Below are 57,671 nucleotides of genomic sequence, written 5' to 3'. Positions count from 1 at the left end.
TATAAGAATGTTTCTGTTGGATTAAATTAAATCTACATCATTTATGGTTATATAAGAACCAGTTAACTTATTTACCTGCCAGAATGGGAGCAGGATCATAAAATCAAGGCAAAATAGAGTAAGTAAAAAAGCGTTATATCTCTTGTAACAAGGTTAAGGCTTTTTCTCGTTGCTGTGGCGAGAGATTTTTTATCATTGCTAATAAAAGGGCATCTTGTTTTTTGGCGCTGGGACTTAGAGTATGACTAAAGGTAAGATTTAGCACAAAGGTATGCCCACAAAGCGGATCACGGCAGGCACAGTAAAGATCTGTTAACTCTTTATGCTTGCGATTACTTTTCTTTATCATCGCTTTTTCACCACATTCAGGACAGTAAATTGTTAAAACACGCATGGTATTTTCTCTTTATTATCAATCTATCACCACCTTCTATATTAGCCTAAGTTTGTACAATCACCAGTAATATTATTGTTTTTTTGTATTTTAATTTGTTGTTAACTGATTTTTATCATGAAAAACAAGTTTATTTGTTTATTTAACTAAAAATAATTCGGTTAACCTCGGTTAAACACCATTAACCGACAATAGCCGAACAAAGTTACTAGTATAAAATACAAAATTTATAGATAATGATTTCACGTTAAACCTACATGTGGAGATGCAACGTATTGAATTTAAATATTATTTAATTTGTTGTAATGACTAATATGTGGAGAAAAATAGGTAATGGATAACCTATTACAAATTAACAAGGAAGTGGGCAAGGATAGTACAAAAGGACGTTGTATTTATCCTTGAGCAAAAGGATCTTGCATATTCCATACAGATTATCTGATTGATACTAGGAGGTGAGGGTTCTTTTTACGGCTAAATACTGTAAGCGAATGCGAGGTATATTCATGGATGAATATGATCACACACTAGTATCATTGGTAGTTGTTGGCGCTTTTATTGCATTAGGGAAGATGCTAGTTGCCAATGAAGTTATCACATTACGACTATTTATTGGCAGGATCATCCTAGGATCAGCGGTTTCTGTTGTGGCAGGTGCTCTGTTGATTTTATGGCCGGGTATTCATCCTATTGCGGTTATGGGGATCGGCTCTGCCCTGGGGATCGCCGGTTATCAACTTGTCGAAATTTGGCTAAGGAAAAAAGGAAATGAGCTATTTTCACGGAAGAAAAACTAAGTGACCAATGATTAATTATCAATAATCAATAAGTTGAGCGTTATATTTGTATTTTATGATATTTGTGTGGTTTCGCATCATAGGGAATTAAGTGATATCCAATAGCGCTATTGATTGGTATGGATTGCAAGTAGCGTAAATTGGGTTGCTCAAGATGAGTATCGAGACTGCGCGACGTGGAGACAAGGAACGTTTATCACGATAAATGAAGATCAAGTCTGCAAGGAAGCCAGTCTTGATCTTCAACCTGTTTAATGACAAGTATGTTATGAGGGAAATTTTTTTAATATTGGTGATTTCTGTTTAAAATAACTGGCTACAAGTAACCCACTGTAAAGCATTGCACCAATAAACCACAATAAGCCATCCCAATATTCAACGCTGTAACTATAAATAAAAGAGAAGAGTAACGGGCCGACAATCCCAGTTATATTCGTTAGACTGACTAACGTTCCTTGTAATTGTCCTTGAACATGATGATCAACAGATTTTGATAAATATCCTTGTAAAGCAGGTTGTCCCATTCCTCCCGCAGCTAAGCAGATTAAAGCGGGGAGCATAACCCAAACATGGCTTATCCAGGCTAATAATAAGCAACCAAATGCATCAATTGACATGCTAATGATAACCGTGTTGCGTTCTCCCCATTTTTGCGCCAGTTTTCCTGCGAGAACCGCTTGAAAAAAAATATGTAATACGCCAAGAAATGCAAGAGATAAACCTACTTCAGTAGTGTGCCAAGCGAAACGCACTTGTGTGAATAGCACCCAAATGGTGGCCGGAATTTGCCCTATTAGTTGAATAATAAAATAGGCAATAAGCCAAAAACAGAGACTCTTTTTAATAAAACCAGTGGCAGAGTGAGGCGCTGTATCCTGATTTAATACGGATATTTCAGTCGATATTTTTGTGGTTTGAGTTTCTTGGAAACAAAGTAATGAAAATATAAATAATAACGAATGAGAAATAGCCGCAAAGATAAATGGCGTATGGGCGCTGATCTCACCCAGTAATCCCCCTAACATGGGGCCAATAATTAAACCCACACCAAATGCACCACCCAAAAAACCGAAATAACGTGTTCTTTCATGAGGATGAGTAACATCAGTCATTGCTGATGCGCATACTGCACCAGTGGCTCCTGTTATACCCGCAATAATGCGTCCAATGTAGAGCATCCATAATGAGGTAGAGCAAGCCATTAATAGGTAATCTAATGCCGCACCCAATAGCGAAAATAATAAAATAGGTTTTCTGCCATATTTATCTGATAATTTTCCTAAAATAGGTGCGAAGATCACCTGCATCGTCGCATAGAGTGCTAATAATATACCGTAATGATTGGCGAGTCTGTTTTCGCTCACAAACTCGTTTAATAGTGTTGGTAGTACTGGCATGATAAGGCCAATACCAATGGCATCTAATACTGTGACAAGCAGTATGATAATAATTGATTTATTCATAAATATCCTAAAAATCTATCACTGATAGAGAGGTGAAAAATATCTCTATCAGTGATAGATTGTCAAGAATATTTTATTATGAGGACGCAAATGGCAAAATTAGATAAAGAACAGGTTATTGATAACGCATTGATTTTATTAAATGAAGTCGGTATGGAAGGGTTAACAACACGTAAGTTGGCGCAAAAACTAGGGGTAGAGCAACCGACACTTTATTGGCATGTAAAGAATAAACGTGCGTTATTAGATGCTTTAGCTGAGACTATTTTACAAAAGCATCATCATCATGTTTTGCCATTAGCGAATGAAAGTTGGCAGGATTTTTTGCGTAATAACGCAAAAAGTTTTCGTCAGGCGCTATTAATGTATCGTGATGGTGGAAAGATCCATGCAGGCACACGACCATCAGCCAATCAATTTGAGACATCAGAGCAACAATTGCAATTTTTGTGCGATGCTGGCTTTACGTTAACGCAAGCTGTTTATGCATTAAGTTCCATCGCGCATTTTACACTTGGTTCAGTGCTTGAAACCCAAGAACATCAAGAGAGCCAAAAAGAGCGAGAAAAAGTACCAAAAACAGAGATAAACTACCCACCATTATTAACACAAGCTATTGATATTATGGATAGTGATAATGGTGAAGCTGCATTCCTTTTTGTGCTCGATGTGATGATTTCAGGGCTAGAAACAGTGCTAAATAATCATCATTAAATAGGCTGACGCCCCTTAGGGGCGATGAGTTGCCCTTGTCTATCTGCGATATTGATTTGCACAATACAGCCAGCATTAAAATGTAAATAATCCTCTTCAATGCCGTCTGAGAAAATAACACCATTTTCGGGCATTAAAGATCCTAATTGCAATGGAGAGTCCGGCTCAATCGTGCCAAAAGTTAAAGCGGTGCCTGTTGTTCTACTAGGAAATGGCTCTCTTACACTAAATTGTAATTTTTTATCACTCCAGCTAAACCCTTGTAAAAGAGGGTGTGATGCTTTTCCGGTGATGGCCATGGCTCCAGCAAGAATAGATTGAAACCACCCTGTAGAGCCAAGTCCCGTTGATACAATAATGCCTGATGAGGATTGCACTTCTTGAGAGTCTCCCCATTGTAAGATATAACGTGCGGAAGTGTGGCTTTTAGGGCCAATAAATAAGTCATTAACCGCTAACAGTGATTGACCATCATTGGTTTTTGCTTGTGCAAAAGTGACCGAATTAAAAGGCATTTTGTGATTTATTGTATTAATTATAATCTCTTTCAATTGCCCTATTTCAAAGGGCAAGAGCTTACCATCCCATCTTGAAGGATCTGGATTGATAGCAATAACGGGTTGTTGATTAAGATATTTCAGAGTATTAGCGACGAGGCCATCTTGACCTATTACCACTACAATATCATGAGAGGAAAATTGATAACTAGGCAATAATCCTCTTTCCAAGAGCTGAAAACGCCCAAATGATTTTAAAATAAGCTCAGCTTCTGTGAGTTGTTTTTGATAGAGATTATGTTCATTAAGATAATCTGTTACCTCAACATGGTTATGTTCTAAATAGAATTTGGCTTGTGACCAAGTGTTAAAACGCTCAATTAATTCTTGTAGGCGACTTTTTCGCATCACTAATATGAAACGAAAATCGGTATTATTTTTCATAGGTTATCCTCTTTTTTTCATAAATTGGCTAAATAAATCAGGAGTGATATTTAATTCACCAATTTTTCCTGAATTAAGCGCTAAAGTTTCAAATGCCATTGCCATTAACTGTTGTGAGTCCATTTTTGCTAGAGCCATTGCTTTGAGATTTTCAACGGGCAACTCACGGTAAGCTCGCATAGTTGCTTCAATAGCATAAGCATCAGCATCAGATTGTATGCGTTGATTTTCCGCACTTAACGCGACTAATTCTTTACGTTTTGCTTCGGCATTGACTTTGGCTTCAAGACGCTCTTTTTCTATTTCGGCTTGTTCACGTAATAGGGTACGTTCATTTTCTAAACGAGCTTCTTCAATTTCTTGTCGTTTACGCTGTATAGATAAGTCTGTTTCTAATTCAGCTTCTTTAATGGTGCGCTCTTGCTCTACTGAGAATTTACGACGTGCATAAATTGCATCATCAGCCTCTTTGAGTAAGGATTCCCGCGCCTCAGCTTCTAATGCTTTAAGCGTTTCGGGAGAGGGTGAGATGGCCGCAATAGAAACATCTAAAATAGTAATACCTAAGGCCTCTAATGAAGGGTGTTCAGTAAGTTGTTTCATCACTAAAGTAACCAAGGATTGGCTAAGTTGTAGTGCTTCTCGTAAAGGGGTGCTTTGGATCTTGGCTTGGATCAGGGTTTGAGCAATACGCACCACGCGATCGTTGAGCTTTAGGGGATCTTCACTGGCGTAAGATTTGCCATTCTTACTTAAATTAAAGTTGAGGACTTCAGCAGCTTTTTCAGGTGATGTGACTTGGAATGAAATTTGTCCTTGAATACGTAGTGCCTGAAAATCAGCAGTTTGAAAGTTAAAGATAAAAGGGGCTTCTTGTGCATTTAACGGCAGTGCTGCAATAGATGTTGTTGCCGAATTATACCAAAAACTTAAGCCTTTACCTTGTTGGCGCACTTTCCCGTTGACCGATTTAATAATAAATGTTGATGAGTCTGCTTTGAAATAATTTAAGTTAAACATAGTCTTCTCCAGTTAGTGTCCTTATGACATTAACTATATTGTCTTATGGACACTATTGGTGTCAAGTCATTTAGTGTCTTTATGACAAAATTTGATTTTCATGTGTTTAACATTAAAATAAACTCATTATCTTTTTATAAAGTGCAGACCATGAACGAACAAAATTTTTTAGCAAATTACAATCGCCGTGATTTTCTATCGCCGCTTATTACTGTTGATTCAGTACTATTCACTTACCATGAAGGGCAGTTAAAAGTGCTCTTGGTGGAAAGAGCTAATCATCCTGAAAAAGGAAAATGGGGATTACCTGGTGGCTTTGTTGATGAAACACAAGACAACTGCCTAGAAGATACTGTGCTCAGAAAATTAAAAGAGAAAACAGGGGTGATCCCGCCGTATATTGAACAACTCTGCTCAGTGGGAAATAATCAGCGCGATGTAAGAGGTTGGTCTGTTACTGTATGTTACACGGCGTTAATTGCTCACCAAGCATGTAAAGCGCATATTGATAGTGTGGATCATGTGATGTGGTTACCTATTGATGAAGTAGCACAGAAAAATCTGGCATTTGATCATAATGAACTGATTGCGCAAGCGAGAGAGCGATTAAAGCAAAAATCGCTTTATTCTATTGTGCCGGGATTTGCGTTACCTGAAGTGTTTACTTTGCCTGAATTACAGCATGTGCATGAGATATTGATAGGTAAAGAGATCCAGAAAAAATCTTTTAGACGACGGATTGAACAAGCCGACTTATTAATTGATACCGGAGAAAAACGTGCTGAGAAGGGACGCCCTGCTAGTCTCTATCGACTTAAGAAGTCGTCTGCGGATTATCGTTTTATTCGTAATCTTGAATTTTAATATATAGAGTATTTTTTTAAAATCGCTATACTCTTTTTAAGTTAGCAAATTATCATTAGAATTATTAATGTCTTAAAAATTACTCTGATAACAATTATGAAAATAAAATTTATTCTTTTGGGGGTATTTGGCGGTATTCTTTTATTAAGTGGGTTTGTTGCTCATGCAATAAAAACGATACCTTTGGATATGCAAAAAGAAGCTACTGTAGTTTCTGTCGAAAAACCGAAAATAGTATCACGACAATTTCCTTATTATCCTACAGGCGCTAAAACCGCTAATATTGAAGGCGATGTAGAGGTTAGGTTTGATGTGGATAAAAATGGTAATGTACAAAATATTAGGATATCAGATGATCCTATTGCAGCGATATTTGCTCCCTCTGTTTCACTGGCGATGAAGCATTGGCGATACGAATCAGGTAAACCGGCTAAAGATTTAAAAGTGGTTATACAATTCAGATTAGAAAATGTGAAACATAACGGATTTAATCAATCACATTAAATGAATAAAATAAATAACGTATAAAAATTATTTTACCATTAGGGGGAATGACAATTATCCGTACAGGGTTATTGAAAAATATCAATGAAATAACTCGATATTAAATACCAAGTTATTTCATATAATTACCCTATTTATTTTTTATCTTGGAGAGCAACTTGAATTAAATGTTCTACATAATTATCAACAAGAAACTCAACCGTCTGACTTCGGGTTGTACTTCTTAAAAACGAAAGTTTATCTATTTTCCGTAGTGCTGACATTTTTAAAGATAGTGATACTGATTTTTTCTTATCTTTATCTAAATAAACACGACTCGTTGTGCCACTATGTTGTAGTTCTTCATTCGAAGATAATGCCTCTCGCATACGACGTAATGTTTTATTATCAAGCTGACCTCGTTCAGTCATTTGATACGATCTGGATGATTTACTGTACTTAATTTCAGCACTATAAGACTCTCTTATTTCTTTTAAAACACGGGTGAGCGTTGGCTCCGAGCATTCAAGAGCAGAAATAATCTTAATCGTGGGGACTTTTTTCCCTGTACTTAAAAGTATAGCCAGCTTAAAAACTCTGATTTGGCGAGAGCTCAATTGCATGTTTGGTTACCACGTATCTGTCAATTGTGTGTTAAGAAATTAGACCCAGCTTTTATTGTGTCTGTATTATTTTTCTACAAGTATATCTGAAATAATGTCAAATATTAAAGATTTTATAAAATAACAACCGAAATAAAAATATTGTTAAATAATATGTTAAAGTTTTATAAATAGAAGTTCTAGTTAAAGATATTATTCTTTAACTAGAGACTAAGTTTAAAATATTAATAAATAAAAAAATGCTTATAGTAAATATAAAAACGAATATTTAAACTTATGGTGTATTAAATCGTTGAACACTATTTTTTGAATTGGGAATAATGCCATACAGTTTTGCTCTAGTTAAAATACTTAATGCCCAACGGCGATGTGTTGCCGGTTCACACATGGCACCATGAGATTTAAATACGGCTTGTGTTGAATTTAAGATGCGCAACGCATCGGAATGATCAGACTGAGATACCATTAATGCCTGTTCTATTTTGTCTATCTGCTTGGGATGAATAGCGGTTTTACCCACTAAACCATTGGCAATATCGAGGGCTAATTCTCTATCCATAATTTGTTGATCATCAATATGCTCACAAACAGGAGCGGTAAGCGCAAACTGACGAGCACCAAATACAGCAACCAACATTTTTATCACGTATCCCATAGGTCCATCATAGAGTGTTAAATGGCGATTACGTCTAAGAGAAATAACATTCATTAAATCATTTCCACCGATACGTAAGGCAATAATTCTCTTATGGCAAGGGTGGGCTAGTAGCAAGTCTGCCAGTGAGGTCATTTGAAGAACGTCGAACACTTCTTCTGTTTCCAATGTTGGCATCATACATAAATGGGTGGGTTTGATGATACGCCACCAAAGGGGTAATGAAGCTTGGGTAAATTTAGGTAATACTAAGCCGTCAATCACGGTTAAATCTACATGCTCAACCAGCCATTGCGCCATTTCTGTATGGCGGGGGCGTATAAATAGCAACGGCCATTCAGTACAATCATGATGCTTTTTATAGTCTGATAATGTGGTTAATAATGTTGCTAGATTTTGTAATGCTTGTGGAATATCAGTATCACTGACGGCATCTTCTAAACAAATAATTAATGAACGTAATCCATCAATTTTTTGATCAATAATTGTTGCGGCAATATCGGTTCGTGTTGCGGGCATATACAGCGTTGCCCCTAAATTCCAAGGGGATAATCGTTCAATCATTATTGCACCTTTTTAATGATAGTAACGGCACGATATTGTCCTAATGCTTTACCTGCCTCGGTTACAGTAATATTTTTTTGTTTAGCAAGATAAATCAGTAATGCAACATCAGGATCTGCAATTTCTTTTACCAGAATATGCTCAGGTACACGGCGTAAAACGGCGCGTGTTGCTTCAGCAATACCGGGTTTTATACGATTGATATTTGAAATGTCATATTTGTTGGCAAGTAAACTAACGACATTTTCGCTCAGTTTTTTTAAGTCTGACGGTTGATGTTTAAATGTGGCGAGTGGAATATCGTTATCTATTAAGGCGTCAACTATTTTTCCCACAGTATCAACAAGATAGCGACTACATTCATATTGTTTTAAATGTTGGCAATCGACAAAACCATGGAAGCCTTGCTCTGTCCAAATTGAACGTGAAATTAATCCTGAAACGGGCGCTCCCATAATCCCAAAAGGGATTAGCCAATCTTCATCACTGGCACTTAACCAAGCGCAACCACAAGGATCAGCAAGGACGACAAGATGGGGTTGTGCAGGAAAACCTTCACGTCCCGCCAATGAACGAATTAACTCATTTGTGATAGCGCCTTTTCCTGTCCACCCATCAACAAATACAATACCTTCTGTCCCATGGCGTTGCTCAATCCATGAAAGCGCTTCGTTATCAATACCCCTATCACGAATAATGCTAATACCATAGTGATAAGACGTTTTTCCCATTTTGCGCAAGGTCTGTTGTAACATCACGCCAAGTGGAACACCCGCACGCACAAGACTTGTCAGAATAATAGGGGTGTCACCAAAATGCGCAATAAGTGATTTTGCTAGCATAATTACTTGTGTTGCTAAACGTGTTGCGCCAGCAGCCAGTGCTTTTTCAAACAGTTCAAGATGCCAGGTTGTGGGTTCTGGCTCTTGGCTTAACATATCAGAATAGTGACGTTTACCAGACTGTATAAGTTCTTCTTTTAACTCAACAGGTGTCATTTCAATCTTGACGGGTTGCAGTAAAAAATCAACATCACCCAGTAGATAAGAGCCTGAAAAAGGCTGATGATCCATCATGTTTATTCTCCAAAAATTTTTGTGTTGATCGCATTCGCGAATTGGCTTTGGCGGGGGATAGCATACCAATTGCATAATTTCATAAAGCGATGATCACTTAGGCTATCGCCGAAACCAATTACAGGAAAAACGCCACGTTCTGCTTTTAATTTATTAAGCAAATAAGTGACGGCTTTACCTTTTTCAATTGGCTCAGGTAACCAAGCAATATTGTTACTGTTACGATGAATATAAAAACCTTTGGTTGAGAATATTTTTTCTATCTCATCACCGATAGCATATAGCTCATCTAATCGAGCGCTGTCGTTATGCTTCATCACCAAATAAATGGGTAAATCATCATATTCATAGTTAATTCTCGCCCAACCATCAATATTACGTTCAGCCATTAATTGGGTAATAGATTGCTGTAACCTAAGTAAAGGTTGCTTATAAGGTGTTAAGCTTTGTGTGATATGGTGTTGCCATTGTTCATCTGCGACTTTTTCTGGGGTTAAGACAACAGCACCGTGTGTGGTAATAGCCCATGAATGAAAAGGAATAGTGACACGGCTCATTTCTTCCGTTCCACGTGCTGTGACTGGAATTAAATCAGCATGTTCTAGCATCCAATCAACCAGCATAGCTTGCTCTTGAGTCATAAAGCTACGTGGCGCTAAACTTCTATCCAACGCACCAGTTTTATAGGGTGCAAGCGCTAACTCATCCACCATTTTGCGACGAGTTTGAAATAAGGTATCGTCAAGATCGGCTAAAATAACGGGGTTAGTCATAGCTAATTACTTCAACAATAGGGGCAACTTTATAGAGAGCCTCAATAAGTTGACTATCAATACTTTCGGCAGGGGTTTCACAACAAAGCAGAATGCGATCAAATTGCTGATGAGCCACGTTATAGACAAAGTTAGGAATGCCTAATCCGTAATTATCAGTAAAAGTTATCGCTGATTGGATAGCAAAATTAGTGGCAATAGGTGAGCGAGTCGTCGAGCTATATTTTACAATAGCCCCTTGTTTTTCTAAGCGTTCTGCTAATAAAAAGGGTTCCCAGACAAATTCACCAGAGCCTAAAACCAATATTTTTTCACCCTCAGAAACATGAATAAATAGGCCAAGATCATTAGCAGGGGTTGTCATACCTAAGCGTCCCCAGCTTTGTTTTCCTGTGATAGCAACCTGTCCTGAGGCAGTAATATTGACATTTGGCATAACAGGTAATGGTGCATCGGGATTGGCTTGCCATTGCCATTTTCCCTGCACTAAAGAGAAGGTTGTTATGGGTAATGGTGAACGCTTTTGCAGAGCATCACCACTCCAATCGGTTAATGTGACAGCAATAATCTGCTTAATTTGTGTTAACTTACCTTCTTCACGTAATGCAGACAGCAAGTTAAGAAAGGTATTACCTGTGGTTGCTTCATCATCAATTAACACAATGGTTTTCGCTTGCTGGATCCATTGGCGTTGTTCTAGGTTATGAGGCAAATAAAGTAGGTGATCAGTTGCATGGCTGTGATTTTCTTTAAATTTACAGAATAATTCACTATCAGCAATAGGATGGCGTGTTGAAGTAAGATAGAGCGCTTGAGGATAGCGATCTCTTACTTCATCAAAAATCCCCGCACCTAAACCGACCGCAGTTTCTGCCATACCAATAAAAAGAATAGGGCCTTCGAGTGATTGAGGAAATTGTTTGGCCATTTGTTGATAAGTTTCACGCATTTTCTTAGGTGAAACAGGAATATGGCGCCCTAATACTTTACTGACAAACAAAAAAGCGCGCTTAGGGTTGCGTCTTTCCGCAATATCAAAAAGTTCATCAAGATGTTCTAATGAGCAATTTGGCGTTACGCTTAATGTGCCACAAGTGAGTTGGCGACGATAAACAGAAGAGCCAATCAAACTATTCATTATTCTTTATTATCCGTACTAATTAGTTTTTTAAGTGCATTTATCTGGGTATAAGCTAAGCCGTGTTGAACATAACGTCACATACTGTGAATGTTTAAGCTAAAACCTGTTTCCTCATCATGAAGTTTCTATTTAATCATGTCAATCATAATGTGATCTATTTTACTTTAATTTAAAATAATTAGGTTAATGCGGTATTTTTTGTTTTTAACTTAAGTTTTAATTGTGTTTTTTTATAAAAATTTCTTTTATTTCAATATGTTTACAATCTCTTGAAGTAAGTTGATAAAAATAGACTTGCCGAACTACTTCATCATGATATGATGATTTATAATTTGTATTTATATGCAAGTGATATTGTTGTTTCATTCTACCTTTGAAGGGAGTTAATTATGGTTTCATTACGCAAGGATCAGACAGTCTCTCTCAGTAAACAAGCCCCTGCACTGAGTCACCTAATGTTTGGTTTAGGCTGGGATCCTATTAAGAAAAAGGGATTTCTCGGTGGACTCTTTGGTGGTAATAATTCGATAGATTTAGATGCAAGTTGTGTATTACTCGATGTAAATGGTAAACAAATCGATACTATTTGGTTTCGTAAACTAAAATCAACTTGTCAGTCCGTTATTCACTCAGGAGATAACTTAACAGGAGAGGGTGATGGTGATGATGAAACTATTTTTGTTGATTTAAATCGTCTTCCTTCATTGGTTGAATATTTGGTTTTCACTGTCAATAGTTTCCGTGGGCAGACTTTTAATGAAGTTGAAAATGCGTTTTGTCGAGTTGTCGATAAAACAACCAATAAAGAGCTTGCTCATTACAAATTAACGGAACAAGGCGCTCATACAGGGATCGTGATTGCCGCTTTACAACGTAATCACGGACAATGGGATTTCACGGCTTTTGGCTCACCTTGTAAAGGGCTTGTCATTGACGAGATGATGCCAGATATTTTGGCGACGGTGGTGCGATAAATGACCCTAACACCTGGCGGAAATATATCCGTACCTGATCAAACGTTAATGGTGCGTATTCACTCAGGCTCACTTGTTGATGTATCTGCATTTAGGCTTTATGCCTCAGGAAAAGTGAACGGTGATGCTGATATGGTGTTTTATGGTCAAACCACTAATGATGATCGTACTATTATTTATGCAACAGCAGGTAATAGCACGTCGTTTACGGTTGACTTAACTCGCTTACGTCCTGATGTCGATAGAATTGCTTTTACAGCTACTTGTGAGGGGCAACAAACCATTGCTCATCTACAACATTTGTCTATTCAAGTTGATGCTAACAATAATGTCGTTGCGAACGGCCATGTTGATATCGATGGACGCACTGAAGCGGCATTAATTTTAGGTGAGCTATACCGTCGCAATGGAAGCTGGAAATTTCGGTTTATTGCACAAGGATTTAACGGTGGATTAAAACCATTGGCGGAATATTTTGGTGTTGATATTGCTGATCCTGAACCAGCACCAGCACCAGCACCGAGCTCAGTGAACTTAAGCAAGGTTTCGCTAACTAAAGAGAAACCGGCAATTAGCTTAACTAAAAAGGATGATTTCGGCAAAATCCGCATTAACCTCGATTGGCATCGAGAAAGTAAAAGCGGTGGTTCCGGGTTATTAGGTGGATTATTTGGTGGTAACAAAGGTATTGATTTAGATATTGGCGCCTTTGTTGAACTACAAGATGGTTATAAGTCAGTGATCCAAGCCTTAGGAAATGGATTCGGTGATTTTAATCGCATGCCTTATGTTGAGTTACAAGGTGATGATCGCACTGGTGATGTAGCGGGTGGCGAGTGGATTTTTATCAATGGACGTGAATGGAAAAATATCAAGCAAGTGCTTATTTTTACTTTTATTTATGAAGGGGTTCCTAACTGGAGTAAAACAGATGGTGTGGTCACTATTCATGTTCCCAAGCAACCACCTATCGAAACACGTTTAACGGATGGTAATAATGGTCGAGCTATGTGTGCCATCGCACGACTTGTTAATGAAAACGGATCAATCAAAGTTGAACGTCTCAATGAATTTTTTAAAGGCCATCGCGATATGGATAATGCCTACGGATGGGGATTTCGCTGGACTGCTGGATCTAAGTGAATACACGAAATAAGGAGAATAAAAATGAGTTTTTTCAATAAATTAAAAGAAGGTTTTAATTCCGGGCGAGCGGAGTTAACTAAGCAAGTCAGTCGTTTTAAAAACAAAAAATTTATGCAAGGTACGGTCGCAGTTTGTGCTCGTATCGCTATTGCCAGCGATGGTGTGAGTTCTGAAGAAAAGCAGAAGATGCTCGGTTTTTTAAAAGCATCAGAAGAGCTTAAAGTCTTTGATACCTCCGAGGTGATCGAATTCTTTAATAAGCTAATTAGCAGTTTTGAATTTGATACTGAAGTCGGTAAAGGTGAAACGATGAAGTATATTCTGGCAATGAAAGATCAGCCAGAAGCTGCACAATTAGCGATCCGTGTCGGTATTGCTGTTGCGAAAAGTGATGGTGATTTTGACAATGACGAAAAAGAGGCGGTGCGTGCTATTGCCGTTGCATTAGGCTTTGAGCCCGCAGAGTTTGATTTGTAATTAATTTTATATAGGGAACCGTTTAGGAATAATTATGGTATCCACACATATTGGTTTTCCGACAGAAACTGTCATTGTTTTTGTTGTACTTGCGATAGGCGCTATTTTTATCGATTTATTTATGCATCGTGCAGATAAGCCGATAACGTTAAAGAATGCTGTTTTTTGGTCAATATTCTGGGTAGTCGTTGCCATGGCATTCGCGGGTTTTTTATACGTCCACCATGGTGCAGAAGTTGCAAGCTTATTCGTGACGGGTTATGCATTAGAGAAAGTGCTGTCTGTCGATAACCTATTTGTCATGATGGCGATTTTCTCTTGGTTTGCGGTTCCTGATCGTTTCCGTCACCGCATTCTGTATTGGGGGATCATTGGTGCCATTGTATTCCGTGCGATCTTTGTTGCTATTGGTACCGGCTTATTAAGTTTAGGGCCTTACGTTGAGATAGTCTTTGCTCTGATTGTTGCTTGGACAGCCGTAATGATGCTGAGAAGTGGGAATGATAGTGAAGAAATTGAAGACTATTCACAGCATCTTGCTTATCGCTTAGTAAAACGATTTTTCCCTATATGGCCAAAAATTACTGGACATGCCTTCTTATTAACACAAAAAGAGGTTGATGTAGAGTTAGCAAAACCGGAAAACAAAGACATAACTATCGGGCGAGGTACAAAAGCTGCGTTATATGCGACACCGCTTATGTTGTGTGTGGCGGTGGTAGAGCTTTCTGATGTGATGTTTGCTTTCGATTCGGTGCCTGCAATCATTGCCGTTAGTCGTGAGCCACTGATTGTTTATAGTGCAATGATGTTCGCTATTTTGGGCTTACGTACTCTCTACTTTGTGTTAGAGGCATTAAAACAGTATCTGATTCACCTTGAAAAAGCGGTTATTGCATTGCTGTTCTTTATTGCTGTAAAGCTGGGGCTTAATGCAACAGATCATATTTGGCAGCATGGATATAGCATTTCCGCGACAACCAGCCTATTCGTAGTGCTTGGTGTTCTTGCTCTGGGTATTCTGGCAAGTTTTGTATTCCCAGAAAAAAAGAATAAATAAGGTAAATAATGATAACCGATATTCTTGGGAAATTAGAATATCGCAACATAAATTGAAGAGGTTGAAGATGAGCGTTTCTCTTTCTAAAGGTGGTAATGTTTCTTTAAGCAAAGCAGCCCCAACGATGAAAAACGTCCTAGTCGGACTTGGTTGGGATGCCCGTTCTACAGATGGTCAAGATTTTGACTTAGATGCATCTGCATTTCTGTTAGCCGCTAATGGAAAAGTACGTAGCGATGCCGATTTCATTTTTTATAACAACTTAAGATCTGCCGACGGCTCTGTTGTTCACACTGGTGATAACCGAACAGGTGAAGGTGATGGTGATGATGAAGCACTAAAAATCAAACTAGATACCATCCCCAGTGATGTCGAAAAAATTATCTTTGTAGTGACTATCCATGAAGCGCAAGCGCGTCGTCAAAGCTTTGGTCAGGTATCTGGTGCGTTTATTCGTTTAGTTAATGATGACAACCAAATTGAAGTTGCTCGTTATGATTTAACGGAAGATGCATCAACGGAAACGGCGATGTTATTTGGTGAGTTATATCGTCATAACGGTGAGTGGAAATTCCGTGCTGTAGGCCAAGGATATGCAGGGGGCTTAGGCTCAGTATGTGCGCAATATGGTATTAACGCCTCTTAATCGTATGTTATGAAATCACAAATTACTGGCAGTTATTCCTAATTGTCAGTTTATTCAACACAGTAGGAGCTTTGATATGGCTGTTTCCCTTGTTAAAGGTGGTAATGTTTCGCTAACTAAAGAAGCACCAACCATGACGGTGGCTATGGTTGGTTTAGGATGGGATGCCCGCGTGACAGATGGCGCTGAATTTGATTTAGATGCGTCAGTATTCATGGTCGGTGAAGATGGAAAAGTGCTTTCAGATGCAAGTTTTATCTTCTTTAATAATAAAGTGAGCCAATGTGGTAGTGTTGAACACCAAGGCGATAATCGTACTGGAGAAGGCGAAGGTGATGATGAACAAGTCAAAATCACTTTATCCAAAGTTCCTGCTGAAGTGAAAAAACTGGTTTTTGCTGTCACTATTTACGATGCTGAAAACCGCAAACAAAACTTTGGTATGGTGAGCAACAGTTTTATGCGCGTTTATAATAACGACAATAACACTGAAATTGCACGTTTTGATCTTTCTGAAGATGCCTCTACGGAGACGGCGATGATCTTTGGTGAACTCTATCGTCATGGTTCAGATTGGAAATTTAAAGCAGTAGGCCAAGGTTTTGCGGGTGGTTTAGGCGCACTAGCCGCACAACATGGCGTCAATATTTAATCTTTCGCTAATAAAAGCGCCAAGATGGCTAGATAAATAGTTAGTTTATGGATAAAGCGGGAAAATACGTTTCCCGCTTTATTTTTATATAATCACTTATGAGTCTTTTTTAAGCGTTATTTTAATAGGTGATTTTTTTGACTTATTACTTCCTGTGTGGAAATAGCGCCAATGTGGATCTTGTGCAGCATAGAGTAATTCATGATCACCACGTGAATCGCCCCACGCTCTTAAGTGGTATTGAGTAAGATCGCCATAGACACGCTCTAATCGTTTGATTTTTTCGCCACAACGGCAGTTATTGCCAATGATTTTTCCTGTCAGCACACCATCAACCACTTCAAGTGTTGTTCCTATTAACTTTATACCAAGTCGATCCGCAAAAGGTTGCAACACCATAGCTGGAGAAGCTGAACAAATGGTCACTTCAGCATGACGGTTAATCTCTTCAGCAACGGCTAATAAACCTGCAGGACGCATTAACTTAGTCCAGTAAGCTTTACAAAAGGCTTCGGCTTTTTCTTTGAGCCATTCTTCTTTGATATCGGTTAAAAAAGTTTTAATCAGCACTTCTTTTAATTCATCACGAGTCAGTTTACGTCTAAAACAACGTAATGTGGGGAATACCATTTTGATAATACGACGAGCAAATTTACGACGCCCAAAGGCAAACTTTAGAAAAGGGATAAAGCTATCGTGATAGGTTAAAGTACCATCAAAATCAAACACTGATAATGTTTTTACGGTGTTTTTTGCGTTTTCAAATTGTGGTTGCATAAATATTGAGCTCCGTAAATCATCAGAGTTTATGAGGTAAAGCGCCTATTATATCATTGTTCTCAAAATGAGATAGTATCATCAGTATCTTATTGAAAAAATAAGGTTTTTATTTTTAATCGTTGATGATATTAGTCATATAAAATGAAAATTGATATTGAGCATAAAGAAGAATGCACTAATTGATAGCGGATTATGTTTTAAAAGAATTGGTTTGTTTTATTTTATAATATACCAATAATTATAGCAGTTATTAAAAATAACTTATTTTGTTTATGATATAAAAATTTATTTAAAATAAAAATCAATGACCTAGTGTTATCTCTAATAATTAAATAAAAATATCATTGTGTCGATAAAAAATAAATCTTATCGATATGCGCATATAGGTATTTTTATCATGAGTATTAAACGAACCGTAAAATTAGGCTCTTCTTTACTGTTATTGATTTTTATTCTATCGTCTGCCTTATCTTCATTTTTTATTTATAAAATGCAAAACAATTTTACTCAAGTTGATGTCTTATCTGCACGTTATGACGATGTGTTGATGGCTCGTTATCAACTGGCTATTATGCGTTCTAATGTCAATTATCTATTACAAGACAAAGATAGTCGTGTCGCAGATCGTAACAAAATTATTCAGCAAAATAAAAAGCTAGCTATCATGGCTAAAAACACCATGGAAACATGGGTGAAAGAGAAGAAAATGACTGTTGCAGCACAAAAAAATGCTGATGATATTTCGACGTTATTTTATAATCTGATAGATAAATTAGTTTTAGATCCTAATAAATTAGCGACAATAAAGATAAAAGCTAATCAATTTGATCAAGATTTTGAACATCTTGATCAATTATTTGAAAAATATATTCAGACTAGAAATAAAAATAGTCTCTACCTTACTCATAAACAAGATTCAATGGTTGAGTTTTCTATCTACTCAACAATTATCTCATTAATTATTTTATTAATTGTTTTGTACTTTGTGCTTCATTGGATCAATAAAACCTTTGTTTCTAATCTTAATACATTGTCTGAGATATTAAATAAAGTAGGTAATGCTGACTTGGTTTTTTCTGTACCACAAGTAAAAAATGATGAGTTTGGTAAACTTTTTTCTCGTGTCAGTGATATGCAAAAAGCATTAACCTCGACAATCTTTTCTGTCAAAAAAGAGGCTATGGATATAAAAGGGGGCGCATTTAAAATTGCTTCTGGTAATCAAGAGCTTTCATCTCGTACAGAAGAACAATCCAGTGCGTTACAACAAACCGCTGCCAGTATGGAGCAGATCAAAATAGCCGTTGCTAACAATACCGATAATACAATTGAAGCAAATAATATTATTAATCAATCTACTGACATTGTTATGGATGGCGCTAATGTCATGAAAGAAGCTGTATTATCGATGAAGAAAATAGAACAAGGTGCAGTGAAAGTTGGGGAAATTAATGATGTTATTAATAAATTAGCCAATCAAACTAATATTTTGGCCTTAAATGCTGCCGTAGAAGCAGCAAGAGCTGGCGAGCAAGGGCGTGGGTTCACCGTTGTGGCCGCTGAGGTACGGAACTTAGCCGCAAAAAGTGCTGAAGCAGCAAAAGAGATTAGCCAAGTTCTTAAAGCATCTATCAATGATGTTACCTATGGTACAAATTTAGTTAATAAAAGCGGTGAGTGCATGCAAGAGATTGTCTCTTCCATTTCAAAAGTAAACAAGATCATGCAAGGGATTAGTTTAGCGTCGGAAGAGCAACGTCTTGGTGTCGAACAAATTGCAGTAGCAATTAATCAAATGGATACGGTAGTACAACAAAATGCCTCTTTGGTCGATCTTGCCGCCTCTTCTACCATGATGTTAAACGATAAAGCACAAGTGCTGATGGATAATGTCGCAGTCTTTAATATTGACGATCTCGAAAAAGAGCCAGAGCAGAAACAAGAGTTAATCAATGAACAAGAATAAACTACCATAATAGTATAAAACATCATCTTTTATCACTGAGGGTGGTGTGTGTAAAACATTTGTGTCGATAATTCTGATTAATGAGTAAATAAAATCTATCCACTGCCGATATATGAATACATTTATGTTATTTAATTACCGGGGTGGATTATTTCATGAGTATTGAAAGAACAGCGAAAGTAGGCTCTATTATACTATTAGCTATTTTCTTAGTGACATCAGCTTTATCATCGTTTTTTATTTATCAAATGCAGGATAATTTTGCTTCATTAAACTCGTTAACCACGAGATTAAATAATGTACAAGAGGCAAGATATGAACTAGCAACCATACGCTCTCATGTTAACTTTTTAGTCAATATTGGTCATGAAAATTTAGATATGCAAGAAACCAAAGCTCGATTAGTTTCTGAAGCTAAAACATTAGCGGCTAAATCAAAAGCGACAATTAACGCTTGGGAAAGGGAAAGCAAAATCAGTGCTGACGCACAAAGAAACTCAGAACAATTATCGGCACTATTTATCAAACTCGTCGATACTATTATTGCGCCTATTGATACGCTAGCTTATGAAAATATTGATTTATCGAAAGATTTTTCCAAACTTGCTGAGTTGTTTGATGAATACTTAGTGATAACTCAAAATGTTAATGATCAAATAGAAGACGAACAAAAATGGATGTTTCAACTCTTTATTTACACTACATGTATTGCTTTAGTGATACTGATTGGACTGCTTTATTTAGTGATCCGTTGGGTTAATAAAACCTTTCTCTTTAACCTCAATACGCTCTCTGCCATTTTGCAAAAAGTGGGAGAAGGGAATTTAAACTTCTCGTTACCCAAAAATAGAAAAGATGAGTTTGGTACACTATTTTCTCATGTCGGAGATATGCAAAATGCACTGACATCGACTATTGGTTTGGTGAAAGAAGAAGCATTAGTGATCAAAAGCGGTTCAGCAGAAATCGCAGCGGGTAATCAAGATCTCTCTTCTCGTACAGAGGAGCAAGCGAGTGCATTGCAACAAACCGCAGCCAGCATGGAAGAGATAAAAATTGCGGTAGTGAATAATACCAATAATGCCGTATTAGCAAACTCTATCACAGCACAAACGCGTGATTTGGCTATCGATGGCGCTAGCATTATGAATGATGCCATTACTTCGATGAAAAAAATTGAAGTCGGTACGTTAAAAGTCGCTGAAATCAATGACGTGGTAAACAATATTGCCAGTCAAACCAATATTCTTGCGTTGAATGCGGCAGTGGAAGCCGCTCGTGCAGGGGAGCAAGGGCGGGGTTTTACAGTTGTTGCAACAGAGGTTCGCAATTTAGCAGCCAGAAGTGCGGAAGCAGCTCGTGAAATTAATCAGATTATTCGAGCTTCTGTGGCGGATGTCGCACATGGTCGTGAACTGGTTAATAAAACCGGTGAGCATATACAAGAAATTGTCACCTCAATTACCAAAGTAAGCGATATTATGCAGGGAATTAGCATTGCATCGGAAGAGCAAAAAGTGGGAATTGAACAAATAGCCGTCGCGATAAACCAAATGGATTCTGTGGTTCAGCAAAATGCGGCTTTAGTAGAACAAGGAGCCACCTCAACCATGATGTTAGATGAAAAAGCACAAAATCTGACCGATAAAGTATCAGTTTTTCAAATCAAAGAATAAGCTTATCTTTAATTAATACACTAATATTTTAGTAAAAATAAACTCACCTTAGTTGCAATATTAGGGTGAGTTTTTTTTATTTTATGGCTAATCGATAAGGCGACTATTTCTTTTCTCTTCGTTTATTATTGAAAAATAATTATAGACAGCGCAAACTTTAGTGTTGTTAATAGTGCAATATAAAAACAGATAACTATTCCCTTCACCTGCAAATGACGAGGTTATTGCGTATCGATATTAAACAGTTATTTTATTTAATCGCTTTGGATAAAACGCAACATTTTGGTCAAGCTGCCGAGATGTGCCATGTTACACAACCTACCTTATCAATGCGATTACGTAATTTAGAAAAAGAGCTTGATGTGGTTCTTATCAAGCGTAGTTCTCGCTTTGAGGGATTTACCGAAGAAGGTGAGAAAATATTAAAATGGGCGAAAACTATGCAATCTGCTTACGATGGATTACAAGCAGAAGCCGCTAACTTTCGACAGCAACTATTTGGGCAACTGCGTATAGGTATTGTGCCTTTAACCAATTTAAATCCTATGCTGATGTTGCAGAAAATATCGGCACTATTCCCTGAGATAAGTTTTCAGGTGCTCTCAACGAATAGTGAAAATATTATAGATCGTCTTAATAGTAATAGTCTTGATATTGGTATCTGCTATTTGGAAAAAGCGAATACTCAACAGCATGAAATTTATGCATTAAAACAAACGGAGTTAGGGCTTTTATTTCATCGCAATCACTTTATGCCTTCAACAAGAACTATCTCGTGGCATGAAGCGGTTAAACAACCATTGGCTTTATTAAATAAAGAGAATCACTTTAGGCAATCCGTGGATTTAGCTTTTCAACGTTATAACTTACACCCCAAGGTGTTGGTCGAAAGTAGTTCTACATTACATCTTATTCAATCAGTTAATGCAGGGTTTTGCGCCTCGATTGTCCCTATTGCTAAAGGTATGGAGAATCTCAGCCAAGATCTCAATGTTGTACCTATTGTTGATGCAACCATTAATGCTCCATTGGGGGTTGTGATCCGCAAAGAAGAGCCGCGCTCTATATTAATTGAAAAATGCTTTGCACAAATGCGTACTTACTTAGAAAGTACAGGTCTATAGATGGATAGAGATAAAAAGGCGAGTATTAATAAATAGCTCGCCTTTGTTTTTTGTTTTGCGTATGAATTATGATTAAGCGACTTGTGTTTTTTTATCATAAATTCTGACAGGTATTGCTTTATAAGAGGGGGTACCACTCTCTTTATCAATATAATCTAATGGTACAAGGACATTGGCTTCTGGGTAATAAGCGGCCACTGTGCCAGGGGCAATGCTAAATGAAACAACTGTAATATTATCAAGTTGTAGTTTTCTATTTTCACTGACCGTTTCAATGGTGATTATATCACCTTCGTTTAAGCCTCTTGCTATCATATCGACATTATTCATAAACAGTATATCGCGTCTACCAAAGATGCCACGATAGCGATCATCAAGTGCATAAATGGTCGTATTATATTGGTCATGACTACGAATAGTGACTAAACGAAGAACATCATCACCCATGACCATTTTATTCTCTTTTACACCTTTAAATACCGAGAACATGGCTTTACCTGTGGGGGTATTCCAAACTCTCTCAACGGCAGGGAGTGGCATACGGAAACCCCCGGGGACACGAATTCGTTGGTTGTAATTATCAAATCCGGGAATGGTTTTTTCAATCATATCGCGAATAAGATCATAACTTTCCGTAAATCTTAGCCATGGGGTTTTGCTATCTGTCAGTGTTGCAGCAGCCATTTTTGCAACAATGACAGGCTCTGATTTTAATAATGGTGAAGCGGGTGTTAATTTACCAGAAGAGGCATGCACCATTGACATTGAGTCTTCGACCGTGATGGATTGACGACCTAATGCTTGTACATCTAATTCTGTTCTCCCCAAGCAAGGTAATATAAAGGTATTTTTTGCCGTTAATAAATGTGAGCGATTTAATTTAGTGCCGATGTGTACACTTAAATCAAGCTTTCTCATTGCAGCAAATGACTGTTGAGGGTCGGGTAATGCCACGGCAAAATTACCCCCTAAACAAATTAACGCTTTTGCTTTGCCATCAACCATCGCTTGCATTGCGTTAACTGCATCGTGACCATGTTTATAAGGTGGTTTAAAACCAAAAGTTTGTTCTATTTTTTGTAAAAATTCGACAGATGGTTTTTCTGTGATCCCAACAGTTCGGTTACCTTGCACATTAGAATGCCCACGTAATGGACATATGCCAGCACCCGGCTTACCAATATTCCCTTTCATTAATAATAAATCAGCAATCAGACGCACATTCGCTGTACCTTTGTTATGTTGGGTGATCCCCATACCATAGGTAATAATGGTGGCCGGAGAATTGGCATAAAGGAGTGCGACACTCTCAATATCTGCTTGCGAAAGGCCACTTTCACTTTCAATATCTTGCCAAGAAGTTTGTTTAAGATCTTCAACTACGGCTTCAAAACCTAGTGTATGCTCAGCAATAAAATCGTGGTCGAGAATATCTCCACGCTCATTATCCCACTCAATTAAGGTTTTCATAATGCCTTTTAACGCCGCAGCATCACCACCGGCTTTGACTTGATAATAAGATGAGGCGATATTGGTTGAGCTATAAGTCGCCATCTCAATAACACTTTGAGGGTCGGTAAATCGCTCTAAAGCACGTTCTTTCAATGGATTAAATACAACAATAGGTACACCACGACGAGCTACTTCATGCAGTGTTCCCATCATTCTTGGGTGATTAGTTCCAGGGTTATGTCCAATGGCAATAATGAGTTGAGTGTTATCAAAGTCATCTAAAGAAACTGTGCCTTTACCTATGCCAATCGATTGAGGTAAGCCTACACTAGTCGGTTCATGACACATATTTGAGCAATCAGGAAAATTATTGGTGCCATATTCTCGCGCAAACAGTTGGAATAGATACGCGGCTTCGTTGGAAGCTCTACCTGAGGTGTAGAATTCAACACTATCAGGTGATGGCATATTTCTTAATAGCTCACCAATACGAGTAAATGCTTGCTCCCAAGTCACAGGACGAAGAGTGTCAGTATCTGCATCATACGCGAGAGGATGGGTTAAACGACCGTAGCCTTCTAATTCGAAGTCTGACTTTGTCAGCAATTCTGTTACGGTATGTTGTGCTAAAAATTCAGGTGTGACTCTTTTTTTTGTTGCTTCCCATGTGACCGCTTTAGCTCCATTTTCACAAAATTGGAAAGTAGAATGATGCTCTTTGTCTGGCCATGCACAGCCGGGGCAATCAAAACCATCAGGCTGATTAGTATTAAGCAATGTTTTAGGTGCAATAAAAGCATCCATTTGAGTGCGTACCGCGATAGCTGTTGCTTTTAATGCCCCCCATCCTCCTGCGGGTCCATTATAGGGTTTCACTCCAGGAATAGGTGATTTTTTCTTACTCATATAGACATTCCTAAAACGTTAATAATAATATTTAATGATGAATAGTTAGCAGGTGAATATAAAAAGCAATAAGGTTATATAATTTAAAATATATTTCTTACTAGAAATAAAGGATATATTTAGACTTGTTAATACCAATAAATAATAATTTATTGGTATTAAAGTTATATAATCTGCAATTCTTCTGTTACTTAAGAAGTTAAAATAATGTAATTATATTGTCAATGAGTAAAATAGGCTAAATGACGCTTTATAACTTTATTTTATATGATGATAGAGCATATCTATCGTGTGATAAAATCAATTTATTTGACTCTCTGTTATTACTTGGTTAAAAATGTTAATACGCTAATGGACAAGTTTTTTAAACTTGATTTATTGAAAAAATGACGAAATAACAGTTTGTTGGCTACCATGGTATCGTTATGTGATTTATTACGTAATGATTTTTTGTTGTTCTCTTTTTTAGTAATTAAGAGAGGGGAATTTAAATAGTATATCTATATAAACTCACTATCTTCAGTTTTTACTTTCTGAAAATAAAGTGAGGTTAATCAGCATTCATAATAAAAACTAAATAAGATTTTTGTGAGAAAAATATAATTAGGATAATAGAAAATGAATAAATTTATAGAATATAGATTTATATTGAGAGAGGCATTATGTTTGGATTAGATGCTTTTCACCTAGCAAGAATACAATTCGCGTTTACCGTTTCATTTCATATTATATTCCCTGCTATCACCATAGGATTAGCTAGCTTTCTAGCCCTATTAGAAGGCTTATGGTTAAAAACAAAAGAACCAAGTTACCTTTCTTTATATCATTTTTGGATAAAAATTTTTGCCGTAAACTTTGGTATGGGTGTGGTATCAGGGTTAGTGATGGCATATCAATTCGGGACTAACTGGAGTGGTTTTTCACAATTTGCCGGTAGTATCACAGGGCCGATGCTAACTTATGAAGTCTTGACCGCCTTTTTCTTAGAAGCGGGATTTCTTGGCATTATGTTGTTTGGTTGGAATAAAGTGGGGCGAAAACTTCACTTCTTTGCAACTTGTATGGTAGCGCTTGGCACATTAATTTCTACTTTTTGGATCTTGTCATCCAATAGTTGGATGCAAACACCACAAGGCTATACTATTGAAAATGGTGTTGTCGTGCCTGTTGATTGGCTACAGGTCGTGTTTAATCCTTCCTTCCCTTACCGTTTATTGCATATGTCTATTGGGGCTTTTTTAGCCAGTGCTTTATTTATCGCCTCTTGTGCCGCATGGTTATTATTAAAAGGACAAAATACAGCACCTGTACGAAAAATGTTTTCTATGGCCTTATGGTTAGTACTAATTATTGCCCCCATACAAGCGTTTGTAGGAGATGCTCATGGATTAAATACACTAGAACATCAACCGGCTAAAATCGCAGCTATAGAAGGGCATTGGGATAATGCAACGAAAGAAGCGACTCCGCTGATTTTATTTGGCATCCCAGATATGGCGGAAGAAAAAACAAAATATGCGATTGAAATTCCTTATTTAGGTAGCCTGATCCTTACCCATAGTTTAGATAAGCAAATTCCGGCATTAAAAAGTTTTGCACCGGAAGATAGACCTAATTCTAGCATTATATTTTGGTCATTTAGAGTCATGGCAGGTTTAGGTATGCTGATGATTTGCTTAGGTTTGTTGAGCGTTATTTTACGTAAGAAGAAAAGACTCTATCACTCACCCCTTTTCTTACGCTTTGCATTATTAATGGGGCCTACAGGACTGATTGCGATCCTTGCGGGGTGGTTTACCACAGAAATTGGCCGTCAGCCTTGGGTTGTTTATGGTCTACAACGTACCAAAGATGCCGTTTCTGCTCATGGTGATATTCAAATGAGTTTGAGCTTATTGGCCTTTATTTTGGTTTATTTTTCAGTATTTGGCATTGGGTATTTTTATATGGTGCATCTGATGAAGAAAGGCCCTGTAGTGCTTAAATCCGACCAATTAACACAGGGTGAAAAATAATGAATATTGATTTTTCGATGATTTGGTTTGCGATCATTATTTTTGCCACACTTATGTATATTATTGCAGATGGATTTGATCTGGGGATTGGCATTATTTTGCCTTTTACCCGAGATAAAATACAAAGAGATACCATGATTAATAGTGTGGCACCAGTTTGGGACGGCAATGAAACATGGTTAGTATTAGGAGGGGCTGCGCTCTATGGTGCTTTTCCTCTTGCCTATGCAGTTATTATTGATGCGTTAACAATACCACTGACATTGATGCTTATTGGGCTTATTTTCCGTGGTGTGGCATTTGAATTTCGCGTTAACGCACTTCCTAAACATCGCCTATTTTGGGATTCAGCTTTTATTGGTGGCTCTTTTCTTGCTACCTTTTGCCAAGGGATCACAGTAGGTGCAGTTATTAATGGTTTTAATGTGACAGAGCGCCATTTCAGTGGCTCGGCATTGGATTGGTTAACACCATTCCCTATTTTCTGTGGTTTTGCTTTGTTAGTCACTTATGCATTGTTAGGCAGTTCATGGTTGATTATGAAAACAGAGCATCAACTGCATCGTAAAATGTGCACTATAACGGTGTATCTGGCTATTACATTGCTGGTGGTTATTGCAATAGTAAGCTTATGGACACCACTTACACATGCAGATATTGCACAACGCTGGTTTAGTTTACCTAATTTATATTTTTTATTACCTGTTCCGTTGCTCGTATTGGCTTGTGCTTGGGGCATTGTTCGTAGTGCCTATAATTATGGTCATTATCAGCCTTTTCTATTATCACTTTTATTGGTACTTATTGGTTTTGCAGGATTAGGGATCAGTATCTTTCCTTATATTATTCCACCTTCTATTTCGATTTGGCAGGCGGCAGCACCTGTTTTAAGTCAGCAATTTATGTTAGTTGGAGCGGTTATAATTATTCCTGTGATATTAGCCTATACCAGTTGGAGTTATTATGTATTTCGTGGAAAGGTAAATGCCAATGAAAGTTATCATTAGTCATTTTTTAACAATAAAACCAACGAAAAATAAAGCTCGTTGGTATCAACAAATCGGATGGATGATAATTATTTGGTCTTTAAGTGTATTAAGTCTTGCAATTATCGCCTCATTATTTAAATTATTAATGTACAGCGCAGGAATGAGAACGCATTAATAACATAAAAGATGTATTATTAATAAAAAAGGCAGTGTTATTAATTAACACTGTCTTTTTTATTTGTTTTTATTTTATTAATTACAATAAATTATAATATTGGTCAGGTTTAACTCTGATGGGGAGTGGAGTGATATCTTGCATCTCTAATAAATTCCTTTCTATGGTGTTACATATTGCATTTAATGGTAAGTCATTGGCAGAAACACCGAATGGATCTTCTAACTCTTCAGCTAATGAGTCCCAAGATAAAAAAGTATAAGAGATAAATACGGAAACAAATGGCGTCATATAGTGGAGATCGGCAACCAATGCAAAAGGTAGCAGAGCACAGAATAGATATACCGTACGTTGCAATATGAGCGTATAGGCAAAAGGTACAGGAGTATTTGAAATACGTTCACAGCCACCCAATACATCAGATAAGTTATTAATATCTTTATTAATTGATTGAAAGATAACATCACTTATTACTTTGTTATCTCGCAACTCGCCAATTTTTAGGCCAATATGTAATAAAATCCGATTAGTGGGGTAAGGGCTATTCATTATCTCATCAAATAAAGGTCGGGGTAAGAGGCGATAGAGATCGACCATTGGGTTTGTTTTTCTTAGCTCATGTTTTAGACTCCAACTAAAAGCAATAAGTAGATTGGAAAAGTCACGATTAAATTGTTTATCTTCCGGTAATAAGGCTTTTATATTTCTTAATATGTTGCGATGGGTAATTAACATATTTCCCCATAATGTCCTTGCCTCCACAAGTCGGCTATAACTTGCATTATTTCTAAAACCAAGAAATATTGCGATAGCAATACCTAATAAACTAAATGGGGCAACAGTTAAATGAATACCTAATAACTCATACCATTGATAAACCAAAATAGCGATAATAGACATTGCAATATTAAGACATAAGCGAAAGATTATTTTTGATAGCACTGAACCGTGCCAATCAAATAACCGAAAAAACCAGTGTTGATTAGGACGTATGACCATAATAATAGTGATATAAAAAGAAAGTTTGTTAAGTTATTATCGCAATAAAATAAATAATAATCTAATTAATTCTATTGAAAGATTAAGATTGTTATATCAACAATATAGTTGATATAGCCCAGTCCGAAAGTTCAGACTTTCATAATACACTTAATTTCTTTCCTCATCTTCAGAAAGGGAATAATTCAAATGCTGAACCAATGGGGTATTTTCAAAAAAACTTAAGATTTTTAAGTTTGTTTTTGTCCATCACTTCAAACCCTTATAATTCCATTCTCTTTTCTTATGTATTCAATACAAATATTCAAAAGACCTTCAGTGACATAACTCAGAAATGCAAGCTCTTCATCTAGCCACTGGCGTAACTGTTCTTCGGTAACAGAATAAACCTCATTATCAAAAATTTGAGATCCTTCGTTTTCTTCATCAACATAGCACCCGATCACTTCATCAAATAAAACCGTGCCTTTAAACTCGTTATATAAATCCATATCTGTACACATCCGCTCCAGTGGGGGTAATTCCTGCGACCCAAAATAGTCATCCAATTCTTCATTGGTATAAATAGCGGATTTGAGAATATGTTTCCATACATGTTCTGGACAGTATTTTTTTGTATTAATTAAACTAAATCGTTCTAGCCCGCTTTCTTCGATGGGTTCTGGATAGATAGTAATGAAAGCGGAGTATGTAAAAGTAAATTTTTTGCGTAATAGCTCCATTAATAACGGATTTACTTTTTCATATTTTTCATAATCAGTGTGTAGGGATTCAAGCATTGTTCTTAATGTTATGAGACATTGGCATTTTTCAAAAATAGTTTTGCTTATTGTTGTTGCATAAACAGCTTGCTTTGCTTCTTTTTCATAATCTTCAATATTGTTATACTCTTTGAAGGTTTTAAAATCCTTTTCAGTTATTGTGTTTTTTCTTGCCAACCATAAAACTCTAATCCTGCAAATAACCATCAAAACAATTAGAAACAACAAAAAACCAAGAAAAAAATACATACCGACCCTTATAAAATAATAATTACAATTTTTTATAATAATATAATACTTACCTTAAATTAATTATATTTTTTATGTAGTTAAAAAAACAAAAATCTGGTTTTTATATTGGGACGATTTACCTACATCTCCATCAAATTTCGTCAGTAGTAAGGAGGGGGATACTGAAAGTCCTGAGTAATAAACCACAGGGGATCTGTATATGCTGAGCACAGTTTGTCACAAATACACCAAACTACATGGTCGGTTTTGTGATTCGCTTCCGCGTGCTGGCGAACTGTCCGTTAAGCTGGTGGCTATATAGATTTTTGAAACTGAAATGAATTACAAATATATTGGGGAAAATTAGCATGACATACTTTGAGAAAATAAAAGTCGTCGTAACATGTCATGAAAAAAATTAGGGCAGTAAAAAAATCTCAGGGGGCAAAAAGGGGGCAATAACCCTTAGATACAAAAAAGCCACTTTTCTCAAAGTGGCTTAATATGCTGATTTAACAGCTAAAATTTGGTGGCCCCTACTGGACTTGAACCAGTGACCAATCGATTATGAGTCGACTGCTCTAACCAACTGAGCTAAGGGGCCTTAATGGTGTGAGATTATACGTGCCATTTGAGGCGAGGTCTAGCCTTTGTGTGACTGTATGCGCAATTTATGTTCAATATAGAGCAGAAAAAATAAATTAAATAATAATCTTTTATTTCAATGAGATAGTTTAAAAAGAAAGACTTGATGAGTAAAAAATCGACAAGGGTAAAAATAAAAGGGTGATTTTTTGTAAATAGAGGTAGAAAAAATCAGCAGATTTTTAGCGAAAACGATAGCGGTTACTTAAGATAGACCAAAAAGAGAATAGGAATGATAAAAGTAAATTATCAGCGCTGAAAACAGATATGGTTTAGACCAGATAATAAAAAACGCCTGTGAGTCACAGGCGTTTGTATTACTACCAAAATCAAAGAGATTGATTATTCATCAAGGAAGCTACGTAGCACTTCAGAACGGCTTGGGTGGCGTAATTTACGCAACGCTTTTGCTTCAATCTGACGGATACGTTCACGGGTAACATCAAATTGTTTACCCACTTCTTCCAATGTATGGTCGGTATTCATATCGATACCAAAGCGCATACGCAGGACTTTAGCTTCACGCAGTGTTAAACCACCTAATACTTCGTGTGTCGCTGAACGTAAACTTTCTGATGTTGCTGAATCCAGAGGTAATTCGAGGGTAGTATCCTCGATAAAATCACCTAAATGTGAATCTTCATCGTCACCAATTGGGGTTTCCATGGAGATAGGCTCTTTAGCGATTTTTAGTACCTTACGGATTTTATCTTCAGGCATCAGCATACGTTCTGCAAGCTCTTCTGGTGAAGGCTCACGTCCCATCTCTTGCAACATTTGGCGCGAGATACGGTTTAGCTTATTAATCGTTTCAATCATATGTACCGGAATACGAATGGTACGTGCCTGATCGGCGATTGAACGAGTAATAGCCTGACGGATCCACCATGTTGCATAAGTTGAGAACTTATAACCACGACGATATTCAAATTTATCAACCGCTTTCATTAGACCAATATTCCCTTCCTGGATCAGGTCAAGGAACTGTAAGCCACGGTTGGTATATTTTTTCGCGATAGAGATAACTAAACGTAAGTTCGCTTCGACCATCTCTTTTTTCGCACGGCGTGCTTTTGCTTCACCGATAGACATACGACGGTTAATATCTTTAACCTGTTCGATTGTCAGTCCTGTTTCAACTTCAATTTGTTGTAACTTTTGTAAGCTACGTTGTACTTCTTCTTCAATACCTGCCAGTTTTTCAGACCAAGGTTTATTCATCGCACGAGCGGCAGTAAACCATGTGTCGTTAGTTTCATTACCTGTAAACAGAGTAATGAAGTTTTTCTTAGGCATTTTGACCTGATCAACACAAAGACGCATGATGTGACGCTCTTGAGCACGGACTCTGTCCATCATTTCACGCATGTTGTTAACCAGATAATCAAACTGTTTTGGCACTAAGCGGAACTGTTTGAAAATTTCTGATAACTGTAAAATTTCCAGTTCGGTATCTTTATGATTACGACCTTTGGCCTTAATAGATTGACGCGTTTTTTCGTACTGTTCACGAAGCTCGGTGAATTTTTGGCGAGCAAGTTCAGGATCGATGCTGTTATCATCATCGCTATCGCTGTCTGTGTCGCTATCTTCATCTTCGTCTTCATCTTCGTCATCGGCGCTGTTGTCGATTTCATCGTCGTCTTTGCCTAAATTGACATCATCACTTTCTGCCACTTCTTCGGCATTAGGGTCAATAAAGGCAGTAATTAAATCAGAAAGACGCGCTTCACCGGCTTCAACACGATCATATTGTTCAAGAAGATAAGTGATTGCTTCAGGATATTCAGCAACTGAGCATTGAACTTGGTTAATACCATCTTCAATGCGTTTTGCGATATCAATTTCACCTTCCCGGGTGAGCAGTTCAACGGTTCCCATTTCGCGCATATACATACGCACAGGATCGGTTGTACGGCCAATTTCAGATTCTACACTAGAAAGTACCTGAGCAGCGGCTTCGACAGCATCATCATCAGTGTCATTTGAATTTTCTGCCAACATCAGATCATCGGCATCAGGTGCTTCTTCCATGACCTGAATGCCCATGTCGTTAATCATCTGGATGATGTCTTCGATTTGATCTGAATCGACGATATCTTCCGGCAGATGGTCATTGACCTCAGCATAGGTCAGGTAGCCTTGCTCCTTACCTTTCGTAACAAGTAGCTTCAGCTGTGACTGCGGGTTTTGCTCCATAAGACGGTATCCACACTTCAAAGTAATTTGGGTTGGTGTCGGTCGGCGATAAACGGTTCAGCCAACAATAACTACGGAGGGGCATTTTCATTGTCGATTGCTACGATCCCCTCAGCGTAGCAAATGTAGGTTATTTTTTATACCTACCGATAGCGGCAATTAAGCCGTGTTTTTAATCTTAATTTAGGTTTTACTTTTTAACGCGAGCCTGTATTATCAATTGGACTTCTTCGCGTTCATTTTGTGTTAGACCTTCAGTTCTCTCTTTGGCAATGAGGGCGTTTAAACGTTCATCCATTGCGGTTAAAAAGAGATGATCTAACGTATCTGTAAATGTTTTTTCAGCTATCTCATCTATATCTATATCGTTCCACATCGCCAGTTTTTCAAGTTGTTTACCGAATTTATTCTCTCGATAGAGTTCGATAATCTGACCTGTATTCAAGCCTGGCTGTGCTTGGCAAAGAGAAACTAATTCAATAAAAAGCGATAAACCCGCTATTTTTTCTGTATTTAGCCCCTCAAGCGGTGGCACTAATTGGCAAAACTCGGGATTTTGTATCAACAAGGCAATTAAAATACGCATTGGTGTAGTACGTAGTTTTGTCGGTTGATACGATGTTTCGTGATGTAGCGAGTTTCTACCAAATAAACGATCCATCTGCTCAATATCGGGATTTCCCGTTAAATTTCCAAGCTCTCTTAATAAATATAGACGTAAAGTCTCACTTGGGATCTGATCAATTAATGGGCGCGCTAAACTATAGAGTTTGCCATTGCCTTCTTGGGTGCTCAAATCCACTTGTGGAACCAGCGAATCAAATAAAAACTCAGATAAAGAGTGTGCTTGTTCCATTCGTTTTTCAAATGCCTCTTTCCCTTCGCGGCGAACCAGTGAATCAGGATCATCGCCTTCAGGTAAAAACATAAAACGTAAAGAACGGCCATCGTTTAAAAAAGGCAGTGCAGTTTCTAATGCTCGCCATGCGGCATCTCGTCCTGCTCTATCACCATCATAGCAGCAAATAACGTTATCCGTAGTTCTAAACAGCAACTGGATATGCTCTGCGGTTGTTGATGTACCCAACGAGGCGACAGCATAATCAATACCAAACTGCGCTAATGCCACAACATCCATATAACCTTCAACCACTAATAACTTAGCTGGGTTAGGGTGAGTCTGTTGTGCTTCATAAAGCCCGTAAAGTTGGCGGCCTTTATGGAAAATCTCTGTTTCTGGGGAGTTTAAGTATTTGGGTAAATCATCACCTAATACACGTCCACCAAATGCAATAACACGACCTCGTCTGTCTCTAATCGGAAACATAACGCGCTGACGAAAACGGTCATAAGTGCGACCTTTATCGTTTGTTATTACCATTCCTGCTTCAAGTAACAGGGCTTGATTATCGGGATTTTGCCCAAAACGTTTTAGGATATTGTTCCAACCCGTAGGTACAAAGCCGATAGAAAAGCGGGTAATAACCTCTTCACTTAGCCCGCGATGCGCAAGATAATTTCTTGCTTCCTGAGCGTCAGGGGTATTGAGGGTGCTTTTGTAATACTGATTCAATTTCTCCATCACTTGATAGAGATTTTGTCTTATATGTCGCTCAATCGGGCTACTGCCAGTTCCTGATTCATAAGGAACTTCTAACCCATGCATTGCTGCTAACTCTTCAATGGTTTCGACAAAATCAAGTCTGTCGTAGTTCATCAAAAAATCAATAGCATTGCCATGCGCACCGCAACCAAAACAGTGATAAAACTGTTTGTCGCTATTTACTGTAAAAGAGGGCGTTTTTTCATTATGAAACGGACAACACGCTGAATGATTTTTGCCTTGTTTTTTAAGCGGCACACGAGCGTCGATAAGATCGATGATATCGGTTCGTGCTAATAAATCATTGATAAATGAACGTGGAATTCGTCCAGCCATAAGCCCTTTTACGCCTGTTGTTGAACGAGAATAAGCCGCGCTCTCATAAGAAAGCACGGCCTTTTAACTGCGACTACAGTGTCTGCATAAATTGCGGTATCAGCCGCAAAATATTAGTACAGACGAGTACGACGTGCGTTTTCGCGAGCTAATTTTTTAGCGTGACGTTTTACTGCTGATGCTTTAGCGCGTTTACGCTCAGTCGTTGGTTTTTCATAAAATTCACGACGACGAACTTCTGCTAATACGCCTGCTTTTTCGCAAGAGCGTTTGAAACGACGAAGAGCAACGTCAAATGGCTCGTTTTCACGTACTTTGATTACCGGCATGTGCCTCTCACCTCAATAGAAATCGGTTTGTGCTGGCATGATTTTAGCCAGCCGACATTTAAAATGGTGCGGAATTTTACTTCAAAGCAGGGCACTTTGTAAAGAGATGCACAAAATTGAAACGCAAACTCTCACTTTTGTGTCTTAATTTATTCAAAACACAACGTGATAGTTGCTAACCACACATTTAAATCATGTAAAATAGGTGGGTAATTATAGACCAGAAAAAGAAATTTGTCACATACTGGTATGTAAAAGTTGTGGCGAAGGCGTATTAAATTAGCGAAATAATGCTACAATCGATCCATTACGCCATTGCGCGAGGAAGAATTTGGAAGCGTCATGCGAGTTTTAGGTATTGAAACATCTTGCGATGAAACCGGTATCGCAATTTACGATGATAAAGCCGGTCTGTTAGCGAATCAACTCTATAGCCAAATAAAACTGCACGCCGACTATGGTGGTGTTGTTCCCGAGCTTGCTTCACGAGATCATATCCGCAAAACAGTGCCACTGATCCAAGCCGCCCTTAAAGAAGCAAATTTAACTGCAAAAGATATTGATGCGGTCGCTTATACTGCAGGACCAGGGCTGGTAGGGGCATTGCTGGTGGGGGCGACTATTGGTCGTTCTCTGGCGTTTGCATGGGATGTGCCTGCTATTCCAGTTCACCATATGGAAGGGCATTTATTAGCACCGATGCTTGAAGAGAAAACGCCAGATTTTCCTTTCGTGGCGTTACTTGTCTCGGGGGGGCATACACAATTAATTAGTGTAACAGGGATTGGGGAATATACCCTGTTAGGTGAGTCTATTGATGATGCTGCCGGTGAAGCATTTGATAAAACAGCCAAGCTATTGGGGCTTGATTATCCCGGCGGCCCTGTTTTATCAAAAATGGCACAACAAGGTGTAGAAGGACGTTTTGTTTTTCCTCGTCCCATGACAGACAGACCCGGACTCGACTTTAGTTTCTCTGGTTTAAAAACCTTTGCCGCTAATACCATTCGTCAAAACGATGATTCAGAGCAAACTCGAGCAGATATTGCGCGTGCTTTTGAAGATGCCGTAGTAGATACTTTGGCAATAAAATGTCGTCGAGCATTAGAGCAAACAGGCTTTAAACGCTTAGTGATGGCTGGGGGCGTAAGTGCTAACCGTACTTTACGCGCCAAAATGGCGATGATAATGGAACAACTCGGAGGGGAAGTGTTTTATGCTCGCCCTGAGTTATGTACCGATAATGGTGCCATGATTGCTTTGGCGGGGATGATCCGTTTTAAAGGTGGTACCGAGGGGCCTTTAGGGGTGACAGTGAGACCACGTTGGCCTTTAGCTGAATTACCTGCTTTAGCGGATAAATAATTAGCCATTGGCGGTGTTGGCAATGATAAGTGCTTGGCTTAAGTACTAAGCACTTATGTTTGGTTACAATTAAAGTGAATTATGCCAATGCCGTCCAACCAAGAAGGCTAACTCTAATGATTGTGTCCGGTTAAGACGAGGGTCACATAAAGTTTGATAACCATGACTTAGGTCAGTGTATCGAATTTGTTGCAATCCTCCAGTACATTCAGTGACTTCTTGTCCGGTCATTTCTAAATGTATCCCTCCAGCCTGTATGCCCATCTCATGTAAAATATGAATAAAAGCACGAGTTTCTTCGGCAATATCATTGAAATGTCGGGTTTTCATACTGTCATTTGCTGATTGTGTATTGCCATGCATTGGATCTATTTGCCAAATAACCGCTCGTTGATGTTCTTTTACCGTTCTTACTAATTCCGGAAGATATGCATGAATAGCATCTTTACCCACGCGAATGATTAAGATAATTTTTCCAACTTCATTGCTCGGGTTAAGAGTATCTATTAGCTTAATCAGTTTTTCTCCTGACATTCTGGTGCTGCATTTTATACCGATAGGGTTTTCAATACCTCGTAGGTACTCGATATGGGCATGATCAATATCGGTTGTTCGTTCTCCTACCCAAACCATATGTGCTGAACAGTTATACCATTTGTTGTCAATGGAATCTTGACGAGTCATCGATTCCTCATAATGCAGTAACAAAGCTTCATGACTAACATAATAAGAAGAGGTATCGGGCTGTTTATTAATAATATGGTGTTGTGAATGATAGAGTTGTTCTAGCAAATGGAAATAATGCTCAGGCTCTGTAGAGCCAGGATGAGCGTTAATATCCAAGGCCCATTGTTGCTTGGTATATTGTGTATAATTCATCGCACGTAACAGATTTAAGGTCGCTGCTGAGTGATGATAGGCAGTTATCATTCTAATCGGATCTGGCTCTCTACTTTTAACTGAAAAATCAAGACCATTAATAATTTCTCCTCGATAGCTGGGTAAAGTTAAGCCATTTTGTGTTTCAAATGCTTGGCTACGAGGTTTAGCGTATTGTCCAGCCATACGACCTAATTTAATCACCGGCAATCCCGTTGATTGTTCAATTAATGCGGACATTTGCGATAAAGTGAATGTTAAATCACGGATAATAGTGGCTTGGCAATCATCAAAAGATTCTGCACAGTCTCCTCCTTGCAGAAGAAAAGCTTCACCATTTGCAACAAGTTTTAATAAATTTTTAAATGCTCTGATTTCGGAAGCTAAAATTAGCGGGGGATAATGCTTAAGCTTTTCTTTGCAATAATTTAAGGCATGTATATCTGGGTATTCAGGGAGTTGCTTGGCGGGTAAAGATTTCCATAATGATGGGTGCCAAGAGATGGAAAATATATTCTGTAATGATAGGGTGTTTTCTATTGGTAAATATTGATGATTTTGTTCTGTTAAAACATCAATATTATAGGTGCTAAACATAGAAAGTGCTCCTGCGATTATAGTAAGAATAGAAAAAGCGAGGTGATCCTCGCTTTTTGTTATCCTTGGGGTTGAGATGTTTCTAAATAGGTTTTAATGACGCCATTTTGCCTTGCAACATAGTCTTCTCTAACGGGGGTATAGACATCAATAACCTCAGAAGGCTCTAAAGCAATTGCGTGATGAACGGCCCATGAGGGAATAATAAAAGAGTCGCCAGCATGTAAATAAACAATGCGGTTATTTACCGTCAGTTTCAAAGAGCCTTTTAGTATAGATGTGGCAGTTTCATGTTCATGTTTATGTTCAGGAATAATGGCATTAGTTTTAAATGTCCAAAATGCCATTGTAAAATTAGAGCCATGAATAAATTTAGCTTGAATTTTACTTTCTTCACCTTCGTTTCTATTTAGATCCATATCATAAGAGATCATTTCACTAGATAAATATAAGCTCATAGTTTTTTCCTTTTTATTAACCAAGTGACTAGATAATTAACGTTTTGACTGTTGTGATGTAATTAATTACTTAATTTAATTTTGAATGAATAGAAAATCCCATAGGGACAGGGCCAAAATCATATAAAATATTTAAATGATATTTTTTAGCTGCACTAAGTGTGGTAATACAGCCATCTACTCGCCCTAAACCACATTGAAGTGCTGCTTCACTATTTGAATTAAAAAGAACTCTTTCAATATTATCGAGTTCTGTTATTTTTCTAAATAGATCTTGTGGTGCGGGATGAGAACCTAACTTTTTTATCTCCTTAATATTATTAAATCGGCTAGCAAATAGCATGTTATGGGTATCCATAACAAAACAATCTGTTAATTTGATAAAAGAGAGATTATTAAAAACAATATTGTGTAAAAAAGGATAAACAATACAACCTAATAGAATACTATTTTGGCTTACCTCCATTTCTTTTACTGCGGTTTCTAATGTAGGGTGAAGAATAATATTTCCTTGTTGATTATTTTTATTTAGCCAATAATAAGCGGCTTTCTCACAGTTTGTTCCTGCAGGACCCAATGTATGAATATTTATCATGGTCAGTCACCTTTATTTATTATATACGTCCCGTTATATTGATAAGTTCTGGTAAACGTTGTCCATGTTTGATTTTTTCTAGCATGTTATTTTCAATGCTATCTATCTTAATCGCTTCTTCTAGAACATTATCGACGAGTGAAAAAGGGATAATCACGGTGCCATTAGGGTCGGATATCACTAAATCACCACTACAGATTGTGGCATGCTCAATGGTGCATTGAGTGCCAGTCTCACTGACAAAATAAGCGCCTTGTGTATCTGTAGGAGTAAGATTGGTGGCAATGACTGGAATGGTTAGATTGGTGAGATCTTTCTTGTCTCGTACCGCTCCCCCTAAAATAACTCCTTCAAAGCCTAATTTTTCAAAATAAGTACAACTCATGCCACCTGCAAGTGCTGCTTCTGTTATTAGTTCATGTCCTCCGGCTATATAGAATAATCCTTTTGCATCTGTTATTTCAGGGACTAAAAAAGAACTAACTTGTTCCCACGTAGAAGGTTGTTTATTTAAAATAGATTTTTGTTTTCTAATTAATTTCCATTGCACAGTATAAGCTTGTCCAACAGAATAAAAGTTTTCTAGGTTAATACTTTTTAATTGACTATTTAATACAATGGTTTTTCCTAAACTATCGAGAATATCGACTAATGTAGGAGTACTAAGTTGCATTCTTTTTATTAATGCAATTTTATTGGCAGATATTTTTTGTAGCATGGTGAACTCCAATGTTTCACAGAGTTAAATGATTATTTTTTTATGGTTATTAATTAATAGATGTAAGTTGGTTTTTTTTCAAGCTATTTATTTCGTTAAATTTGATTTTTTATATAAGTTTATCTTATTTAAGATTTTTATTTTTAATGTTTTTTTGTAATAAATAAAACCAATGTTGATATATTTAATCTAAATATAGAAGGGTATTATTAATAATGTTATTTATTATTTTTATTTTTCGAATATAAAAAGGGTGTTTTTTTATGTGTGATTATTTTTAATTTATTTATATTTTATAATAGAATTTTATTATTAAATAAAAAAGGTCACTTAGTTAATAAATGACCTTTTTTTAATAAGGATAAGCGTTAATCTTCTTTTTCTTGCTCTTTGGCTTCTTGGATTATCTCTTTATCTGTTTTCTCTGTCTTTTTTTTCAGCTTATGCCAAATGCGACTCTCTTGTCCTCGCCATAAACGTTGAATATTGTCATGATGACGGTAAAGTACTAAGCATGATAATAGTGCAACGGGATAAGTGAATTCGGGTTTAAACCACCAGACATAAAATGGGGCAAGCAATGCACTGATAATAGCACCCAGTGAGGAATAGCCACTGAGTAAAACAGTTAGTAGCCATGTTCCCGCAATCAGTCCGCTAAGATCCCAACCAATAGCAGCGATAGAGCCAAATGCAGTAGCAACCCCTTTTCCGCCTTTAAAGTGGAAAAAAACAGGGTAAATATGGCCTAGGCAAGCCGCTATTGCGACAATACCGAGATAAAAGGGAGGCACATTTAGGTAATAGGCGAGCCAAACGGGGATCATCCCTTTTAGGACGTCACAGATAAGCACAGATGCCGCTGCAAGTTTACCACCAATACGTAGCACATTGGTGGCGCCAGGATTACCAGAGCCAAATTTTCTTGGATCAGGGAGTCTTGCCAGTCGGCAAATCAAAATCGCGCTGGAGATTGAGCCGCACAAATAGGCGAAGATGATCATTCCAAGTGCGTTAGCACTCATTTGTATTCTCCAATGTTGATGAACGTTCGTTAGACATGTATGGATAATACGCATATTTCATCGGAAGTGGTATCCGATGAGCAGAAAAAATAAGAGATGACGTGATGGATATCGTATTTATTGAACAATTATCAGTAATAACCACAATCGGTGTTTATGATTGGGAAAAAACCATTAAGCAAAAGTTAGTGTTCGATATCGAAATGGAGTGGGATAATAAGCGCGCATCCCAAACCGATGATGTTGCTCACTGTTTAGATTATGCCAGTGTCAGTCACGCCATAATAGAGTATGTGGAAAAGCGACGTTTTGAATTAGTCGAGCGTGTTGCTGAAGAAGTGGCACAGCTACTGATAACTCAGTTTTCTGTACCACGAGTCAAAATAAAATTAGCTAAACCAGGGGCGATAGCACAAGCCGCCAACGTCGGGGTGATTATTGAGCGTTACGCTTAATATTTGCCACACACAATAGTTAAAGTCGCGATTTCCATTCTATTATCGCGACTTCTCTTTGTTTAGTTAATGCTTCTCGTATGGCACTGCCTTTTAAACCACGACTGACAATTGATTTAACATCAACTTGATTGGCAATCTTAAAGGCTTGGCGAAAAAATATTCCTTGGGGATAAGGCAAATTTTCTGATCCTTGGCGTCCCCTTGCATCGGCCTCGCTAATTATAGCGAGTTGATCGATGCGTTCTGGTTTGCGCCAAGCATCAATCGCATCGAAAAGTCGAATTATTTTTGAGGGGCGCATTTTTTCTATGCGGTGGAGATGATCGTGATATTTGGCTGCCAGTTTGGCGAGATCACGTATCTGGTTAGGAATACGATAACGTTGGCACAGAGCCTCAACTAAAGGAACACCCGCAGGGCCATGTCCGTGATGGTGAGGCCAATTTTCTACCGGGGTAACACCTTTACCGAGATCATGACAAAGTGCGCTAAAACGTACCGCGATATCGTCAGTCAACCGGCTGGCCATGGCTAATACCATCATGGTATGGATACCCGTATCAATCTCAGGATGCCACTTTTTAGGGGCAGGAACGCCAAAGAGTGCATTAATTTCAGGGAAAAGTATTTTTAGAGCGCCACATTGATGTAAGATCTCAAAATAGACTTGTGGGGCTTGGCTGCGAAGTGCTTTTTCCGTTTCTTTCCACACTCGTTCAGCCGTGAGGGCATTTAATTCACCACTGTTTGTCATCTCTTGCATCAATGACATCGTCTCCGGCGCTATTGTAAAACCTAAAGGGGCAAAACGAGCCGCAAAACGAGCGACACGTAGTACCCTTAATGGATCTTCACTAAATGCATCAGAAACATGGCGCAGTAATTTGGCATGAATATCATCAATGCCATGATAGGGATCGATATATTCACCTTTAGCAGAGTAAGCAATGGCGTTAATGGTTAAATCACGCCGTTGCAAATCATCTTCTAAGGTCACATCAGGGGCTGCATAGCAGGTAAATCCCGTGTAACCTGAGCCTGATTTTCGTTCGGTACGCGCTAAAGCGTACTCCTCGTGAGTATCAGGGTGAAGAAAGACCGGAAAATCTTTACCCACTTGTTGGTAGCCTTGTTGTAATAGTGTCTCTGGCGTTGCGCCAACCACTACCCAATCTCTGTCTTTTACCGGTAAATTTAATAGTTGGTCGCGCACAGCACCACCAACAAGATAGATTTTCACGGGATCTTGATCCTTAATTGCCTGTGATTAATTCATCCAACGGTCATTACGCTTACGGCGACGAGGAATAATATGTGGCAATATTAAACCCAAAATAAGACCAGCACCGGCAACACCACCACCATACATAAACCACTGTAAGATGATATCACGCTGCCTATCATCTAATTGTTGATTAGCAAAATCGAGTTTTTTCTCAGCAACCGCTAATTTTGTTCTCATCTGCTCATTTTCTTTTTTCAAACCATTGATAATTTCATCGCTGTTTGACACTTTATTTTGCATGTCAATTGTGCGCTGGTTCCAGCTTTGGTCGATATTCGCTAATTTATCGCGTAGGGTTTGGATCTCTTTTTCCATAGCCGGAATGCGAGTGCGCATACTCGGTTGTGTACTTAATTGATTTTCTGGTAACCAAACTGTCCGATCTTTATCGTCTTTGATTTGCACATAACCTGTAGCGGCATTACGAGAAAGTACCGTAACTGTTGCCCCTGAACTTAATGAGCCAACAATACGGTATTGATTACCAGGGCCACTGTGAACATAGGTGGATAATTCATCGGAAACATAACGAGTTTCTGCGTGTGAGCTCAGAGAAACGCCTAAGCCAAGTAAGGAAAGAAAAAGTAAAGGTAATTTTCGCATTATGTTTTCAACTTTTTTATCTATACAAGAGAATATTTTTACTGATACTAAAGAGTAAAGTTTGCGTAAGCAAATAGTAAACCAGAATGAGAACAGTCTTAACTGATAGAATATAAGGGTAATCTGCCTTTTATTCATTATTGTGAATAGACTACCATTTGCGAAATAACAATGCGTTAAATATTTTACTAATCGATTGATTTACTTAAGGGAAATAGAATGAGCCAATTAGAAACCGAACTCAAACTTAGTGCGATACCTGCCGCTATTCCTCAGATTATTCAGCGCATTCTGACTTTGCCATACCAGCATACACCACCGCATAAATTGACTAATCTTTACTTTGAAACCTCCGATAATCAGATGCGTAATTGGGACATGGGGCTACGTATCCGTGGCATTGACTCTCATTATGAAATGACAATTAAAACAGCGGGTAAAGTAGTTGCGGGGTTACATCAACGCCCAGAATATAATGTGACATTAAATGAGCCAACCCTCGATTTAACCCGTTTCCCAGCAGAAATTTGGCCGGATAAGACCGATTTAACGGCATTACAAGCACAATTAAAGGTTCTTTTTCATACCGATTTTCATCGTGAAATTTGGCTGGTGGATTATTTAGAGAGTCAAATTGAAGTGGTGCTAGATAAAGGCACTATTCGTACAGCGCAATATGAATTACCTATTGAAGAGTTTGAACTGGAGCTAAAAAAAGGCCAAGTGGCGGATGTGATTGCTTTGGCGACTTTTTTAGGTGAACAAGGGGGATTACGACTTGCTTCACGCAGTAAAGCTGCCCGTGGTTATTATCTTGCTAAAGATAAGCCCGCATTATCGTTAAGTGTGGTCAATCTTGCACCTAATGACACAATAGCGGAACAACTGACTAAGTGGTTAGCGGCTATTCAAGCGTTAGAAGAAGCTATTTTTGCTAATCCGACGCCACCAACACTCACTATGCCCGCTATGTTAGCACTGTTTTCTGATTGGTGTAAAAAGCAGCCTCAGTTACCTGAATCAATGCAGCAAGCACTCGATAATCTTTCGTTGTTATCCTTTACCCGCGCAACGGATTATTATCATGTGTTATGGCTGAATTTTAAATTATCTGCAATGGCGTGGTTGCTGGCTATCGCTTAATTTTCTGACAATTGAGAGTTTATTATGTCTGCTAACAGTGTGTTTCAACAATTATGGGATAAAGCACAATGCACGTTTTCTACAAAGCTCAACGAGCTTGCCCCTTTTAGTGAGCGAGAGCAGCAATTTTTTGCCTTTAGCCCCTTTGCAACCGAGCATTTACGTGTCAATCCTCACTGGTTAACGGAAATCAGACAAACACCACCTGTTAGTGATGAGTGGCAAAATTACTCATCTCAATTAAAGCAACAACTCACTCATGTTGATAATGAAGATGACTTGATGGCCATTTTACGACAGTTCCGTCATCAACAATTAGTGCGTATTGCCTGGTCACAATTTTTCCAACTCTGTGATACACCCTGTACACTCAAGCAATTGAGTGTACTCGCGGAAACCTTGATTAGTGTCGCCAAAGATAAGCTATATCAGCAATGTTGCCAACAGTGGGGAACGCCTTGTGATAGAGAGGGAAAACCTCAGCCATTACTTATTTTGGGAATGGGCAAGTTAGGTGGACTTGAACTGAATTTCTCTTCTGATATCGATCTTATTTTTGCCTATCCTGAAAATGGTGTGACTCAAGGTGGGCGACGTGAATTAGATAATGCTCAGTTTTTTACCCGATTAGGGCAAAAACTGATTAAAGTGTTAGATCAACATACAATGGATGGTTTTGTTTATCGTGTAGATATGCGTTTACGTCCTTTTGGCGAAAGTGGCCCTTTAGTGATGAGCTTTGCCGCGCTTGAAGATTATTATCAAGAGCAAGGGCGTGATTGGGAGCGCTATGCGATGGTAAAAGCGCGTGTTTTGGGGGCAGAAAAAAAAGAGTATTGCCAAATCTTACGCCAAATGTTGCGCCCTTTCGTTTATCGTCGCTATATCGATTTTAGTGTGATCCAATCTCTTCGTAATATGAAATCGATGATAAGTCGTGAAGTACGTCGTCGAGGGATGATTGATAATATAAAGCTTGGAGCGGGGGGGATACGTGAAATTGAATTTATTACTCAGGTTTTTCAATTAATTCGAGGCGGTAGAGAGCCTGAGCTACAAAGTCATTCACTATTAACAGTGCTTAATGTCATTGCTAAATTGGAATTACTCTCTGCACAAGAAACATCACAGTTAGCAGATAGCTATCTTTTCTTACGTCGATTAGAAAATCTTCTTCAATCTATTGCGGATCAACAAACACAAACGTTACCTGACAATCTTGAAGATAAGGCACGACTGGCGTTTGCGATGGGATTTGACGATTGGCAAATGCTCTATCAACAAATTAACCAAAAAATGCAGGCTGTTTCCGTTATTTTTACGCAATTAATTGGCGAAGATGATGAAAATGAAGATGAAGAAGATGTCAGCGAATTTAAGCGATTATGGTTATTAGGGCGTTTACCTGATAGCGTAACGCTTTTTCATCAAGAGCTAACGGCAGAAGATAGGCAAGCTATTTGTCAAACACTGCAACTGTTTCGCCAAGATATCAGTAAACGTACTATAGGGCCTAGAGGGCGTGATGTGCTTGATGCGCTAATGCCTAAGTTATTGGCTAAAGTGTGCCTTCAACCACAAGCGTTGGTGATCTTACAGCGTATCACCCCGTTGCTATTGGGCATTGTAAGTCGAACCACTTATCTAGAGTTAATGCAAGAGTCTGATGAAGTATTAACCCACGTAGTGCGCTTATGTGCTGCATCACCGATGATTGCTGAACAATTAACACGACATCCATTATTATTGGATGAATTACTCGATCCTCATTCCCTCTATCAACCATTACCATTAAATGCCTATCAGGACGAATTACGTCAATATTTATTGCGTGTGCCAGAAGAAGATGAAGAGCAACGTTTAGAAGCATTACGCCAATTTAAACAAGCCCAGCTATTGCGTATTGCCGCAGAGGATATTGCAGGGGTATTACCGGTGATGAAAGTCAGCGATCACCTAACCTATTTAGCGGAAGCCATTATCCATGCCGTTGTTCACCAAGCATGGTCCTATATGGTGAAACGCTATGGGGAACCTGCGCATTTAGCGCAACGAGACGGTTTAGGTTTTGCGGTCGTTGGGTATGGCAAATTAGGGGGCTGGGAATTAGGGTATAGTTCTGATTTAGATTTGGTTTTTTTATTAGATTGCCCAATGAATATTCTGACAACGGGGGCAAAACAGATTGATGCTCGCCAATTCTATTTACGTTTAGCGCAGCGTATTATTCATCTATTTAGCACCAGAACCTCTTCCGGCGTGTTATATGAAGTAGATGCACGCTTACGTCCTTCCGGTGAATCAGGTATGTTGGTAAGTACTATTCAAGCCTTTGATGAGTATCAGAAAAATGAAGCTTGGACTTGGGAGCATCAAGCATTAATTCGTGCAAGAATGATTTATGGCGATGACCAATTACAGCAGATGTTTGCACGTACTCGCCATGAAACATTATGTTTAGCACGTAACGCAACTGTACTGCAGCAGGAAGTGCGTGAGATGCGCCAAAAAATGGTACAGCATTTGGCACCCACTCAAAGCAATACATTTGATTTAAAAGCCTCATCAGGGGGGATCACTGATATTGAGTTTATCGCACAATATTTGGTATTGCGCTTTTCACATCAATATCCGGCTTTGACCCGTTGGTCTGATAATGTGCGAATTTTGGAATTAATGGCAAAATACCAAGTGATGAGTGAACAAGAGGCTCAGTTATTAACTCAAGCTTATGTCACCTTACGTAATGAGCTTCATCATCTTGCATTACAAACATTACCTGCGGTTGTTGATGAACATTGTTTTATAACAGAACGGCAATGGGTATTGAGTAGTAAACAAAAATGGTTAGATGAATAAACGCTCTTTTTTGTTCACACTATTCTGATGAGTTTCGCTTTTTGCGTAACAAGTTATGGTATTATTTCGGCTTATTTTTGAAAATAATGTGGAGTATGGGATGAAAGTAACGCTGCCGGATTTTAATAAAGCCAATGTGCTGGTTGTCGGTGACGTCATGTTAGACCGTTATTGGTATGGTCCTACAAGTCGGATCTCACCAGAAGCACCAGTGCCTGTGGTAAAAGTAGATACCATAGAAGAGCGTCCGGGTGGTGCAGCTAACGTTGCAATGAATATTGCTTCTTTAGGGGCTAATTCTCGGTTGGTGGGGTTAACCGGCATCGATGAAGCGGCAAAAGCATTAAGCAATACATTAAGTCAGGTTAATGTGCGTTGTGATTTCGTCTCTATTGCGACACATCCAACTATTACTAAATTACGTGTCCTATCACGTAACCAACAACTTATCCGCCTTGATTTTGAAGAGGGATTTAGCAATGTCTCTCCAGAGCCAATTTATGAGCGTATTCAACAAGCATTACCCTCAATGGGTGCCTTAATTTTATCGGATTATGCTAAAGGTGCACTTTCTCACGTACAGCAAATGATCCAATTAGCTAAAAAAGCAGGTGTGCCGGTACTAATCGATCCTAAAGGCAGTGATTTTGAACGCTACCGTGGTGCCACACTCTTAACACCGAATATGTCAGAATTTGAGCAAGTGGTGGGCGTTTGTCATACAGATGATGAGCTAGTAGAAAAGGGCACTCAACTAGTAAAAGATTTAGCACTTGATGCACTATTGATCACTCGTTCAGAGCGGGGCATGAGTTTATTACAAGCCAATGAAGCGCCATTGCATTTACCCACTCAAGCACAAGAAGTTTATGATGTGACAGGGGCGGGAGATACGGTTATCGGCGTGCTTGCTACTGCGTTAGCTGCAGGCAAACCATTAGCGGAAGCGTGCTTTCTTGCCAACGCTGCGGCTGGTGTGGTTGTGGGAAAACTGGGAACGTCAACGGTTTCTCCTATTGAGCTTGAAAATGCTATTCGCGGGCGTGCTGATAACGGCTTTGGTATTATGGAAGAGTCACAACTCAAACAAGCGGTTGCTTTAGCGCGTCAACGTGGTGAGCGCATAGTGATGACAAATGGTTGTTTTGATATTCTTCATGCTGGGCATGTTAGTTATTTAGCTAATGCACGTAAATTGGGTGATCGCCTGATTGTTGCGGTAAATAGTGATGCATCAACTAAACGATTAAAAGGTGAAAGTCGCCCAGTCAACCCATTAGAGCAACGAATGACCGTATTAGGCGCGTTAGGGGCAGTTGATTGGGTTGTCGCGTTTGAAGAAGATACCCCACAGCGTTTAATTGCATCAGTATTGCCTGATATTTTAGTAAAAGGTGGCGATTATAAACCCGAAGACATTGCTGGCAGTAAAGAGGTGTGGGCTGCGGGTGGTGAAGTGAAAGTACTTAATTTTGAAGATGGTATTTCCACAACTAATATTATTAATGCCATTAAAAAGAAATAATTAAGCTGTTTATTATAATTGAAAGGGCACTCTAATGAGTGCTTTTTTAATACCTTAAAATAGGACTAATTAGTCTATTAATTAAGCTATTAAATCATTTTTCATAATTAATTTTATGCGTTATTGATGATGAGTTTCTGCTTTGTTACTTATCTTTGCACTAATTTTAAAGAGAGCGAAGATAGCGGGATATCACTTTGCGGTTTATTATAATTGGAATAGTGATACCTAGGGTGCTAATTTTCTGTTTTTAATAAACTACCCTGTATCTTTTGCAGTGATACAGGGAGTAATAAATCATATTGTGATAGCTTATGCTTTATCGTCAGTTTTTGCTTCTACAATAGTTTCAGTTATTTCAACTTGGGCTACTTCAGTTTGTTGTCCTGCTTCCAACTCATTTAAACGTTGCTCTAAACGAGCCAATTTTTCGCGAGTACGTAACAGCACTTGTGTTTGCACATCAAATTCTTCGCGATTAACCAAATCTAATTTGTTTAATTGAGATTGAAGTATTGCACGGATTTTCTTATCAATATCATCACCTAAATCTTTGATACCTTGTGGTAGTACATTTTGGATTTGGCGAGCGACTTGTTCAATTTTTTTTGGGTCCAGCATGGATAGTCCTCACAATAAAATAGAAAGCTATGCTAAGTGTAATATGAGGGCTGTGGGAATAAAACCTGATATCGATATTATTGTTATATTTTTATGATAAATCGTTAAATTATTTGCCTATCAATAACAGATTAGTGTGATTTGACAAGGGTTATTGTGGATTGGGATTGCCTCTTATTATTTTAAAGCGTATAGTTTCTCTGTTTATCTCAGGGCGGGGTGAAAGTCCCCACCGGCGGTAGATACCTGAATAATCAGGTAAAGCCCGCGAGCGCTTTGTATTACCAATGTGATGCAAAGGTCAGCAGATCCAGTGTAATTCTGGAGCCGACAGTTAAAGTCTGGATGGGAGAGAATAAAATAGCATCAGTGAGATCCTTGTATCCATTCCTGTTGTTTCTGCTTGTCTATTTATACAGCAGAGATCCACTCCTAAGACTGCCCTGGTTCTGGTAACTTTCATTAATTATTGAGGTTTTTTTACCATGAATCAGACGCTACTTTCCGAATTTGGCTCTCCATTAGAGCGTGTTGAGCGTGCGCTTGAAGCCCTTCGTGCCGGTAAAGGTGTGATGGTGCTTGATGATGAGAACCGTGAAAATGAAGGCGATATGGTATTTGTCGCAGAAACCATGACCACAGAACAAATGGCGATGTCTATTCGTCATGGCAGTGGTATTGTGTGTGTCTGTATTACCGAAGAGCGCCGCCAACAACTCGATTTACCTATGATGGTAGAAAATAACACCAGTCATTTTCATACCGCATTTACGGTAACTATTGAAGCAGCCCAAGGGGTGACTACGGGAGTTTCAGCAGCAGACCGTTTAACGACAGTACGTGCAGCTGCTGCTGATAATGCAAAACCAAGTGATTTAAATCGTCCAGGTCACGTATTCCCATTACGAGCGCAACCTGGTGGTGTATTAACACGTGGTGGACATACTGAAGCTTCTATTGATTTAGCAACGTTAGCGGGTTTTAAACCTGTTGCCGTGTTATGTGAATTAACCAATGACGATGGCACCATGGCCAGAGCGCCAGAAGTTGTCACTTTTGCTAAACAGCATGATATGCCAGTGTTAACGATTGAAGATTTAGTGGCTTATCGTCTTCGCGAGGAGAAGAAAGCGGGCTGAAATTAACAAGTTAAAACGACACTGAAAACACACACACACTTATTCAAGCCACTTAAGTTTCCCTAAGTGGCTTTTTCATATTTTTTGAATAACTATTTCACACTTCTTTGACTATATTTCAAGTAAGAAGGCAGTATGCTAAATGCCATAGATAGCAAGATGATAAGAGGTGATTATGGACAGAAAATTGATGCCAGCGCTATTTGTTGGACATGGCAGTCCAATGAATGTATTGGAAGATAATAAATATACTCGCCTCTGGACGACGTTAGGAGAGACACTGCCTAAGCCTAAAGCAATATTAGTCATCTCAGCGCATTGGTATACGCAAGGGACTTATATTACAGCGATGACTCATCCTAAAACAATTCATGATTTTTATGGATTTCCACCAGAGTTATACCAAATAGAATATCCTGCAAAAGGCTCCATTGGTCTCGTTGCATTAATTGAAGATCTGATTGATCCGATGAAATTAAAACTGGATATGGAGCAATGGGGATTCGATCACGGTAGTTGGGGAATATTAGAGAAGATGTACCCTAATGCTAATATTCCTGTTGTTCAGTTAAGTATTGATGCTAACCAATCGCCACAGTGGCACTATGAGTTTGGAAAAAAACTGGTTGAGCTACGTAGAGAAGGTGTATTAGTGATTGGCAGTGGTAATATCGTTCATAATTTAAGAATGATGGATTGGCAAAATGACCAAGCAGAGCCTTACTCTTGGGCATTATCTTTTAGTGAAACAGTAGAGCGCTGTTTACAAAGTGATAAAGTGCCTGAAGCGCTTTTTACCATTTTATCAACGCAAGAAGGGCAACTCGCACACCCAACAGCAGAACATTTTTTACCTGCATTATATCTACTGGGTTTAAAACAGCCGGATGAAAAAGTAACTTTATTAAATAATGATATTATTAATAAATCACTTAGCATGATGACCTTTCAAATTGGGTAAAATATTCAATAAAACTAATTGATAGAATGTTAAGGCTAAATTTATTTTTTAGGTGTGCCATAAAGCCCCGCCCTTTAGTTTAGGGCGGGGGGCAATGCTAGACAATAAGTTTTGCTATCACAGCAATTGCGTTATTAATCTAAAATAATATGTGGATAGAAACGAGACAGATCTTGCGTGATAAGCTCTTTATCTTCTCGAATACAAATACCAGCAGATTGGTCGTTAACTAGCCAGCTACCAATTAATGTATAGCTATCACCAAATTTTGGCAGTGGATGGAAGTCCTGAACAATAAAGCCTTCTTCACCGTAAGGGCCATCAGCAACAGCGATATCTTTACCATTTTCAACGATACGAATATTCGCCCCTTCTCGTGAAAAGAGCGGTTTGATGACATAGCGTGATAACGAATCTGGCGCTTTACCGTCATAAAAATAAGCCGGTAATAAATTAGGATGATTAGGGAACATTTCCCACAGCATTGGCAGTAACGCTTTGTTGGAAATAATACTTTTCCAAGCTGGCTCTAACCAACGGATCCCTGCATCAGCAAGTTTGGTCGAGAAATCTTCACGGAACATAAACTCCCAAGGATAGAGTTTAAACATATTGCTGATGATCTGGTCTTGTAGATCGGTCAGCTCACCCCGTTCACCTAAACCAATATCTTCAATAAAAACAAAATCGGTAGTGACTTCTGCTTCTTCTGCACAATCTTGTAAATATTGTACGGTACCGCGATCTTCTTGCGTATCTTGGCAACATGACATGTGCAGATAACGCATACCATATTGATCACGCAATTGAGCGAATCTGTCGATCAATTTTTCTTGGATACTATTAAATTGATCGGCATTTTGTGGCAAACGACCCGCATTGATTTGATCTTCAAGCCAGATCCACTGGAAAAAAGCAGACTCATACAATGAAGTTGGTGTGTCGGCATTATTTTCGAGTAATTTTGCCGGCCCCTTACCGTCATAAGCTAAATCAAGACGTGAATAAAGCGATGGTTGCGAGGTTTTCCATGACTCACGGACAAAATCCCAGCAATGGCGAGGAATTTGAAAACGAGTCAATAGCTCTTCACTATTAGCCACTTTATCAGCGACTTGTAAGCACATCTGATGAAGCTCTTCCGTGGTTTCTTCTAATGTTTCCACTTCTTCCATTGAAAATTGATAATAAGCATCTTCACACCAGTAAGGCTCGCCATACATGGTATGGAAGTTAAAACCATATTCAGTGGCTTTTTCGCGCCAATCAGGACGTTCAATAATTTGTTCGCGTTTCATGGTTTAATTAACCACCTGCACGATATGAAGAGGAGCCTGTTGAGCTACGGTTGTTATTTGTCGCGCTTGCACGTTGAGCTGCCGCTTGTCGTGAAACGGTATTACCAAAGCCACCACGCGTAATGGTTGATGTTGTAGATGGTTTTGGAGTCATGGCTGTTTTAGGGACGTTCATTTGACGACCACCGACAGCAGGACCATAGTTACGACCCGTTGCATCAACAAACTTACCATTAGCTGGGCTGCTTGGATTACGTGAGCTAAATAAAGGCTGTGCTGGTGCGCCACCCCCCATTAAACGCCCCATCATATAACCTGCCATCAGTGGCATAAAGAAGCTACCACCAGAGTTAGCTTGTGCCATTTGTGAACTATCAGGGTTGAGGTTATTGGCGTTTTCGGTGTTAACGGGGTTACCATCAATTGAGGCAGTTTGTGTACATTGCGCATCACCAAATTCAGCAACACAATCTTCCATTGTTGCGTATTTAGGTGCAGTACGTTGAGCTTCTTGTAATGCCGTGCGGTAAGAATCTTCACATTGTGCTGCTTGTGATGGATTCGCTTGCGCACATTCTTGTGCATTCATATACAGTGAAACCGTCTCATCACTCTCTTCACACCCTGAAAGGGCGAATACCGCGGTGATGGCGATGGCAACAGGCGCCAGACGATAAGGGCGAAATGCTTTACGAAAAGCATCGCGATTAATCGATTTGGTACGTTTCATTGTCATATTGGTAAGATCCATAAAAAGTAAAACGTTCAAAATAAAAGCTAGGATAGGTTAAATAGGTTAGAAAATAAATAAGAAACACCTAATCATCAGCGATTAGCAGAAATTTGTGATCTTCATAGGGATAATGGCAATGAAATCAGCTAAATCCTCTATTTATTAAATAAATAATGATTAGGTTATTTATAAATTTAAGTAATGGGCATTAGGTGAATTTATTTTTAATCTATTTGTAACCAAAAATGTTTTTTCTCGCTAGTGTATAAAAAAACCGCTTACCCGTATATCACTGTAAGCGGTTTTGATGGTTAACGGTGTCTATTAACGATTAATTTGTCGTATTCAGTACGGGACTTGTTAATGGACGAATAATGTTGTCAGGGGAAGTGGAAATCTCTTCACCCAACGCATTATTTAACTGAATTAAGTCATTTTCGTTTAAGGTACCACGTGCATATTGAATATTTAATTGGTTAATCAAATAGTCGTAACGTGCACTTGATAATTTTTGTTTAGCATCATAAAGCGTTGTAGTTGCATTTAAGACATCAACAATAGTACGAGTACCCACTTGGTAGCCAGCTTCAGTTGCATCTAAAGAGCTTTGCGCGGATACAACCACTTGTTGATAGGCCTTAATGCTACTGATGGAAGCTGAAATATTGTTATAAGAAGAACGTGCAATTTGTACGATAGAACGGTATACCGATTCTAACTGCTCACTGGCACTGGTAAAGCCATATTGAGCTTGTTCTACTTGTGAGCTCGTTCTGCCACCTGTATATAATGGAATGCTTAAAGAGAGTCCGATGCTGCTTTGACCATTATAGCTATTACGGCTGTTAGCAGGTGTTTCTGGTGGTAAAGCACTACCGTGATTATGACTGTTTGAGACACCCGTTGAAGCATTTAAATTTACGGTTGGCAAATGACCTGATTGCGCTAAACGAATATTTTCACGGGCTAAATCTTGACCTAAACGAGCACTGAGTAAGCTTAAGTTACGCTCTTCTGCGTCTTTTAACAGTTTATCAATGGCGTCTGGTGGAGTGGTGGAAAAACGTGCGATATTAAGTGAAGCCAGATTAATATAATACACACCGCTGACTTGGCGCAGTTTTTCTAATGCGTTATCCAGTTCATTACGTCCAGCCACTTCTTGTGCCAACACGCTGTCGTAGTTTGCACGCGCATTTTGTACGTCAGTAATCGCAACAAGCCCCACATTAAAACGCTGTGTAGTTTGATCTAATTGGCGATAAACCTGCTCTTTTTGTGCTTCAATAAATGATAAGGAGTCAATGGCACGCAGAACATTAAAATAAGCTGTTGCGGTATCTAAAATAAGCTGTTGTTGGCTTGTTTGATAGGTAACATCACTCATACCCGCCGTTTTTTCTTGCATGGTCAATTGACGCCATAAAGACATATCAAAAATAGTCTGAGTCAGCGTTAAATTCGCACCAAGAGAGTTAGACTCGGTATTTTTAGCATCACGATAGCCACTTTTATAATCAATAGAAGCGCCTAATCCTAATTGTGGTAATAATGGGCTACGTGCCTCATTGATTTTCTCAAAAGCTTGATTGCGTTCAGCTAATGACTTACGTAATTCTGGGTTACTGTCCTTTGCTTTTTGATAAACTTGTAGCAGATCCTCAGCCTGACTTGCAGTGCTGAACCCTGCCAAACTCATCGTGACTAAAAGAGAGAGCAGTTTTTTCATTTTAATTCCTTGTTGCAACAGTTTCGCTGAGTTGCCTCTGTTAATCTTGTATAGAAACAATTCTAGCAGATTGTTTCCCTAAGTAGGGGTAGCCATTTGTGCCATATCCTTTTATTTTAGGTTAACTTTACAGGATTTGCGGGCAAATATCTTTAAATCTGTATTAAACGTATGCAATAAAAAAAGACTTAAGTATAACCAGAGGAATATTGTATGAACAAAAAGGAAAATACACCATTTTTATATACACGTAATGATGTTGAGCTGATAAGTAAAAAAACACGCTATAAAGGCTTTTTCCGTATGAACGAGTATCGTTTCAAACACCGTTTATTTAAGGGAGGATGGAGTGCAGAAGTTAAGCGAGAAGTGTTCGAACGTGGTCATGCGGGTGTTTTATTGGCTTATGATCCTAAACGAGACGAAGTTGTATTAATCGAACAAATTCGTATTCCAGCTTATGAAACAAGTCAAACACCTTGGTTATTAGAAGTGATTGCCGGCATGGTGGAAGAAGGAGAAAGCCCTGAAGAGGTGGTAAGACGGGAAGCCACAGAAGAAGCTGGGATCACAATAGGTCGTTGTAAGCCCATTGTAAGTTACCTTTCAAGCCCCGGAGGAACCAGTGAGCGGATGTATGTCTATGTAGGGGAAGTGGATGCCACAACAGCAACAGGCATACATGGGCTAGCTTGTGAAAATGAAGATATTCGTGTTCATGTCGTCAGCCGAGAGCAGGCTTATCAATGGGTTGAAGAAGGGATAATTGATAATGCCGCTTCCGTCATCGCACTTCAGTGGTTACAGCTTCATCATGTCACCTTAAGAAAAGATTGGTTGTGATAATTGCCAAAAGAAACTTTATTCGTCACTATGAAAAGATATGATAAATGACGTAATTATCTTTAAAGTATATGAATATACAATCGATTAAGCTTGAACATAAGAGATAAAAAATGTGACTGGTAGCGAGAATATTTCTCAATAATCTTTTGAAATGTGTATTGGGTGGCAGATCTTTAATACAAAATTACGTTAAAATAACGGCTAGTAAGAGAGAAACAAGGAAACCTTTTGGAAAGCCAGCTTGAATTGTCGGTGGATCAACAACACACCGTTAGAATATTACAAATCACAGATACCCACCTTTTTGCTAATGTGGATGATACCTTGTTGGGAATTAATACCTATCGTAGCTATCATGCGGTATTGGACGCGATTAAACAGCAAGGGTTATCGATTGATTTGATTGTTGCTACTGGGGATTTAGTTCAAGATCAATCCTTTGCAGCTTATCAGCATTTTGCTGATGGGATTGCAAGATTACCTTCACCTTGTGTGTGGTTACCCGGTAATCATGATTATCAACCAGCAATGATTGATGCTTTAAATCAGGCAGGCATTCTGTCGGCAAAACAAGTGTTAATTGGTGAACATTGGCAATTGTTATTATTAGATAGCCAAATTCAAGGTGTTCCCCATGGCGAGTTATCTGACTGTCAGTTAGATTGGCTAACACGCTGTCTAGAAAGCCACAAAGAAAGAGATACTGTGATCTTATTGCATCATCATCCGATGCCTTCTGGCTGTACTTGGTTAGATCAACATAGTTTAAGAAACTCTCACCAGTTAGCTGAGCGTGTTAAAGATCACCCTCAAATAAAAATGATGCTATGTGGTCATATTCATCAAGAAATGGATGAAATGTGGAATGGTATTCGCTTATTAGCAACACCCTCTACCTGTATTCAGTTTCGCCCGCATTGTACTAATTTTTCTTTAGATACCGTTTCACCAGGTTGGCGCTATTTGGAGTTATCATTATCTGCACAGGGTAAGAGGAATATTGATACTCAAGTACATCGTCTAGCGGGTAAAGATTTTTGTCCAGATCTTGACGCGGATGGCTATTAAGTCATGTCTCGTATCCTCTATTTACATGGTTTTAATAGCTCGCCTCAATCAGCCAAGGCGCAAGGGTTTAAAGAATGGTTATCAGTCACTCATCCTGATATTGAGCTACTTGTACCCCAATTACCCCCTTATCCTCAGCAAGCCGCTCAATTAATTGAAAAATTAGTAAAAGATAATGCCAATGATAAGTTAGGATTAATTGGCTCGTCGCTGGGGGGCTATCTTGCTATTTGGTTATCACAACGTTTTCATTTACCTGCAGTGGTGGTGAATCCCGCGGTTCGCCCGTTTGATTTGCTACAGGATTTTTTAGGCGATAATGAAAATCCTTATACTCATCAAAAGTATAGATTAGCACCTCACCATATGGATGAGTTACTTGCCTTACGTATTCCTACGATAACTTCCCCCGATCTTATTTGGTTGCTTCAACAAACTGGAGATGAAATACTTGATTATCGTCAAGCGGTTTCATATCTTGGCGCTTGTAAGCAAACAGTAGAGCAGGGAGGAAACCATGCTTTTGTTAATTTTGAACGTTTTTTCCCGGAAATTGTTCAGTTTTTGAAAATAACATCGTTTTCGACTCATTAACCTGCAATACTGGGGTTGATGTCTCAATTCAAAAATGAATATCATATTACCGCTAACACCTGTTATTATAAACAGTATTCTCAAACAGTGAACCGCAGATTAAAACAATGACTCAATCAAGTTATAATGCAAAGGATATTGAGGTTCTTAATGGTCTAGAGCCTGTACGTCGGCGTCCTGGTATGTATACCGATACCACTAGACCGAACCATTTGGCACAGGAAGTGATAGATAATAGCGTGGACGAGGCGCTTGCGGGGCATGCAACCAAGGTCGAAGTTATCTTATATGCAGACCAATCTATTGAGGTTATCGACAATGGGCGAGGAATGCCGGTTGATATCCATCCAGAACTGAAAGTCTCTGCTATTGAGCTGATCCTTGCCCATCTTCATGCCGGAGGAAAATTCTCCAATAAAAACTACCAATACTCTGGTGGCTTGCATGGTGTCGGGATCTCAGTGGTTAATGCGTTATCAAAGCGTATTGAAGTCACCGTGCGCCGAGAAGGCAAAATATATCA

At 38.5% G+C, this 57,671-nt stretch carries 54 protein-coding genes, 1 tRNA gene and 1 riboswitch (1 of these 56 only partly in view); of the genes, 27 read left to right on the top strand and 28 right to left on the bottom strand.

The annotated features are described in order from the left end of the window. Nucleotides 1–133: 133 nt before the first annotated feature. Nucleotides 134–394, bottom strand: a complete 261-nt coding sequence (locus AACQ49_RS05535) for an ogr/Delta-like zinc finger family protein (protein WP_004245624.1) — start codon at nt 392–394, stop codon at nt 134–136. Between the two features lie 506 nt (nt 395–900). On the opposite strand from AACQ49_RS05535, the gene AACQ49_RS05530 reads away from it, so the two are divergent. Further along, nucleotides 901–1,191 (top strand): phage holin family protein, encoded by a 291-nt coding sequence (locus tag AACQ49_RS05530; protein WP_004249433.1) that lies wholly within the window; start codon nt 901–903, stop codon nt 1,189–1,191. A gap of 266 nt (nt 1,192–1,457) precedes the next feature. Here AACQ49_RS05530 and tet(J) read toward each other — a convergent pair whose 3' ends face one another. Next, entirely contained in the window at nt 1,458–2,654 is a 1,197-nt protein-coding gene (tet(J), locus tag AACQ49_RS05525) for a tetracycline efflux MFS transporter Tet(J) (RefSeq protein WP_071425332.1), read from the bottom strand. A 90-nt stretch (nt 2,655–2,744) separates the two neighbouring features. Here tet(J) and tetR(J) point away from each other — a divergent pair, with 90 nt between their 5' ends. Beyond that, nucleotides 2,745–3,368 (top strand): tetracycline resistance transcriptional repressor TetR(J), encoded by a 624-nt coding sequence (gene tetR(J) / locus AACQ49_RS05520; protein WP_004249435.1) that lies wholly within the window; start codon nt 2,745–2,747, stop codon nt 3,366–3,368. Here tetR(J) and AACQ49_RS05515 read toward each other — a convergent pair. Together AACQ49_RS05515 and AACQ49_RS05510 are read right to left on the bottom strand one after the other, a co-directional pair. Further along, nucleotides 3,365–4,309: a sugar kinase gene (locus tag AACQ49_RS05515; RefSeq protein ID WP_004245619.1), complete on the bottom strand. Its 945-nt coding sequence runs from the start codon at nt 4,307–4,309 to the stop codon at nt 3,365–3,367. The genes tetR(J) and AACQ49_RS05515 overlap by 4 nt on opposite strands. Nucleotides 4,310–4,312: 3 nt before the next feature. Next, nucleotides 4,313–5,329: an SPFH domain-containing protein gene (locus AACQ49_RS05510; RefSeq protein WP_004245618.1), complete on the bottom strand. Its 1,017-nt coding sequence runs from the start codon at nt 5,327–5,329 to the stop codon at nt 4,313–4,315. Between the two features lie 150 nt (nt 5,330–5,479). Here AACQ49_RS05510 and AACQ49_RS05505 point away from each other — a divergent pair, with 150 nt between their 5' ends. Further along, on the top strand, nt 5,480–6,193 hold the full coding sequence (locus AACQ49_RS05505; protein ID WP_012368340.1) for an NUDIX hydrolase: 714 nt from the start codon (nt 5,480–5,482) through the stop codon (nt 6,191–6,193). A 96-nt stretch (nt 6,194–6,289) separates the two neighbouring features. Further along, on the top strand, nt 6,290–6,697 hold the full coding sequence (locus AACQ49_RS05500; RefSeq protein WP_004249439.1) for a TonB family protein: 408 nt from the start codon (nt 6,290–6,292) through the stop codon (nt 6,695–6,697). A gap of 134 nt (nt 6,698–6,831) precedes the next feature. Here AACQ49_RS05500 and AACQ49_RS05495 read toward each other — a convergent pair whose 3' ends face one another. From AACQ49_RS05495 to AACQ49_RS05475, 5 genes are all read right to left on the bottom strand, one after another. Continuing rightward, nucleotides 6,832–7,299 carry a hypothetical protein gene (locus AACQ49_RS05495; RefSeq protein WP_004245615.1) on the bottom strand — a complete coding sequence of 156 codons (468 nt, stop codon included), beginning with the start codon at nt 7,297–7,299 and terminating at the stop codon, nt 6,832–6,834. Nucleotides 7,300–7,573: 274 nt separating this feature from the next. Then, nucleotides 7,574–8,518 carry an HpcH/HpaI aldolase/citrate lyase family protein gene (locus AACQ49_RS05490; RefSeq protein WP_004245614.1) on the bottom strand — a complete coding sequence of 315 codons (945 nt, stop codon included), beginning with the start codon at nt 8,516–8,518 and terminating at the stop codon, nt 7,574–7,576. Next, entirely contained in the window at nt 8,518–9,594 is a 1,077-nt protein-coding gene (locus tag AACQ49_RS05485) for a cysteine protease StiP family protein (RefSeq protein WP_004245613.1), read from the bottom strand. The genes AACQ49_RS05490 and AACQ49_RS05485 overlap by 1 nt, the downstream gene beginning before the upstream one ends. A gap of 2 nt (nt 9,595–9,596) precedes the next feature. Further along, complete coding sequence (locus AACQ49_RS05480) at nt 9,597–10,367, bottom strand: HAD family hydrolase (RefSeq protein ID WP_004245612.1); 771 nt, start codon at nt 10,365–10,367, stop codon at nt 9,597–9,599. Further along, entirely contained in the window at nt 10,360–11,505 is a 1,146-nt protein-coding gene (locus AACQ49_RS05475) for a phosphoribosyltransferase domain-containing protein (RefSeq protein ID WP_049199390.1), read from the bottom strand. The genes AACQ49_RS05480 and AACQ49_RS05475 overlap by 8 nt, the downstream gene beginning before the upstream one ends. Nucleotides 11,506–11,897: 392 nt before the next feature. On the opposite strand from AACQ49_RS05475, the gene AACQ49_RS05470 reads away from it, so the two are divergent. The 6 genes from AACQ49_RS05470 (at nt 11,898) to AACQ49_RS05445 (ending at nt 16,463) form a co-directional block, all read left to right on the top strand. Next, complete coding sequence (locus tag AACQ49_RS05470) at nt 11,898–12,482, top strand: TerD family protein (RefSeq protein ID WP_004245609.1); 585 nt, start codon at nt 11,898–11,900, stop codon at nt 12,480–12,482. Further along, nucleotides 12,483–13,625, top strand: a complete 1,143-nt coding sequence (locus AACQ49_RS05465; protein WP_161778924.1) for a TerD family protein — start codon at nt 12,483–12,485, stop codon at nt 13,623–13,625. Between the two features lie 24 nt (nt 13,626–13,649). After that, complete coding sequence (locus AACQ49_RS05460; protein WP_004245607.1) at nt 13,650–14,105, top strand: tellurite resistance TerB family protein; 456 nt, start codon at nt 13,650–13,652, stop codon at nt 14,103–14,105. Between the two features lie 34 nt (nt 14,106–14,139). After that, on the top strand, nt 14,140–15,165 hold the full coding sequence (locus tag AACQ49_RS05455; protein ID WP_004245605.1) for a TerC/Alx family metal homeostasis membrane protein: 1,026 nt from the start codon (nt 14,140–14,142) through the stop codon (nt 15,163–15,165). A 67-nt stretch (nt 15,166–15,232) separates the two neighbouring features. Further along, a complete protein-coding gene (gene terD / locus AACQ49_RS05450) occupies nt 15,233–15,811 on the top strand; it encodes a tellurium resistance membrane protein TerD (protein WP_004249446.1) in 579 nt (192 codons plus the stop codon). A gap of 76 nt (nt 15,812–15,887) precedes the next feature. Next, complete coding sequence (locus tag AACQ49_RS05445) at nt 15,888–16,463, top strand: TerD family protein (RefSeq protein ID WP_004245603.1); 576 nt, start codon at nt 15,888–15,890, stop codon at nt 16,461–16,463. A gap of 96 nt (nt 16,464–16,559) precedes the next feature. On the opposite strand, the gene AACQ49_RS05440 is transcribed toward AACQ49_RS05445, so the two are convergent. Beyond that, nucleotides 16,560–17,240 (bottom strand): HAD family hydrolase, encoded by a 681-nt coding sequence (locus AACQ49_RS05440; RefSeq protein WP_004245602.1) that lies wholly within the window; start codon nt 17,238–17,240, stop codon nt 16,560–16,562. Nucleotides 17,241–17,640: 400 nt separating this feature from the next. On the opposite strand from AACQ49_RS05440, the gene AACQ49_RS05435 reads away from it, so the two are divergent. The 3 genes from AACQ49_RS05435 to AACQ49_RS05425 all read left to right on the top strand — a co-directional run bounded on the left by AACQ49_RS05435 (nt 17,641) and on the right by AACQ49_RS05425 (nt 22,009). Beyond that, a complete protein-coding gene (locus AACQ49_RS05435; RefSeq protein WP_004245601.1) occupies nt 17,641–19,209 on the top strand; it encodes a methyl-accepting chemotaxis protein in 1,569 nt (522 codons plus the stop codon). Between the two features lie 155 nt (nt 19,210–19,364). Then, nucleotides 19,365–20,885, top strand: coding sequence for a methyl-accepting chemotaxis protein (locus AACQ49_RS05430; protein ID WP_004249448.1), 1,521 nt, complete (start codon nt 19,365–19,367; stop codon nt 20,883–20,885). 212 nt (nt 20,886–21,097) lie between these two features. After that, nucleotides 21,098–22,009 (top strand): LysR family transcriptional regulator, encoded by a 912-nt coding sequence (locus tag AACQ49_RS05425; RefSeq protein WP_049219396.1) that lies wholly within the window; start codon nt 21,098–21,100, stop codon nt 22,007–22,009. A 72-nt stretch (nt 22,010–22,081) separates the two neighbouring features. Here AACQ49_RS05425 and AACQ49_RS05420 read toward each other — a convergent pair whose 3' ends face one another. Next, the gene (locus AACQ49_RS05420; RefSeq protein ID WP_071425584.1) at nt 22,082–24,367 is read right to left on the bottom strand and encodes an FdhF/YdeP family oxidoreductase; all 2,286 of its coding nucleotides are present in this window, start codon (nt 24,365–24,367) and stop codon (nt 22,082–22,084) included. A 662-nt stretch (nt 24,368–25,029) separates the two neighbouring features. Here AACQ49_RS05420 and AACQ49_RS05415 point away from each other — a divergent pair. From AACQ49_RS05415 to AACQ49_RS05405, 3 genes are read left to right on the top strand one after another with little or no spacing between them, the layout of a single operon-like run. Continuing rightward, the gene (locus tag AACQ49_RS05415) at nt 25,030–26,382 is read left to right on the top strand and encodes a cytochrome ubiquinol oxidase subunit I (protein WP_004249451.1); all 1,353 of its coding nucleotides are present in this window, start codon (nt 25,030–25,032) and stop codon (nt 26,380–26,382) included. Next, on the top strand, nt 26,382–27,389 hold the full coding sequence (cydB, locus tag AACQ49_RS05410; RefSeq protein WP_012368333.1) for a cytochrome d ubiquinol oxidase subunit II: 1,008 nt from the start codon (nt 26,382–26,384) through the stop codon (nt 27,387–27,389). Before AACQ49_RS05415 ends, cydB begins: the two co-directional genes overlap by 1 nt. After that, complete coding sequence (locus AACQ49_RS05405) at nt 27,367–27,546, top strand: DUF2474 domain-containing protein (protein ID WP_012368332.1); 180 nt, start codon at nt 27,367–27,369, stop codon at nt 27,544–27,546. Before cydB ends, AACQ49_RS05405 begins: the two co-directional genes overlap by 23 nt. 81 nt (nt 27,547–27,627) lie before the next feature. On the opposite strand, the gene AACQ49_RS05400 is transcribed toward AACQ49_RS05405, so the two are convergent. The 6 genes from AACQ49_RS05400 to rpsU form a co-directional block, all read right to left on the bottom strand. Continuing rightward, a complete protein-coding gene (locus AACQ49_RS05400) occupies nt 27,628–28,545 on the bottom strand; it encodes a bestrophin family protein (protein WP_004249454.1) in 918 nt (305 codons plus the stop codon). Between the two features lie 254 nt (nt 28,546–28,799). Continuing rightward, complete coding sequence (locus AACQ49_RS05395; RefSeq protein WP_223302946.1) at nt 28,800–29,483, bottom strand: DNA-binding protein; 684 nt, start codon at nt 29,481–29,483, stop codon at nt 28,800–28,802. 581 nt (nt 29,484–30,064) lie between these two features. After that, a tRNA-Ile gene (locus AACQ49_RS05390) sits at nt 30,065–30,141 on the bottom strand. Nucleotides 30,142–30,524: 383 nt separating this feature from the next. After that, nucleotides 30,525–32,381: an RNA polymerase sigma factor RpoD gene (gene rpoD / locus AACQ49_RS05385; protein ID WP_004245586.1), complete on the bottom strand. Its 1,857-nt coding sequence runs from the start codon at nt 32,379–32,381 to the stop codon at nt 30,525–30,527. A gap of 190 nt (nt 32,382–32,571) precedes the next feature. After that, complete coding sequence (dnaG, locus tag AACQ49_RS05380; RefSeq protein ID WP_088207049.1) at nt 32,572–34,320, bottom strand: DNA primase; 1,749 nt, start codon at nt 34,318–34,320, stop codon at nt 32,572–32,574. A 113-nt stretch (nt 34,321–34,433) separates the two neighbouring features. Beyond that, entirely contained in the window at nt 34,434–34,649 is a 216-nt protein-coding gene (rpsU, locus tag AACQ49_RS05375) for a 30S ribosomal protein S21 (RefSeq protein ID WP_001144069.1), read from the bottom strand. A gap of 342 nt (nt 34,650–34,991) precedes the next feature. Between rpsU and tsaD the strand changes: the two genes are divergently transcribed. Continuing rightward, entirely contained in the window at nt 34,992–36,014 is a 1,023-nt protein-coding gene (gene tsaD, locus AACQ49_RS05370) for a tRNA (adenosine(37)-N6)-threonylcarbamoyltransferase complex transferase subunit TsaD (protein ID WP_004245584.1), read from the top strand. Between the two features lie 69 nt (nt 36,015–36,083). On the opposite strand, the gene AACQ49_RS05365 is transcribed toward tsaD, so the two are convergent. The 5 genes from AACQ49_RS05365 to plsY form a co-directional block, all read right to left on the bottom strand. After that, nucleotides 36,084–37,490 carry a 3-deoxy-7-phosphoheptulonate synthase class II gene (locus tag AACQ49_RS05365; protein ID WP_004245583.1) on the bottom strand — a complete coding sequence of 469 codons (1,407 nt, stop codon included), beginning with the start codon at nt 37,488–37,490 and terminating at the stop codon, nt 36,084–36,086. A 59-nt stretch (nt 37,491–37,549) separates the two neighbouring features. Beyond that, nucleotides 37,550–37,948 carry a cupin domain-containing protein gene (locus AACQ49_RS05360; RefSeq protein WP_004245582.1) on the bottom strand — a complete coding sequence of 133 codons (399 nt, stop codon included), beginning with the start codon at nt 37,946–37,948 and terminating at the stop codon, nt 37,550–37,552. Between the two features lie 70 nt (nt 37,949–38,018). Next, nucleotides 38,019–38,543, bottom strand: a complete 525-nt coding sequence (locus AACQ49_RS05355) for a prephenate dehydratase domain-containing protein (protein WP_004245580.1) — start codon at nt 38,541–38,543, stop codon at nt 38,019–38,021. Nucleotides 38,544–38,562: 19 nt separating this feature from the next. Beyond that, entirely contained in the window at nt 38,563–39,261 is a 699-nt protein-coding gene (locus AACQ49_RS05350) for an RraA family protein (RefSeq protein ID WP_004249461.1), read from the bottom strand. 368 nt (nt 39,262–39,629) lie between these two features. Continuing rightward, a complete protein-coding gene (gene plsY, locus AACQ49_RS05345; protein ID WP_004245577.1) occupies nt 39,630–40,286 on the bottom strand; it encodes a glycerol-3-phosphate 1-O-acyltransferase PlsY in 657 nt (218 codons plus the stop codon). A 104-nt stretch (nt 40,287–40,390) separates the two neighbouring features. Here plsY and folB point away from each other — a divergent pair, with 104 nt between their 5' ends. Further along, the gene (gene folB / locus AACQ49_RS05340) at nt 40,391–40,741 is read left to right on the top strand and encodes a bifunctional dihydroneopterin aldolase/7,8-dihydroneopterin epimerase (protein WP_004245575.1); all 351 of its coding nucleotides are present in this window, start codon (nt 40,391–40,393) and stop codon (nt 40,739–40,741) included. A 19-nt stretch (nt 40,742–40,760) separates the two neighbouring features. On the opposite strand, the gene AACQ49_RS05335 is transcribed toward folB, so the two are convergent. Both AACQ49_RS05335 and AACQ49_RS05330 read right to left on the bottom strand, forming a co-directional pair. Then, nucleotides 40,761–41,984, bottom strand: a complete 1,224-nt coding sequence (locus AACQ49_RS05335) for a multifunctional CCA addition/repair protein (RefSeq protein ID WP_161778923.1) — start codon at nt 41,982–41,984, stop codon at nt 40,761–40,763. A 27-nt stretch (nt 41,985–42,011) separates the two neighbouring features. Continuing rightward, a complete protein-coding gene (locus AACQ49_RS05330) occupies nt 42,012–42,632 on the bottom strand; it encodes a TIGR04211 family SH3 domain-containing protein (protein WP_012368329.1) in 621 nt (206 codons plus the stop codon). Between the two features lie 219 nt (nt 42,633–42,851). On the opposite strand from AACQ49_RS05330, the gene AACQ49_RS05325 reads away from it, so the two are divergent. The 3 genes from AACQ49_RS05325 to hldE all read left to right on the top strand — a co-directional run bounded on the left by AACQ49_RS05325 (nt 42,852) and on the right by hldE (nt 48,159). Beyond that, a complete protein-coding gene (locus tag AACQ49_RS05325; protein ID WP_004245571.1) occupies nt 42,852–43,775 on the top strand; it encodes a CYTH domain-containing protein in 924 nt (307 codons plus the stop codon). A 24-nt stretch (nt 43,776–43,799) separates the two neighbouring features. Then, on the top strand, nt 43,800–46,634 hold the full coding sequence (glnE, locus tag AACQ49_RS05320) for a bifunctional [glutamate--ammonia ligase]-adenylyl-L-tyrosine phosphorylase/[glutamate--ammonia-ligase] adenylyltransferase (RefSeq protein WP_161778922.1): 2,835 nt from the start codon (nt 43,800–43,802) through the stop codon (nt 46,632–46,634). A 100-nt stretch (nt 46,635–46,734) separates the two neighbouring features. Then, nucleotides 46,735–48,159: a bifunctional D-glycero-beta-D-manno-heptose-7-phosphate kinase/D-glycero-beta-D-manno-heptose 1-phosphate adenylyltransferase HldE gene (hldE, locus tag AACQ49_RS05315; RefSeq protein WP_004249466.1), complete on the top strand. Its 1,425-nt coding sequence runs from the start codon at nt 46,735–46,737 to the stop codon at nt 48,157–48,159. A gap of 312 nt (nt 48,160–48,471) precedes the next feature. Here hldE and ubiK read toward each other — a convergent pair whose 3' ends face one another. Further along, nucleotides 48,472–48,780, bottom strand: a complete 309-nt coding sequence (ubiK, locus tag AACQ49_RS05310) for a ubiquinone biosynthesis accessory factor UbiK (RefSeq protein WP_004245566.1) — start codon at nt 48,778–48,780, stop codon at nt 48,472–48,474. A 201-nt stretch (nt 48,781–48,981) separates the two neighbouring features. After that, nucleotides 48,982–49,141: riboswitch (FMN riboswitch) on the top strand. A 124-nt stretch (nt 49,142–49,265) separates the two neighbouring features. Between ubiK and ribB the strand changes: the two genes are divergently transcribed. Both ribB and ygiD read left to right on the top strand, forming a co-directional pair. Continuing rightward, complete coding sequence (gene ribB / locus AACQ49_RS05305; RefSeq protein WP_004245565.1) at nt 49,266–49,919, top strand: 3,4-dihydroxy-2-butanone-4-phosphate synthase; 654 nt, start codon at nt 49,266–49,268, stop codon at nt 49,917–49,919. Nucleotides 49,920–50,094: 175 nt separating this feature from the next. Continuing rightward, entirely contained in the window at nt 50,095–50,880 is a 786-nt protein-coding gene (gene ygiD, locus AACQ49_RS05300) for a 4,5-DOPA dioxygenase extradiol (RefSeq protein ID WP_004249471.1), read from the top strand. Nucleotides 50,881–51,014: 134 nt separating this feature from the next. On the opposite strand, the gene AACQ49_RS05295 is transcribed toward ygiD, so the two are convergent. The 3 genes from AACQ49_RS05295 to tolC all read right to left on the bottom strand — a co-directional run bounded on the left by AACQ49_RS05295 (nt 51,015) and on the right by tolC (nt 54,640). After that, nucleotides 51,015–52,178, bottom strand: coding sequence for a glutathionylspermidine synthase family protein (locus AACQ49_RS05295; protein WP_004245561.1), 1,164 nt, complete (start codon nt 52,176–52,178; stop codon nt 51,015–51,017). Between the two features lie 7 nt (nt 52,179–52,185). Next, nucleotides 52,186–52,914, bottom strand: coding sequence for a DUF1190 family protein (locus AACQ49_RS05290; protein WP_004249472.1), 729 nt, complete (start codon nt 52,912–52,914; stop codon nt 52,186–52,188). A gap of 328 nt (nt 52,915–53,242) precedes the next feature. Continuing rightward, a complete protein-coding gene (tolC, locus tag AACQ49_RS05285) occupies nt 53,243–54,640 on the bottom strand; it encodes an outer membrane channel protein TolC (protein WP_004245559.1) in 1,398 nt (465 codons plus the stop codon). Between the two features lie 213 nt (nt 54,641–54,853). On the opposite strand from tolC, the gene nudF reads away from it, so the two are divergent. The 4 genes from nudF to parE form a co-directional block, all read left to right on the top strand. After that, nucleotides 54,854–55,483 (top strand): ADP-ribose diphosphatase, encoded by a 630-nt coding sequence (gene nudF / locus AACQ49_RS05280; protein WP_017827538.1) that lies wholly within the window; start codon nt 54,854–54,856, stop codon nt 55,481–55,483. Nucleotides 55,484–55,714: 231 nt separating this feature from the next. Then, entirely contained in the window at nt 55,715–56,554 is an 840-nt protein-coding gene (gene cpdA / locus AACQ49_RS05275; protein WP_004250217.1) for a 3',5'-cyclic-AMP phosphodiesterase, read from the top strand. 3 nt (nt 56,555–56,557) lie between these two features. After that, the gene (gene yqiA / locus AACQ49_RS05270; protein ID WP_161778921.1) at nt 56,558–57,148 is read left to right on the top strand and encodes an esterase YqiA; all 591 of its coding nucleotides are present in this window, start codon (nt 56,558–56,560) and stop codon (nt 57,146–57,148) included. Nucleotides 57,149–57,255: 107 nt separating this feature from the next. Then, nucleotides 57,256–57,671 carry the start of a DNA topoisomerase IV subunit B gene (gene parE / locus AACQ49_RS05265; protein WP_004245554.1) on the top strand. 1,480 nt of this gene lie beyond the right edge of the window, so 416 of the gene's 1,896 nt are visible here — the first part of the coding sequence; it begins with the start codon at nt 57,256–57,258; its stop codon lies off the right edge, out of view.

It is taken from the genome of Proteus sp. G2675, from assembly GCF_963886535.1.
Taxonomy (GTDB): domain Bacteria; phylum Pseudomonadota; class Gammaproteobacteria; order Enterobacterales; family Enterobacteriaceae; genus Proteus; species Proteus mirabilis.
Note: the sequence above shows the minus strand (reverse complement) of the source record. Positions and strands in the feature narration are given on the sequence as shown.

Excerpts from the sequence above, each read along its gene's own strand:
- AACQ49_RS05535 (WP_004245624.1), bottom strand. The coding sequence starts at position 394 with ATGCGTGTTTTAACAATTTACTGTCCTGAATGTGGTGAAAAAGCGATG.
- AACQ49_RS05530 (WP_004249433.1), top strand. The coding sequence starts at position 901 with ATGGATGAATATGATCACACACTAGTATCATTGGTAGTTGTTGGCGCT.
- AACQ49_RS05515 (WP_004245619.1), bottom strand. The coding sequence starts at position 4,309 with ATGAAAAATAATACCGATTTTCGTTTCATATTAGTGATGCGAAAAAGT.
- AACQ49_RS05510 (WP_004245618.1), bottom strand. The coding sequence starts at position 5,329 with ATGTTTAACTTAAATTATTTCAAAGCAGACTCATCAACATTTATTATT.
- AACQ49_RS05505 (WP_012368340.1), top strand. The coding sequence starts at position 5,480 with ATGAACGAACAAAATTTTTTAGCAAATTACAATCGCCGTGATTTTCTA.
- AACQ49_RS05500 (WP_004249439.1), top strand. The coding sequence starts at position 6,290 with ATGAAAATAAAATTTATTCTTTTGGGGGTATTTGGCGGTATTCTTTTA.
- AACQ49_RS05495 (WP_004245615.1), bottom strand. The coding sequence starts at position 7,299 with ATGCAATTGAGCTCTCGCCAAATCAGAGTTTTTAAGCTGGCTATACTT.
- AACQ49_RS05490 (WP_004245614.1), bottom strand. The coding sequence starts at position 8,518 with ATGATTGAACGATTATCCCCTTGGAATTTAGGGGCAACGCTGTATATG.
- AACQ49_RS05485 (WP_004245613.1), bottom strand. The coding sequence starts at position 9,594 with ATGATGGATCATCAGCCTTTTTCAGGCTCTTATCTACTGGGTGATGTT.
- AACQ49_RS05480 (WP_004245612.1), bottom strand. The coding sequence starts at position 10,367 with ATGACTAACCCCGTTATTTTAGCCGATCTTGACGATACCTTATTTCAA.
- AACQ49_RS05475 (WP_049199390.1), bottom strand. The coding sequence starts at position 11,505 with ATGAATAGTTTGATTGGCTCTTCTGTTTATCGTCGCCAACTCACTTGT.
- AACQ49_RS05470 (WP_004245609.1), top strand. The coding sequence starts at position 11,898 with ATGGTTTCATTACGCAAGGATCAGACAGTCTCTCTCAGTAAACAAGCC.
- AACQ49_RS05465 (WP_161778924.1), top strand. The coding sequence starts at position 12,483 with ATGACCCTAACACCTGGCGGAAATATATCCGTACCTGATCAAACGTTA.
- AACQ49_RS05460 (WP_004245607.1), top strand. The coding sequence starts at position 13,650 with ATGAGTTTTTTCAATAAATTAAAAGAAGGTTTTAATTCCGGGCGAGCG.
- AACQ49_RS05455 (WP_004245605.1), top strand. The coding sequence starts at position 14,140 with ATGGTATCCACACATATTGGTTTTCCGACAGAAACTGTCATTGTTTTT.
- terD (WP_004249446.1), top strand. The coding sequence starts at position 15,233 with ATGAGCGTTTCTCTTTCTAAAGGTGGTAATGTTTCTTTAAGCAAAGCA.
- AACQ49_RS05445 (WP_004245603.1), top strand. The coding sequence starts at position 15,888 with ATGGCTGTTTCCCTTGTTAAAGGTGGTAATGTTTCGCTAACTAAAGAA.
- AACQ49_RS05440 (WP_004245602.1), bottom strand. The coding sequence starts at position 17,240 with ATGCAACCACAATTTGAAAACGCAAAAAACACCGTAAAAACATTATCA.
- AACQ49_RS05435 (WP_004245601.1), top strand. The coding sequence starts at position 17,641 with ATGAGTATTAAACGAACCGTAAAATTAGGCTCTTCTTTACTGTTATTG.
- AACQ49_RS05430 (WP_004249448.1), top strand. The coding sequence starts at position 19,365 with ATGAGTATTGAAAGAACAGCGAAAGTAGGCTCTATTATACTATTAGCT.
- AACQ49_RS05425 (WP_049219396.1), top strand. The coding sequence starts at position 21,098 with ATGACGAGGTTATTGCGTATCGATATTAAACAGTTATTTTATTTAATC.
- AACQ49_RS05420 (WP_071425584.1), bottom strand. The coding sequence starts at position 24,367 with ATGAGTAAGAAAAAATCACCTATTCCTGGAGTGAAACCCTATAATGGA.
- AACQ49_RS05415 (WP_004249451.1), top strand. The coding sequence starts at position 25,030 with ATGTTTGGATTAGATGCTTTTCACCTAGCAAGAATACAATTCGCGTTT.
- cydB (WP_012368333.1), top strand. The coding sequence starts at position 26,382 with ATGAATATTGATTTTTCGATGATTTGGTTTGCGATCATTATTTTTGCC.
- AACQ49_RS05405 (WP_012368332.1), top strand. The coding sequence starts at position 27,367 with ATGCCAATGAAAGTTATCATTAGTCATTTTTTAACAATAAAACCAACG.
- AACQ49_RS05400 (WP_004249454.1), bottom strand. The coding sequence starts at position 28,545 with ATGGTCATACGTCCTAATCAACACTGGTTTTTTCGGTTATTTGATTGG.
- rpoD (WP_004245586.1), bottom strand. The coding sequence starts at position 32,381 with ATGGAGCAAAACCCGCAGTCACAGCTGAAGCTACTTGTTACGAAAGGT.
- dnaG (WP_088207049.1), bottom strand. The coding sequence starts at position 34,320 with ATGGCTGGACGAATTCCACGTTCATTTATCAATGATTTATTAGCACGA.
- rpsU (WP_001144069.1), bottom strand. The coding sequence starts at position 34,649 with ATGCCGGTAATCAAAGTACGTGAAAACGAGCCATTTGACGTTGCTCTT.
- tsaD (WP_004245584.1), top strand. The coding sequence starts at position 34,992 with ATGCGAGTTTTAGGTATTGAAACATCTTGCGATGAAACCGGTATCGCA.
- AACQ49_RS05365 (WP_004245583.1), bottom strand. The coding sequence starts at position 37,490 with ATGTTTAGCACCTATAATATTGATGTTTTAACAGAACAAAATCATCAA.
- AACQ49_RS05360 (WP_004245582.1), bottom strand. The coding sequence starts at position 37,948 with ATGAGCTTATATTTATCTAGTGAAATGATCTCTTATGATATGGATCTA.
- AACQ49_RS05355 (WP_004245580.1), bottom strand. The coding sequence starts at position 38,543 with ATGATAAATATTCATACATTGGGTCCTGCAGGAACAAACTGTGAGAAA.
- AACQ49_RS05350 (WP_004249461.1), bottom strand. The coding sequence starts at position 39,261 with ATGCTACAAAAAATATCTGCCAATAAAATTGCATTAATAAAAAGAATG.
- plsY (WP_004245577.1), bottom strand. The coding sequence starts at position 40,286 with ATGAGTGCTAACGCACTTGGAATGATCATCTTCGCCTATTTGTGCGGC.
- folB (WP_004245575.1), top strand. The coding sequence starts at position 40,391 with ATGGATATCGTATTTATTGAACAATTATCAGTAATAACCACAATCGGT.
- AACQ49_RS05330 (WP_012368329.1), bottom strand. The coding sequence starts at position 42,632 with ATGCGAAAATTACCTTTACTTTTTCTTTCCTTACTTGGCTTAGGCGTT.
- AACQ49_RS05325 (WP_004245571.1), top strand. The coding sequence starts at position 42,852 with ATGAGCCAATTAGAAACCGAACTCAAACTTAGTGCGATACCTGCCGCT.
- glnE (WP_161778922.1), top strand. The coding sequence starts at position 43,800 with ATGTCTGCTAACAGTGTGTTTCAACAATTATGGGATAAAGCACAATGC.
- hldE (WP_004249466.1), top strand. The coding sequence starts at position 46,735 with ATGAAAGTAACGCTGCCGGATTTTAATAAAGCCAATGTGCTGGTTGTC.
- ubiK (WP_004245566.1), bottom strand. The coding sequence starts at position 48,780 with ATGCTGGACCCAAAAAAAATTGAACAAGTCGCTCGCCAAATCCAAAAT.
- ribB (WP_004245565.1), top strand. The coding sequence starts at position 49,266 with ATGAATCAGACGCTACTTTCCGAATTTGGCTCTCCATTAGAGCGTGTT.
- ygiD (WP_004249471.1), top strand. The coding sequence starts at position 50,095 with ATGGACAGAAAATTGATGCCAGCGCTATTTGTTGGACATGGCAGTCCA.
- AACQ49_RS05295 (WP_004245561.1), bottom strand. The coding sequence starts at position 52,178 with ATGAAACGCGAACAAATTATTGAACGTCCTGATTGGCGCGAAAAAGCC.
- AACQ49_RS05290 (WP_004249472.1), bottom strand. The coding sequence starts at position 52,914 with ATGACAATGAAACGTACCAAATCGATTAATCGCGATGCTTTTCGTAAA.
- tolC (WP_004245559.1), bottom strand. The coding sequence starts at position 54,640 with ATGAAAAAACTGCTCTCTCTTTTAGTCACGATGAGTTTGGCAGGGTTC.
- nudF (WP_017827538.1), top strand. The coding sequence starts at position 54,854 with ATGAACAAAAAGGAAAATACACCATTTTTATATACACGTAATGATGTT.
- yqiA (WP_161778921.1), top strand. The coding sequence starts at position 56,558 with ATGTCTCGTATCCTCTATTTACATGGTTTTAATAGCTCGCCTCAATCA.